Here is a 57,410-nt window from a genome sequence, read left to right on the forward strand (position 1 = left end):
CTGGGCGTTGGTGCCCGTGGCCGGCATGCTGGTCACGGCCGCCACGGCCGTATCGATCGTGCTGGTCGCGCTGAGGGGAACTGCCGCACGAGACCGCGCCACGATCCTCAAGGCCGTTGCCGAGGTGATCCGCGCGGCACGCGGACGCCGTTGATGAGGGGCGGCCATCGACGCTCACCGGGCCTGCGCGCCGGACACGGTGACACCGAGGGACAGCCGTGTGGCCGGGTCGAGGCAGATCTCGCCGTGGCGGCGGACGCGGCTCCGCAACAGCGGGGCCGAACCGGGCCGTCCGGTCGTGCCGGGCCGTCCGGTCGTGCCGGGCCGGCTGGTCCAGGCGGGTTCGGCGAGTACGTCCTGGAGCGTGAGGGTGTTGACGTACACCTGCGACGTCTGGAGGATCCGCAGGCACAAGGCGGCCATCCCCACCTCCTCACGCTGGTTCGAGGCGATCTCCCCGCCCTTGCCGTGGCCGATGACCGCGTTGGCCGCGTTGGCCGCGTTCCAGGACTCCACCACCTTCAGGCCCTCCCCGATCTCTCGCTGGAGGCCGCGGTCACGCAGGTGGCGGGCCACGAAGCGGGTGCGCTGGGCGCGGCCGGTCTCAGCACGGCCCGGGAGATCGTCGAGCACCGCCCAGCGCTCGACCAGCTCACCCGTGTCCGCCGGCAGTCGCCCCACGAACACTCATACTGCCGGACAGCCCGGACCAGTGCCGCCGAAAGGCGTGAATGACCAACGGCGTCCGCGGCTCGTGACACGTTCGTCAACGGCACCCGAAGCAGGGCGGGGCGGTCACTCGAAGACGAGTGGCCGCCCCGCCCGCTTCCACGTCCCCGCTCCTGTCCTGGTCCCGGTCCCTCGTGTCCCGCGTGTCCCGGCGTCTCAGGAGTCGAGCCAGTGCCGGCGGCCGATGCTGATGAGCCGCATCTGGCGGGTCGCGAGCCGGACGACCCGGTCCAGATCGCCGTCCGGGGCCCTGCCGGACTCCTGGGCCTCCCGCGCCTCCAGGAAGAGCGATCCGGTGACGATCATCTGGTCGACGTAGAGGTGCGAGAGCATCAGCAGATCGTCCTCGCTCCACCCCTCGGCCGCGGGGTCCTTGGCCAGTTCCGTCCGCACCTCCTCGGCGAAGCGGCCGAGTTGGTCCCGGATCGCCTCCCGGACCGGCTGGACACCGCCGTGCCGTTCCCGGGCGATGAACCGGACGTGTGCGGGGTACGCGTGAACGTGACGGGCGATCAGGTCGACGGCCCGTGCGATGCGTTCGTCGCTGGAGCCGGCCGCGGTCACCGTGGCCCCGATCGTGGCGTGCAGACCGCCCAGCGCCTCCTCGACCAGGGCCACGCCCAGGTCCGCGATGGAGCGGAAGTGCCGGTAGAAGGCGGTCGGGGCGACTCCGACGGCGCGGGTGACCTCGCGCAGGCCGAGGCTGCTCAGGCTCTGGTCCTCCAGCAGTCCCAGCGCGGCGTCCAGGAGCGCCTGCCGGGTCTTCTGCTTCTGGGCCTGCCGGATGCCGAGGGTGTGACTCATGTCATCCAGTTAACAACTGTTCTCTGTAATTGCCAAGCAAGAGACCCGCTAGGCTGGGTAGTCAGTGAACAACTGTAACTACAGTTGTTCACCGGAACGTCACGAGAGACGGACACGACAACCGTCCCGGAGGGGGATCCATCCCATGCTGTTCCTCGTCGCCGCACTTCTGCTGCTCGGCGTCGTCATGGGCACCGTGGCCCACGCGCCGCTCGGCTTCAGCCTCGCCGCCGCCGCCGTGATCGCCGCCTGGCTCGGCATCTTCGCGCTGCGCGAGCGCCACGGCCGCCGCCGCACCACGACCCGCTGACGGAAGGAACGACCGACATGCAGCTCACCGCACCGGCCACGCGCCGCACGGGCGTCCGGGACACCGACGGCATGGCCGTCGCGTCCTTCATCCTCGGCCTCGTCGGCCTCCTGGTCCTCAACGTCTTCCTCGGCCCGATCGCCATCGTCCTGGCCTCGGTGGCCCTGTGGCGGGGCACGGAGCGCCGGGGCCGCGCCGCCCTGGGCCTCGCCCTGGGCGTGGCCGACCTGCTGGTCCTGGCGTTCTTCATGCAGGCCGACTCGACGGTGTCCTGGAGCTTCTAGGGCTCCGGGCGGTCGCGGTCCGTGTGCCGTGTGCCATGGTCGCCGTCCGGCCGTACACGCAACCACCGCACGCGCCGGCATCGGCGCGTGCGGTGGTTCGGGGGTGGGAGGGCCCGCCTGCGCGGGGTGGCAGGCCGCGCCCTCGGTGCCGGATCGCCTACGGCCAGGTGTACCCGTCCGCGTCCTGCTTCCGGTGCTCGGCCGGCTGGCGGTAGGGATGGGCGTCGAACTGCGCGCTGTGCAGGGCGAAGGACCGGTTCAGCTTGGGCATCCAGTAGGCGTCGTCGTGGTGCCCGTCGCCGTTCTGGGTGTCGTACGCGATTCCCTTCGCGGACAGGGCCTGGGCCATGGCCCTGGCCGCCTGGCCGAAGCGGTACTCGTCCTGGTCGCCGCCGTCGAAGTAGTAGGTGTGCTCCTTCAGTCGGTCGGACGTCAGGGAGTTGACCAGCTTGATCGGCTGCTGGCCGGCACTGGCCGCGCGCTCCTCGGGCGTGCCGATCAGGGGCGGGAAGCTGAGCGCGCCCATGTGGCTGGCGATCGAGCTGAACAGGTCGGGCCGTGTCAGGCCCAGGGTGAACGCGCCGTGACCGCCCATCGACACCCCGCTGAGGCCGCGGTGGTCGCGGTCGGCGATCGTGCGGTAGGTCCGGTCGACCAGGGGCGTCAGCTCCTGCGCGACCATGGTGCGGTACTTGCCCTCGGAGGAGTCGGTCCACCATCCGCTGGCCCCGTCGGGGAAGACGACCACCGACTCGCGCATGCCCTTCTCGGCGAACAGCCGGTCGAGGACCTCGCCCATGTCCCGTGCCTCCCACTCGATGTTGCTGCCGTTGAAGCCGTGCAGCATGAACACCGTCGGGAAGCGGCGGGCCGTGGTCTGCGTGTAGGAGGGCGGGAGGTAGACGCTGAAGCCCACCTGCCGGCCCATGGCCGCGGAGTGGTAGCTGTTCCGGAAGAACCTGGCGTGGTCGCCCAGTTCTTGGGGGTGACGCGGGTCGATGTGGAGGAACTCCCGGGTGGGCGGGGACAGCACGGTTCCGTCGGCCGCCACCCAGCTGCGGATCGTGTCGACGACCAGGCGGCCCTGGCCGTCGACGACGACCTCGGCCTGCTGGTCCCGCAGCGTCACCGGACCGGCGTCGCGCAGCATCGTGCGCACCTTGGCGACACGCTGTTGCCGGGTGTCGCCCTGGTGGAAGAAGCCGTCGTCCAGGGTCGCGGCGTAGCGGGCCAGTTGCCCACGCGCCACCGCCCGGTGCTGCGCGTCCAGCACGGCGCAGGCGTGCGCGATCTGCCTGGCGTTCGCCGGGGTCGCGCTGATCCCGGCCAGCTCACGCAGCCGCGACTTGGAGTACAGGCCGACCGGCCCCTGGTAGAAGCCGCCGCCGCCGGTGCCGTCGTAGACCCGCACGGCGATCACGTTCGTGCCGCCCCAGTTCAGCAGGCCGTCCGCCGGGTAGTACGTGCGGGGCACCTCCCAGGCGGAGTCGAAGGCGGGCGGGAAGGCGCCGGTGCTGCCTATCTCCTCGCCGTTCAGGAAGGTCTGGTCGGCGTCGTCGACGCGCCCGAGCGAGGCCACCACCGAGGCGTCGGTCACGCCCTCGGGCCGCTCGGGAAGGGTGAAGGTCTTGCGGTACCAGGCGAATCCGTCGTACGACGCCAGGTCCGTCTGCCCCCAGTTGTCGGGAACCGACCAGCCGTCCCAGGAACCGTCGGGGAGGGCGGGATCCGACCACGAGGGATCGTCCCCCGTGCGGAAGCGCCAGCCGCCGCCGGTCAGGTCGAACCCGAAGTCGGGGGAGGCCGGGGCGGCACACGACGTGCCGGCCGGACCGGTCCGGGCCGTGGCGGGAGAACCCGTGACGGCCGGGGCGCCGACCAGGGCCGTCACCAGGGTCAACACACCAAGACCACGGAAACCGCGCGAGCCGCGCGCCATGGGGTTTCGAGGCAACGTGGTGCTCCGTTCTGCGGAGTTGCCGATCCTGAGCTCACCGTTCCGTGACTCCCGGAGACCTCCGACAGAATCAACCGACTTCAAACAGAAAGCATCAAGATTTAATGAGCATGCAACATCGCAGCCTGTGTCGATCATGTCAATGGTTTCGACGGGGCCAGGGGTGACGGACCTCGCGAACCAGACCCTCGCGGGCCAGACCCTCGCGGGCCAGACCCTCGCGGGCCAGACCCTCGCGGGCCAGACCCTCGCGGGCCAGACCCTCGCGGGCCAGACCCTCGCGTGTCAGGCCCGCCGCGCCGCACACGGGCCCGCGGCCCACCGGGTCGGCGCACCCGACGGCCGCCGGGCCCCGAGCTCCCGCGGCGAGCAGTCGTGACCAGCCGCGACCCCGCGCACCGGGCCCCGCGACCCCGCGCACCGGGCCCCGCGACCCCGCGCACCGGGCCCCGCGGACCCGCGCACCGGGCCCCGCGACCCCGCGCACCGGGCCCCGCGACCCCGCGCACCGGGCCCCGTGACCCCGCGCACCGGGCCCCGTGACCCCGCGCACCGGGCCCCGCGGACCCGCGCACCGGGCCCCGTAGAATCGGGCTCACCATGGCATACCTCGACCACGCGGCGACCACGCCCATGCTCCCGGAGGCGGCGGAGGCACTCGTCGCCCACCTGGGCGTCACCGGCAACGCCTCCTCCCTGCACGCGGCCGGCCGCCGGGCCCGCCGTACGGTCGAGGAAGCCCGCGAGACCCTCGCCGAAGCCCTCGGCGCCCGCCCCAGCGAGGTCGTCCTCACCTCCGGCGGCACCGAGGCCGACAACCTCGCGGTCAAGGGCCTGTACTGGTCCCGCCGCGACGCCGCCCCGGCCCGCACCCGCGTCCTCGCCAGCCCCGTCGAACACCACGCCGTCCTGGACGCCGTGCACTGGCTGGGCGAGCACGAGGGGGCGACGGTCGAGTACCTCCCCGTGGACGCCCACGGCAGGGTCCACCCCGACGCACTGCGCGAGGCCCTCGCCCGCAACCCCGACGACGTGGCCCTGGCCACGGTCATGTGGGCGAACAACGAGATCGGCACGGTGATGCCGGTCCGCGAACTCGCGGAAGTCGCCGCCGAGTTCGGCGTCCCCCTGCACGCCGACGCCGTCCAGGCCTTCGGTCAGGTCCCCGTCGACTTCGCCGCCTCCGGCCTCGCCGCGATGACCGTCTCCGGCCACAAGATCGGCGGCCCCTACGGCATCGGCGCCCTCCTCCTGGGCCGCGAGCACACCCCCGTGCCCGTACTGCACGGCGGCGGCCAGGAGCGGCAGGTCCGCTCCGGCACCCTCGACGTCCCCGCGATCGCCTCCTTCGCGGTCGCCGGCCGCCTCGCGGCCGAGCAGCGCGAGTGGTTCGCCCGGGAGATCGGAGCCCTGCGCGACGCCCTGGTCACCGCCGTCCGTACGGCCGTCCCCGACGCGATCCTCGGTGGGGACCCGGCGCCGGAGGGCCGCCTCCCGGCCAACGCCCACTTCACCTTCCCGGGCTGCGAGGGCGACTCCCTGCTGCTGCTCCTGGACGCCCAGGGCATCGAGTGCTCCACCGGCTCCGCCTGCACCGCCGGCGTCGCCCAGCCCAGCCACGTGCTGCTGGCCACCGGCACCGACCCGGACCTGGCCCGCGGCACCCTGCGCTTCTCCCTCGGCCACACCTCCACCGAGGCCGACGTCGAGGCGGTCGCCAAGGCCATCGGACCGGTCGTGGAACGGGCCCGCGCCGCGGGACTCACCTGAGCGACAGCCCCCTCCGGACCGGAACCACCCTCGACCGGGAGCCGGTCCCGACCGGGCCCCCCGGCCGGGCAGCCGCACCGCCGGTGAGCCGCCTCCGTCCGTGAGCCGCACCGCCGGTGAGTCGCTTCCGCCCGTGAGCCGCACCGCCGGTGAGTCGCTTCCGCCCGTGAGCCGCACCGCCGGTGAGTCGCTTCCGCCCGTGAGCCGCACCCCGCCCGTGAGCCGCACCGCCCGTGCGTCACGTCCGGCCGGCGGTCACGCCGCGGCCGCGTGGGCCTCCCGCACCAGTCGCAGGTACCGGTCCCAGTCCCAGTGCTCACCGGGGTCGGTGTGGTCCGTCCCCGGCACCTCCACGTGCCCGATGATGTGCTCGCGGTCGACGGGTATGCCGTACCGCCGGCAGATTCCGGCCGCCAGCCGCGCGGAGGCGGCGTACATCGCGTCGGTGAAGTCCTCCGGGCGGTCCACGAAGCCCTCGTGCTCTATGCCGACACTGCGCTCGTTGTACGCGCGGTTGCCCGCGTGGAACGCCACGTCCAGCTCGCGGATCATCTGCGTGACCCGGCCGTCCTTCCCGACGATGTAGTGGGCCGCCGCCCGGTGGGCCGGGTCCTGGAAGACCTTCACCGCGCTCGCCAGGTTGCCCTGGGTGACATGGACGACCACCATGTCCACCTCGTAGTCGTCAGGGCGGTCCGCCCAACGGAAGTTGCCCGTCGAGGCCGCCAGCCACCGCGCGCCGCGGAAGTCGACCGCGCCCCGCACCCGCGCCTTCTCCACCCCCGGCATGCGCCACCACAGCTTCCCCAGCTCGTCCCGCGCCAGCACGCCCGTGCCCACCGCGGCGGCCAACCCGCCGACCAGCAGCGCACGCCGCCCGATCCGCCGGTCCCCGTCCTTCCTCCGCGCCCGCGACCTCACCTCGGCACCTGCCTCCGCACCCGTCCCCGAACCCGACGAACCCGTCCCCGAACCCGACTCCGCACCCATCTCCGCCCCGCCTTCCTCGCCCCTCGAGATCCACAACGGATACGCGCGGGCCCCGGTTCCCGGCGCCCCGTACCCTGGAAGGGTTATGACTGAGACCTCGCCGCGCCCCCTCCGCGTCCTCGCCGCCATGTCCGGCGGAGTGGACTCCGCCGTCGCCGCCGCCCGCGCCGCGGAAGCCGGCCACGACGTCACCGGTGTCCACCTCGCGCTCTCCGCGAACCCGCAGTCCTTCCGCACCGGCGCGCGGGGCTGTTGCACGATCGAGGACTCCCGCGACGCCCGCCGCGCCGCCGACGTCATCGGCATCCCGTTCTACGTCTGGGACCTCGCCGACCGCTTCCGCGAGGACGTCGTCGAGGACTTCGTCGCCGAGTACGAGGCCGGCCGCACCCCCAACCCCTGCCTGCGCTGCAACGAGAAGATCAAGTTCGCGGCGCTCCTCGACAAGGCCCTGGCCCTCGGCTTCGACGCCGTGTGCACCGGCCACTACGCCCAGGTGATCGTCCGCGAGGACGGCAGCCGCGAACTGCACCGCGCCTCCGACATGGCCAAGGACCAGTCGTACGTCCTCGGCGTCCTGGACGAGAAGCAGCTCGCCCACGCCCTGTTCCCCCTCGGCGACACGGTCACGACGAAGGACGAGATCCGCGCGGAGGCCGAGCGCCGCGGGCTCGCGGTCGCCAAGAAGCCCGACTCGCACGACATCTGCTTCATCGCCGACGGCGACACCCAGGGCTTCCTCGCCAAGCGCCTGGGCAAGGCCGAGGGCGACATCGTCGACGAGACCGGCGCCAGGATCGGCACCCACGAGGGCGCCTACGGCTTCACCATCGGCCAGCGCAAGGGCCTGCGCATCGGCACCCCGGCCCCCGACGGCAAGCCGCGCTACGTCCTCGACATCTCGCCCGTGAACAACACGGTCACGGTCGGCCCCGCGGCCGCCCTCGACGTCACCGCCCTCACCGCGATCAAGCCCCGCTGGTGCGGCACCGCCCCCACCGGCCCCGGCACCTACACGGCCCAGCTCCGCGCGCACGGCGGCGAGACCGAGGTGAGGGCCGAACTCGTCGACGGCACCCTGGAGGTCACCTTCACCGAGCCGGTCCGCGGCGTCGCCCCCGGCCAGGCGATCGTCCTGTACGACGGCACGCGCGTGGTGGGCTCGGCGACGATCGCCTCCACGGTGCGGGCGACGGCGGGCGTGGCCTGAGCAGCCCACGGCCGCACGTCCGGGCCGCGTGACAGCGCGCCGGATCCCCTGCTGGGGTCGGCCCACCGGCAGCGCGACCTACTGAGCGAAGCCGGAACCCGGGCCGCAGGCCGCTGCGCCGAGGCACGGCTCAGCCTCCGAGTCCCGCCTTCACACCCCGCACCAGCGCTCCCAGCACAGCCCGGTCCGTGTTCAGCACGCGGGCCGGGCTCTCGCTCTCCCGGAGAGCTATGTTCTCGGGGCCCGGCGCGGCTATCTCGACGCAGGCGTTGCCCGAGGCCTCCGAGTACGAGGACTTGATCCACTTCAACCTGGTCAATGGGGCACCTCTTACCGCTCTCTGGCAATCTCAAGGATGCGGTTCCTCGACTCATCCGGATTCAACGCCACCTGTTCGACCAAGTCCAGCCGCCGACGGAAGTTGGACAGTTGAGTCGGCGAGTCGAAGAAGACCGCACCGATGGGTGAGTCCACCTCGACCGTGTCGAGACGGGAGTTTGCGGCAGCGGCGTACATCACAGTGTCCCCGGCCATGGGAAAACCTTCGGCCGCGAGTGGAATCACCAGCAGCCGGACGTTGGGGCGTTCGCTCTCCTCCAGGAGACGGCTCAACTGGGCCTTGGCCACTTTGTCGCCACCGATCCGGAGGTGGAGGGCAGCCTCGTAGATCAAGCCCACGTACGGTACGGCGAGGTCGCCTGCCACCACGTCATGCCGTGCCAGGCGATGGGCCACACGCAGCTCGACCTCCAGTCGCGGCAATGCGGGGACGAAGAGGTCGAACAACGCGCGGGCGTGCTCCTCGGTCTGGAAGAGGCCGGGGATGTGCGCAGTCTGAAGAGTGCGCAGGCTTGTGGCGTGGTGCTCAAGCTCGGACACGTCCAGAAAGTCCGGCGGGATCTTGCCGCGGTACTCGTCCCACCAGCCCCTCGTGCGTCCTCCCGTCATGTCGGCAAGGGCGTCGATCAACGCGCTGTCGTCGCACTCGTAGATGCTTGCCAGTCGGCGTAGACGTTGCACGCTGATGCCGAAGCGGCCCGACTCGATGTTGGAGATCATCGTGCGGTCCACTCCCAGCCGCTCGGCGGCGACGGGGGCGGACATGCCGACAGAGTCACGAAGCCGGCGAAGCTCAGCGCCGAAGCGTCGCTGACGAATCGTGGGTGCGTGCCGTGGGGCCATAGCTCAACTCCTTGTTTGCGCGCACAGTTTGGCGATCCCGACGAGCCGCCGTCCACGGAAACCCTAGAGGTCATCCGTTTTAGTGAATGGGGTAGCACCCGTTTTAGTGCCGTGGTTAGCCTGTGACTCAGGCCACTCCCTCCTGCCCGCCCAGCGGAAGTGCACCGGACCTCACCGCCCATCCGGAAGGCGGCAGGCGTCCCGGCAGAGACACCGCGCAGGGCACGGAACGGGAGCGCGCTGCCACGCCGTGCGCGACTCACATCCGCGCACTCACCACACGACCTCGCACCAGCGGAGGTGCTGCATGACACGTCCCCCCACAGTCCTCACCCCTCACGCCGATGATCCCGAACCCTTTCCCCATCCAACGCCCCTCCCCTTCACCGCCCCCTGGAGCTACGAGCTCCACTTCCCCTGCGACCCCCGCGCCCCCGGCGTCGCCCGTCTCACCCTCCGGGCCGTCCTCACCGCCCACGGCCTCGCCGAACTCGTCGAGCGGGCGGAGCTGCTGACGTCGGAACTCGCGACGAACTCGGTGCGGCACACCAAGGGGCCCGCGTTCGTCCGCCTGCACTGGCTGGACCCCGTACTCCGTGTCAGCGTCTGGGACATGGCCCCCGACCTGCCGCCGATGGTCTCGTCCCCGGTCGTACCGACGTGCGCCGACGGAGGGCGCGGCCTGCTGATCCTCGACCTGCTCGCGGACCGCTGGGGCGGCTGCGGCACGGGCGAGGGGCCGTACGGACCGGCAGGCAAGACGATCTGGTTCGAACTCGCCCTTCCGCCAGGCCCACCATCCGGGAGTGGTTCCGTGCCTGGGCTCGCCGCTTGACCGGCGGAACGGTCCGGAGCGGTGTTCTTGTGCTCAGGGAGGGGAACGCGCCGCGGTCCGGTCGCGTGGGCCCATCGGATTCGGATCATTTGCGCTCGACCCCTGGCATATAGAGTCGGAACAGTCGGAGCCAAAGGAGCATCCAATGATCTCGGCAGCAGACAGCCAGGCCCTGCCGCCCCAGGGCCCTGAGCCGATCCAGGCTCATGTCACGGTCTCGGGCGCGATGGCAGGCGTCCTTCGCGACCTCGCCGCCCTCGACGGACGCACCCCCGAGGCGCTCGCCATCGAATGGGCCGCGGGGAAGCTCGTCATCCCCGAGGGAACCGTCGGTGACGCGGTTGAGGAGTGGGGGATCTTCGACGGGCCGCCCGACCTGGCAAGTCGGGTGCACGAATACCTGCGGGGCGGAAGCTCTACGTGACCGAGCCCGTCAACCTCGCCGTTGCCGACACCAGCGTGTTGCTCGCGGCCTTCAACCGTCGCGACGATCGGCACCAGGACGGAATCGATGCCTTCGGGGCGGCCAAGATTCTCGTCCTGTCCCCTCTCGTGCTCGCCGAACTCGACTATCTCCTTCATCAACAGGCCTCTGAGAAGGAAGCCGTAGAGGCCGTATCCCGCTTGCGGGCCCTCGTCGGGACGGGTTATGCGCGCATCCCCGTCGTCGACGGGAAGCTCCTCGGTGAGGCGGAGAAAATCCAGCGTGACTACATGGGGCAGGCGATCGGCCTGACCGATGCAGTCAACGCATGTCTGGCCTGGCGGCTCCAGTTGCCCATGATTCTGTCCTTCGACAACCACTACCGGATCATCGCTCCACGGCGATCGGGCGAGCGGCCACTGGACGTACGGCCCTGATGGAAGTTGCCGGGCGACAGAGACCTGGTGCCGTAGCCGTTCGGCCAGGAGTTGTGGCGCGGAGTAGCGTGAGGCGCTTTCCTGCCGATGACGGCAACCGATTCCGATTCCGGAGGAGCCGCTACGCGCGGGTGACGTGACGGGGAGGACCGCGCCGCCGCCACCCGCGCGTGGGCTGCCGTCGTATGACCGTTCGCCCTACGGCGCGAAGAACTCCGCCAGCACAGGTGCCAGCACGTTCGGGTCCACCATGTGGGTCTGGTCCGGCAGGGTGCGGTAGGTGCCCTCGGGCGCCGCGTCCGCGACCGTCTCGGCAGCCCGGCGCATCCAGTCCGGGCTGGCCGAGCCGGCCAGGGACAGGACCGGGACGGTGATCGAGGCCAGCCGCTCCCGGGGGACCAGGCCGTCGCCCATGACGGCGTCGTCGTAGGCCAGGGTGGGGGCGATGGCCTCCATGGCGGGCCACATCGGGGACTGGCGGGCGCCGCGGATCATCTCCTCCGCGAGGCCCGTCAGGCGCAGGAACAGTTCCACCGCGTCACCGCGGCGGTCCTGTTCCAGTGCCTCCGTCAGATTCCGGGTGTACGCGGCACGTTCCTCGGCGCCGCCCTCCGAGAAATCCGCGAACGGCACCTCGTACACCGCCACCCGGCTCACCGGCAGCCCGGCGGCCGCCGCCTCCAGGGCCAGCGCGCCGCCCGAGGAGACGCCGTACAGGGCTGCCTCCCCGCCCGCCGCCTCGATCAGCGCCGCCAGGTCCTCGACCTCGCGCTCCACCGCGTACGGCGCCGTGTCGCCGCTCTCGCCGCGGCCCCGGCGGTCGTACCAGTAGGCGGTGCGGTGCCGGGCGAGGAGCCCGGCCAGGGGCGCCACCGTGCCGCCCGTCGACATCGCCCCGCTCACCAGGATGACCGCGGGGCCCTGCCCGGCGCGGGCGTACGCGAGGGAGGTGCCGTCACGGGAAAGGGTCTTCTTGTCCATGTCTGTGCAGACTGCCCCAGGACGCGGGAGTTATCTGCCTACGACACTTCCGGTTCGTAGAAGCACAGGTGGTCCCTGATCTGTTCGACGTCCGGTTTCGGGTCGGGATACGCCCACACGAGGTCGGGCGCGTCCGGCAGCGACCAGTAGGACGCCGTGCCCTTGAACGGGCAGTAGGTGTGGGTGTCGGAGGGGGTGAGGAGGTCCAGGCGTACGTCCTCGGCGGGGAGGTAGTAGCGCACCGGGCAGCCGGTCTCCCTGAGGACCAGGGGCCGGTCCGTCTCGGCCAGCACCTGGTCCCCGTGGACGACCCGCACGTGCCGGGTGCCCTGCTCGATCGTGATCGTGTGTCCGTCGGCCATGACAGTGACAGCACGCGCGGGCCGCCGGTTCTTCCCGCGTACCGTGACCGCATGCGCATCTGTGTCTTCCTCTCCGCCGCCGACCTCGACGACCGCTACACCCGTCCCGCCCGCGAGTTCGCCGAACTGCTCGGCAAGGGCGGGCACACCCTCGTGTGGGGCGGCTCCGACGTGGGGCTGATGAAGGTGGTCGCCGACGGCGTGCAGGAGGCGGGCGGCCGGCTCTGCGGAGTCTCCGTGGGTTTCCTCGCGGCCAAGGCCCGGCCCGGCGCCGACGAGATGGTGATCGCGGACGACCTCGCCGAGCGCAAGCGGCTGCTCCTGGAGAAGGCCGACGCGGTGGTGATCATGGTGGGCGGGACGGGGACGCTGGACGAGGCCACCGAGATCCTGGAACTGAAGAAGCACGGCCACACCGACATGCCCGTCGTCCTGCTGAACACCGCCGGCTTCTACGACGGCCTGAAGGAGCAGTTCCGGCGCATGGAGGCCGAGGGGTTCCTGCCCCGGCCCCTGACGGACCTGGTGTTCTTCGCGGAGGAGCCGGTCGGGGCGCTCGCTTACCTGGAGGAGAGCCGGGGCGTCTCCTGAACCGCCGGGGCGTCTCCTGAACCGGTGGACCGGCGGTGATGCGAGCATGGCGACCATGGCTACTCATGTGATCACCGGGGCGGGCTCCGGCATCGGCGCGGCCGTCGCCCGCCGGCTCCACGCGCGCGGGGACGACCTCGTGCTGCACGCGCGGGACGCGGGGCGGGCGAAGGAACTGGCGGCGGACTTCCCGGGGGCGCGGACCCTGGTCGGTGACCTCGCGGACCCCGACAAGCTCAGCTGGGCCTTCTCCCACCAGACGTTGCCGGAGCGGGTGGACTCGCTGCTGCACGTCGCCGGCGTCGTCGACCTCGGGCCGGTCGGTGAGCTGACCCCCAGGTCGTGGCGCCACCAGCTCAACGTCAACCTCGTCGCCCCCGCCGAGCTGACCCGGCACTTCCTGCCGCAACTGCGGGCGGCCCGCGGGCACGTGGTGTTCGTCAACTCCGGTGCGGGGCTGCGGGCGAGCGCCGACTGGTCGGCCTACGCCGCCTCCAAGCACGGACTGAAGGCGCTGGCGGACTCCCTGCGCGCGGAGGAGCACGGGAACGGGGTGCGGGTCACCTCCGTCTACCCGGGCCGTACGGCCAGTCCCATGCAGGCCAAGGTCCACCAGCAGGAGGGGAAGGCGTACGACCCCGGGGAGTGGATCGATCCCGAGTCGGTCGCGACGACGATCCTCATGGCGGTCGACCTGCCGCGGGACGCGGAGGTCAACGACCTGACGGTGCGGCCGGGCCGGTAGCGGGGTCTCCTCACCACGGGGGTGCGTGGGAATCAAGGTGGTGCGTGGTAATCAAGAGGGTGCGCGGGACCACGGGGGTGCGTGGGGACCACGGGGATGCGTGGGGCCGCCTCCGGAGTACGTAGGCTTCCGCCCGTGAACGCACACTTCAGGTTCGGGCCCGCGACGGGGATCGGTTCGATGCCCGGCGGTGACGCCAGGGAGGCCGCCAGGACGGTCGCCGGGTCCTTCGAGGACTTCCCCTTCCTCGCCGAACTGCCCGGCAGGGGCCCCGGCGCCGACATGATCGGCCGCACCGCCGGCATGCTCGTCGAGCTGTACGCGCGCGTGGAGCCCAGCGGCTGGCGGCTCGGTGACCGTCCCGGCAGGGACACCCGGCGGGCCGTGTCCTGGCTGCGGGAGGACCTCGACGCCCTGGAGGAGGCCACCCAGGGCTTCGAGGGGCAGCTGAAGGTGCAGGCCGTCGGCCCGTGGAGCCTCGCCGCCGCCCTTGAGCTGCGGGGCGGCGAGGCCGTCCTCTCCGACACCGGTGCCTGCCGCGACCTCGCCGCCTCCCTCGCGGAGGGCCTGCGCCTGCACCTCGCCGAGGTGAGGCGCCGGGTGCCGGGCGCCCAGGTCGTCCTCCAGCTCGACGAACCCTCCCTCACCGCAGTGCTGCTCGGCCGCGTCAGGTCCGCCAGCGGCTACCGCACGTACCGCGCCGTGGACCGCCAGGTCGTCGAGGCCACGCTGCGCGAGGCCGTGGGAGTGCACGACGGCGGCCCCGTCGTGGTGCACTCGTGCGCGCCCGACGTCCCGTTCGCCCTGCTGCGCCGGGCCGGTGCGACGGCCGTCTCGTTCGACTTCTCGCTCCTGACCGAGCGTGACGACGAGGCGATCGGCGAGGCGGTGGAGGCGGGCACCCGGCTGTTCGCCGGTGTCGTGCCGGGCACGGACGCCGCGTTGTCGGACCCTGCCGGTAGCGTCATGGGTGTCAGGACGCTGTGGCGCAGGCTGGGGCTGCGACCGGACCTCCTCGCGGAGGCCGTGACGGTCACCCCGGCGTGCGGCCTCGCCGGGGCTTCCCCCGCGTACGCGCGGCAGGCCCTCGCCCACTGCGTCCGGGCGGCGAGATCCCTCGCGGACAACCCAGAGTAACGGGAGGACGACACGGTGGCGGGCGACAGGCAAGCGGAGACGGCGGTGCCCACGGAGGCACGGGAGCAGCACGCGCAGCTCGCCGAGCAGATCGAGGAGCACCGCTTCCGGTACTACGTGAAGGACGCCCCCGTCATCAGCGACGCGGAGTTCGACCGCCTGCTGCGCTCCCTGGAGGCGGTGGAGGAGCGGTACCCCGAGCTGCGCACCCCCGACTCGCCCACCCAGAAGGTCTCGGGCGCGTACGAGACGGACTTCACCGCCGTCCAGCACCGCGAGCGCATGCTCTCGCTGGACAACGCCTTCGACGACCTGGAGCTGGCCGCCTGGGCCGAGCGCGTCCACAAGGACGTCGGCGCCTCCGCGTACCACTTCCTGTGCGAGCTGAAGGTCGACGGCCTGGCCGTCAACCTGACGTACGAGAACGGGCGGCTCACCCGTGCGGCCACCCGCGGCGACGGCCGCACGGGCGAGGACATCACGCCCAACGTGCGCACCATCGCGGACATCCCCGACCGGCTGACCGGCAACGGCGTCCCGTCCCTCGTCGAGATCCGCGGCGAGGTCTACTTCCCGATGGAGAAGTTCGAGGAGCTGAACGCCCGTCTGGTCGAGGCCGGCGACAAGCCCTTCGCCAACCCGCGCAACGCGGCGGCCGGTTCCCTGCGCCAGAAGGACCCGCGCGTCACCGCCACCCGCCCCCTGCACATGGTGGTCCACGGCATCGGCGCCCTGGAGGGGTACGAGGGCCTCGCCCGCCTCTCCGAGGCGTACGATCTCCTCGAGTCCTGGGGCCTGCCCACCTCCCGGCACAACAAGGTGGTCGACGGCCTCGACGGCGTACGGGAGTTCATCGCGTACTACGGCGAGAACCGGCACTCCGTGGAGCACGAGATCGACGGTGTCGTCGTCAAGCTCGACGAGATCCGGCTGCAGGGGCGGCTCGGCTCCACGGCCCGTGCGCCGCGCTGGGCGATCGCCTACAAGTACGCGCCGGAGGAGGTCAACACCAAGCTCCTCAACATCCGCGTGGGTGTGGGCCGCACCGGCCGCGTCACGCCGTACGCGCAGGTCGAGCCGGTGACCGTGGCCGGTTCCGAGGTCGAGTTCGCGACCCTGCACAACCAGGACGTCGTCAGGGCCAAGGGCGTCCTCATCGGCGACACCGTGGTGCTGCGCAAGGCCGGCGACGTCATCCCGGAGATCCTCGGACCGGTCGCCGACCTGCGGGACGGCAGCGAGCGCGCGTTCGTGATGCCGTCCGAGTGCCCCGAGTGCGGCACACCGCTGCGGCCGATGAAGGAGGCCGACGTCGACCTGCGGTGCCCCAACGCCCGCGCGTGTCCGGCCCAGTTGCGCGAACGGCTCTTCTACCTCGCGGGCCGCAAGGCCCTGGACATCGACCACTTCGGGTACGTCGCCGCCGCGGCCCTCACCAAGCCGTTGGAGCCCGCGGAGCCGCCGCTCGCCGACGAGGGCGACCTGTTCGACCTCACCATCGAGCAGTTGCTGCCGATCAAGGCGTACGTCCTCGACCAGGACAGCGGTCTGCCCAAGCGGGACCCGAAGACCGGCGAGGAGAAGATCGCCACCGTCTTCGCCAACCAGCAGGGCGAGCCGAAGAAGAACGCGCTCGCCATGCTGGACACCATCGCGGCCGCCAAGGACCGCCCGCTGGCCCGCGTCCTCACCGGTCTGTCCATCCGGCACGTGGGTCCGGTCGCGGCCGAGGCGCTGGCCCGCGAGTTCCGCTCCATCGACCGCATCGAGCAGGCGACCGAGGAGGAGCTGGCCGGCACCGACGGCGTCGGCCCGATCATCGCGGCCTCCCTCAAGGAGTGGTTCGCCGAGGACTGGCACCGCGAGATCCTCCGCAAGTGGAAGGCCGCCGGCGTCCGCATGGAGGAGGAGGGCTCCGGCGAGGACGAGGGTCCGCGTCCGCTGGAGGGCCTCACCGTCGTGGTCACCGGCACCCTGGAGCACTTCACCCGGGACGGCGCCAAGGACGCCCTGCAGAGCCGCGGGGCGAAGGTGACCGGATCGGTGTCGAAGAAGACCTCGTTCGTCGTCGTGGGTGACAGCCCCGGATCGAAGTACGACAAGGCGGTGCAGCTCAAGGTTCCGGTGCTGGACGAGGACGGCTTCACGGTCCTGCTCGAACAGGGGCCGGAGGCGGCCGCCGAAGTCGCCCTGCCGGCCGACGGGTCATGAGGACCGGCGGTCGAAGACCACCCGATCGGCGCATACCGGACGCTTACGGGTGCCGGGGGCGCATTCGGGCAACCGTCGACGACCGCTGCCCGTGGAAGCCTTCCGCGGCCTACTGTTGAGAAGTGCGCCCGCCGTGCCCCCGCCGCGGCCGGGGCATCCCCCCGCTCCTGACGGGCGGGGGCAAGGGTCTTCCAACGCGGCGCCCGCGCAAGGCCGTCGGGCGGCGGACCGCGTGGCGTGGGCACCGCCGGCTGTGAGAGGGACGGGAATGGAACCGACCGAGAGCGCCGCCCCGGACACTGGGCTGCCCCGGCGCCGGGTCACCGACGCCTGGTGGGGCAGCCGGTGGGTGGCGTGGTCAGAGCGGCCCCCGGGCGAACCGGCCCGCGCCGGCGACCCGCTCACCCGGACGGACCCGCTCACCCGGACGGACCCGCTCACCCGGACGGACTCGCTCACCCGGACGGACCAGCGTGCTCCCGCCCCGTTCCCGCCCGGCACCGGCGCCGTCGGGCCGTACGGCGCCGACGCGGAACGGCACCCGTCCTGGCCCGCGCTCCCGGCGGCCGTCGTCGCGGCCGCCGGGTTCGCCCTCGGCGCCGCCTTCTACCGGGCCTTCACCACCAGCCACGCGCTGTTCCCGTCCGGCACCGTCGGCTGGTCGCTGGCCGTCCTGACCGGCATCGTCGTCGGCCACCTCGTCCTGCTCGGCCGGGCCCGCTGGTGGGGCGGCACCGGCTCCGGAGCCGCCCTCACCCTCGCCGTCCTGCTGCTCTACGGCTGGCTGCCCGCCGGTCTGGTCAGCCTCACCGTCGTCGTCCTGGTCGGCATAGCCCGCCGCCACCGCTGGCGGCAGGGCATACTCCACGGCGCGGTGGACATCCTCGGCATCGGCGCGGGCGCGCTGCTGCTGGCCGCGTGCGGGCCGGTGCCGTCCGTCGAGCGGCCCTGGACCCCCGACACCTGGACGCTCTACACCGCGCCCCAGGTGGTGCTGGTCGCCGTCGCCTACCTCGCCGTCACCCGCGTCCTGCTCTGGTATTTGCACACGCCCCGCACCGGCAGGCTGCCCACCGTCGCCCGTACGGCCCTGCTCAGACAGGGCCTGGTCGCCGCCGCCCTGCTGGGCATAGCCCCGCTGGTGTGCGTCGTCGCCGTGGCCGAGCCGGTCCTGCTGCCGCTGTTCGCCATCCCGCTCGTCGCCCTCGACTCCACACTGTGGATGGCCCGCGCCCGCGCCGAGGAGCAGTTGCGCGACCCGCTCACCGGACTGCCGAACCGGCAGTGGCTCGGGGAGCGGATCTGGACCGCCCTCGACGACGCCGAACGCATCGGCGCCCGCGCGGCGCTCATGCTGATCGACCTCGACCGGTTCCGGTCGGTCAACGACACGCTCGGCCATCTCGCCGGGGACCGGCTGCTGCTCCAGATCGCCGACCGGCTCCGGCTGGCCCTCCCGCGCGGGGCCGAGGTCGCCCGGCTCGGCGGCGACGAGTTCGCCGTCTTACTGCCCGTGGCCGACTCCACGACCTCCGCGACCCGCGTCGCCCGCGGACTCGTCGCCGACCTCGGCTCACCGCTCGACCTCGACGGGCTCACCCTCGTCCTGGAGGCCAGCGCCGGAGTCGCCGTCTTCCCCGACCACGCACTCGACGCGGAGGGGCTGCTGCGGCGGGCGGACGTGGCGATGTACCAGGCCAAACGGGACCGTACGGGCGTCGAGGTCTACGAGTCCAAGCGCGACTCCAACACACCCGACCGGCTCGGTCTGCTGGGCGACCTGCGCCGTGCGCTCGACGCGCACGAGGTCCAGCTCCACTACCAGCCCAAGGTCCGCTTCGACGGACAGGTCGCCGGGCTCGAGGCGCTGGTGCGGTGGGTCCACCCCGAGCGGGGGAGGGTGCCGCCGGACGAGTTCATAGCGATCGCCGAGTCCTCCGGGCTGATGCCCCACCTCACCGAGTACGTGCTGGACACGGCCCTCGCCCAGGTCGCCCGGTGGCGCGCCGAGGGCCTGCACGTGCCCGTCGCGGTCAACGTCTCCCCGCGTGACGTGCACACCCCCGGATTCGCCGGCTCCGTCGCGGCGCGGCTCGCGCGGCACGGGGTGCCCGCGGCGGCGCTCCAGCTCGAGATCACGGAACACGTCCTCCTCGAGGACCCACAGCGCGCCGCCGACACCCTCAACGCGCTCACCGGACACGGCGTGAAGATGTCCCTCGACGACTTCGGCACCGGCTACTCCTCGCTGGTCCACCTACGGCGCCTGCCGGTGAGCGAGCTGAAGATCGACCGGTCCTTCGTGGCCCGGCTGGCGGTGGACACCGAGGACGCGGAGATCGTGCGCTGCACGGTCGACCTCGCGCACTCCCTCGGGCTGCTCGTGGTCGCGGAGGGCGTCGAGGACGACGAGACGTGGGAGCGGCTGCGCGACCTCGGCTGCGATGCCGTGCAGGGATGGCTGGTCGCGGCGGCGATGCCGCCGGAGGAGACCACGGCGTGGCTGCGGGCCCGCGGGTCGCGGGGCTGGCAGCGGCCCGCGGCGGCGGCGTTGCCGGTGGCGTCCGAGGAGTGATCCCCCCGCCCGTCCGGCCGGGCGAGGGTGTCCCTTCCCGGCAGCGGTGCCTCACCGTCGGTGTCCCCGCGCGGCGGTTCGGGTGCGCCGGGTCCGGGAGCCCCGCCCGCCTGTCCGTTCCGCCGGCCGGGGGACGCCCCTCCCCGGCAGTGGCGTTCCGCCGTCGGCACCCCGGCCCGGCTGTCGGCCCGCCCGTGGCGCGCACCCGCCCGTGGCGCGTCCGCCGAGGACCGCACCGAAGGCCCTGCCGAGGACCGCGCCGGGGCCGCCCGGCGAACCGTTTAACGGGGACGCGCCGCCTCCCCATAGGATTGGGGCCCAAAGCACACTCACTCACCCCAGAGGAACGCTGCATGCCTGGCATCACGCGCGAGGAGGTCGCCCACCTCGCCCGGCTGGCGCGTCTGGAGCTGAAGCCCGAAGAGCTCGACCACTTCGCGGGACAGCTGGACGACATCATCGGCGCGGTCGCCCGCGTCAGCGAGGTCGCCGACCAAGACGTACCGCCGACCTCGCACCCGCTCCCGCTGACCAACGTCATGCGCGCGGACGAGGTCCGTCCGTCGCTCACCCCCGAGCAGGCGCTCTCCGGCGCCCCGGCCCAGGAGCAGCAGCGTTTCAAGGTGCCGCAGATCCTGGGGGAGGACTAACCGCAATGACGGACATCATCAAGCTCACCGCGGCCGAGATCGCCGCGCGGATCGCCTCCGGTGACCTCACGGCCGTCGAGGTCACCGAGGCCCACCTGGCCCGCATCGAGGCCGTCGACGAGAAGGTGCACGCCTTCCTGCACGTCGACCGCGAGGGCGCGCTGGCCCAGGCCCGCGCCGTCGACGAGAAGCGGGCCCGCGGCGAGAAGCTCGGCCCGCTCGCCGGCGTCCCCCTGGCGCTCAAGGACATCTTCACCACCGAGGGCATCCCGACGACCGTCGGCTCGAAGATCCTCGAGGGCTGGATCCCGCCGTACGACGCGACGCTCACCAAGCGGCTGAAGGCCGCCGACGTCGTCATCCTCGGCAAGACCAACATGGACGAGTTCGCCATGGGGTCCTCGACGGAGAACAGCGCGTTCGGCCCCACCGGCAACCCCTGGGACCTCACCCGCATCCCCGGCGGCTCCGGCGGCGGTTCCTCCGCCGCCCTCGCCTCCTACGAGGCCCCCCTCGCCATCGGCACCGACACCGGCGGCTCCATCCGCCAGCCGGCCGCCGTCACCGGCACGGTCGGTGTGAAGCCGACGTACGGCGCGGTGTCCCGCTACGGCATGGTCGCCTTCTCGTCCTCCCTCGACCAGGGCGGGCCCTGCGCGCGCACCGTCCTCGACGCCGCCCTGCTGCACGAGGTCATCGCCGGGCACGACCCGCTCGACTCCACCTCCATCGACGCCCCGGTCCCGCCGGTCGTCGAGGCCGCCCTGAGCGGCAGCGTGGCGGGCATGCGCGTCGGCGTCGTCAAGCAGTTCCGCGGCGAGGGCTACCAGGCCGGCGTCATCCAGCGGTTCGACGAGTCCGTCGCGCTGCTGAGGGAACTGGGCGCCGAGATCGTCGAGCTGGACTGCCCGTCCTTCGACCTGGCGCTGTCGGCGTACTACCTGATCGCGCCCTCCGAGTGCTCCTCCAACCTCGCCCGCTTCGACGGCCTGCGCTACGGCGTCCGCACCGGCGACGACGGCACGCGCTCCGCCGAGGACGTGACCTCCCTCACCCGTGAGGCGGGCTTCGGCCCCGAGGTCAAGCGCCGCATCATGCTCGGCACGTACGCCCTGTCGAGCGGCTACTACGACGCCTACTACGGCTCCGCCCAGAAGGTCCGCACGCTCATCACGCGCGACTTCGAGAAGGCCTTCGAGCAGGTCGACGTGATCGTCTCGCCGACCACGCCCACCACCGCCTTCCCGATCGGCGAACGCGCCGACGACCCGATGGCGATGTACCTGGCCGACCTGTGCACCATCCCCACCAACCTGGCGGGCAACGCGGCCATGTCGCTGCCCTGCGGTCTCGCCCCCGAGGACAACCTCCCCGTCGGCCTCCAGATCATCGCCCCGGCGCTGAAGGACGACAGGCTCTACAAGGTCGGCGCCGCCGTCGAGGCCGCCTTCGTGGAAAGGTGGGGGCACCCGCTGCTCGAGGAGGCTCCGTCGCTGTGAGCAAGACACTGTCCAAGGCCAAGGGCTTCAAGAAGTCCAAGTCCGGTCTCTACGTCGCGATGGCCACGTCGGCCTTCGGCGCGATCGGCGTCGTCAAGCAGATCAGGAAGGCCCGGACCGACAGCGACACGCTGCGGTTGCTGGACGCCGTCGTGACCGGCGCGGCGGTCGTCACCAACCTGGCCATTCTCTACCGCGAGCTGAAGCGGCTGGGCGACGACGACGTCCTGCTGGGCTGAGAGGGAAGTTTCACCGTGACCACCACGACCGACCTGGTGTCGTACGAGGACGCGCTGGCGTCGTACGACCCCGTCATGGGCCTCGAGGTCCATGTCGAACTCGGCACCAAGACCAAGATGTTCTGCGGCTGCTCGACCGAGTTGGGTGCCGAGCCCAACTCGCAGACCTGCCCGGTCTGCCTCGGCATGCCCGGCGCGCTCCCCGTCGTCAACGCGACCGGCGTCGAGTCCGCGATCAGGATCGGTCTCGCACTGAACTGCGAGATCGCCGAGTGGTGCCGTTTCGCCCGGAAGAACTACTTCTATCCGGACATGCCGAAGAACTTCCAGACCTCCCAGTACGACGAGCCGATCGCCTTCAACGGCTACCTCGACGTGCAGCTGGAGGACGGCGAGACCTTCCGGGTGGAGATCGAGCGCGCCCACATGGAGGAGGACACCGGCAAGTCGACCCACGTGGGCGGCGCGACCGGCCGCATCCACGGCGCGTCCCACTCCCTGCTGGACTACAACCGCGCCGGCATCCCGCTCATCGAGATCGTCACCAAGCCGATCGAGGGCGCCGGGGAGCGCGCCCCCGAGGTGGCCAAGGCCTACGTCCGTGAACTGCGCGAGGTCATCAAGGCGCTCGGCGTCTCTGAGGCCCGCATGGAGATGGGCCAGATGCGCTGCGACGTGAACCTGTCGCTGCGCCCGCACGGCACCGAGAAGTTCGGCACCCGCTCGGAGACGAAGAACGTCAACTCGCTGCGGTCCGTGGAACGCGCGGCCCGCTTCGAGATCCAGCGGCACGCCGCCGTACTGAACGGCGGCGGGACGATCGTGCAGGAGACCCGGCACTTCCACGAGGACACCGGGTCGACGACCTCGGGCCGCGTGAAGGAGGAGGCCGAGGACTACCGGTACTTCCCGGAGCCGGACCTGGTGCCGGTGGTTCCCTCGCGCGAGTGGGTCGAGGAGATCCGCGCCGGTCTGCCCGAACTGCCGCTGGCCCGCCGCAACCGCCTGGTGGCGGAGTGGGGCATCTCGGCCACGGACATGCAGGCCATCCTCAACGCCGGTGCGCTGGAACTGATCGTCGCCACCATCGACGCCGGTGCCGACGCCGCCTCCGCCCGCAAGTGGTGGATGGGCGAACTGGCGCGCAGCGCCAACGAGTCCGGCACGGCGCTGGACGAACTGGCCATCACGCCCGAGCAGGTCGCCCGCGTCGCCGAACTGGTGAGCAAGGGCGACCTGAACGACAAGCTGGCCCGCCAGGTCATCGAGGGCGTCCTCGCGGGCGAGGGCACCCCGGACGAGGTCGTCGACAAGCGCGGGCTGAAGGTCGTCTCCGACGACTCGGCGCTCGGCACGGCGGTCGACGAGGCCATCGCCGGCAACCCGGGCGTCGCCGACAAGATCCGCGGCGGCAAGGTGGCCGCGGCCGGTGCCCTGGTCGGCGCGGTCATGAAGGCCACGCGCGGCCAGGCCGACGCGGCCCGCGTCAAGGAGCTGATCCTGGAGAAGCTGGGCGTCAGCGAGGGCTGAGCCCGGACCCCGGTCCCTCGGGGGGATGCGCCGACCTGGGCGCATCCCCCTTCTCCGTCTCCGGGACCGAGGCGCTACGCTCGCCCGCCATGAGTGGACGTACCGACTCCGACACCCAGGACGGCATACGGACCGACGCGACCGAGGCGCACGACACGGACGGCATGCCCCGTCCCGACCCGCGCGCCGGAGGCACCGGCGCGGACGGCATGCCCGGTCCCGACCCGCGCGCCGGAGGCACCGGCGCGGACGACCCCGACGCCCGGGAGCACGACGCCGGGGAGCACGACGCCCGGGAGGACGACGACGAGTACGCCGGTGAGGACGCCCGGCGGGCCCGCTGGACGGCGGCCGGCACCGGCGCCCTGCTCACCCTCGCCGGGTTCGCCGCGGCCGTCCTGCGCCTCACCGGCTCCGCCCCGGCCCTGGTGCCCGCCGCCTACGCCCTGGGCGCCGCCGTGTGCGCGCTCGCCGCGCTGCTGGGCTCCCGCGGCCGCACCCGGCGCGCGCTGTGGCTGCTGATCGTCGGGGTGATGGTGATGGCCGTCGGCGACCAGTCGGACTGACGGGGCGCGGGACCGACCCGGCCTGCCGGACCTCGCCGGACGGCGGGCATCCACCGGAGTGTGCCGTTGTCCCTCCGTGACCTTTCTCGCTCTGCTGTGAATAAGCCCACGAACCGCTCAAACGATCATCTTCGCCTGCAAGAGTGACCTTGATTTGCTCATGCGTTCTTTGCGGGCTGTTCCTTCCGTGTGCGGATGTTCCCGGTCAAAGATCCTCATAGTTCCCGGGAGCACGTTTCGTGGCAGCCCTTGCACAATGGTGTGTCCGGCATCGCCTCCTCGCGGTCCTGCTCTGGCTCCTCGCCCTCGGCGGCACGGCCGGCGCCGCCGTGGTCGCGGGATCGTCGTACTCCAACGACTACGACGTCCCCGGCACCGAGTCCGGCCGGGCCGCCCGGCTGCTCGCGGAGGGTTTCCCCGGCCTCGGCGGTGACAGCGACACCGTCGTCTGGCACACCGGCTCGGGCACCGTCCGCGCCGCCGCCGTCGAACAGACCATGACCCGCACCCTCGCGAGGATCGCGGACCTCCCCGGCGTCGCCTCCGTCGCCGGCCCCTACGACGACCAGGGCGCCGACCGGATCAGCGGCGACGGCCGCACGGCGTACGCCACCGTCACCTTCGAGGACAGCGCCGAGAACATCGACCGGGGCGAGGCGCGGGCCGTCGTCGACACCGCCGCGTCCGCGCGGACGGAGGGGCTCCGGGTGGAGCTGGGCGGCAGCGCCGTCGCGCTCACCGAGTCCTCCGGCGGGCACCTCGCCGAGGTCGTCGGCGTGGCCGTCGCCGCCGTCGTGCTGTTCCTCGCCTTCGGCTCGCTCGCCGCATCGCTGCTGCCCATCGCCACCGCCCTGGTCGGCGTCGGCACCGCCTACGCGGGGATCGTGCTGCTGGGGCACGCCATGACCGTCGCCGACTTCGCGCCCATGCTGGGCGTGCTCGTCGGCCTCGGGGTCGGCATCGACTACGCGCTGTTCATCGTCACCCGGCACCGGCGCGGCCTCAAACGCGGGCTGCCGGTCGCCGAGGCCGCCGTGAACGCCGTCGCCACCACCGGACGGGCCGTCGTCTTCGCGGGCGCGACCGTGTGCATCGCGCTGCTCGGCATGCTGATCCTGCGCCTGGACTTCCTCAACGGCGTGGCGATCGCGGCCTCCCTGACCGTCGTCCTGACGGTCGCCGCCTCCGTCACCCTGCTGCCCGCCCTGCTGTCCCTCATCGGCCCGCGCGCCCTCGGCCGCCGCGAACGGCGCCGCCTCGCCGAACACGGGCCCGAACCCGAACTGCCGGCCGGCTTCGCCGCCCGCTGGTCGGCGTTCGTGGAGCGCCGGCCGAAGCTGCTCGGCGCGCTGGCCCTCACCGTGATCGCCGGGCTCGCCCTGCCCACGCTCTCCCTCCGCCTCGGCACCTCCGACCAGGGGAACCGCCCCGAGTCCACCACCACCCGCCAGGCCTACGACCTCCTCTCCGAAGGCTTCGGCCCCGGCGTCAACGGCCCGCTCACCCTGGTCACCCGCGTCGCCGGCGCCGAGGACCGGCTCGCCCTGGACAACCTCGACGCCACCCTGCGCGGCACCGAGGGCGTGGCCGCCGTGACCCCGGCGACCTACGGCGCGGGCGGGGACACCGCGTACCTCACCGTCGTACCGGAGTCCGCGCCGCAGTCGGGGCGCACCAGCGACCTCGTCGACCTGCTGCGCGACGAGGTGCTGCCGCGGGCCGAGGCGGGTACCTCCCTCGACGTGCAGGTGGGCGGGGTGACCGCCGGCTACGACGACTTCGCGGAGGTCATCGTCGGCAAGCTGCCGCTGTTCGTCGGCGTCGTCGTCGGCCTCGGCTGCCTGCTGCTCCTGCTCGCCTTCCGCTCCCTCGGCATACCGGTCAAGGCCGCCGTGATGAACGTGGCCGCCGTCGCCGCCGCCTTCGGGGTCGTCGTCATGGTCTTCCAGTGGGGCTGGGGGAGCGAGGCGCTGGGCCTGGGCCGGGCCGGACCGATCGAGCCCTTCCTTCCCGTGATCATGGTCTCGGTCCTCTTCGGACTCTCCATGGACTACCAGGTCTTCCTGGTCAGCCGGATGTACGAGGAGTGGCTGGAGACCGGCGACAACCGGCGGGCCGTGCGCGTCGGGCTCGCCGAGACCAGCCGGGTGATCAACTCCGCCGCGGTCATCATGATCTCCGTCTTCCTCGCCTTCGTCCTCAGCGGCGACCGGGTGATCGCCATGTTCGGCATCGCGCTGGCCGCCGCCGTCGCCCTCGACGCGTTCGTCCTGCGCACCCTCCTCGTGCCCGCGCTGATGCACCTGCTCGGCGGCGCCAACTGGTGGCTGCCCCGCTGGCTCGACCGGCGGCTGCCGCGGATCAGCATCGAGCCTCCCGAGTGCCGGGCCGCCCATGAGAGGCTCACCGGGGTCGTGGCGGAACTGGAGAGGGAGCGACAGCCGGATGTACGCGATACCGCTGGGTGACGGCGCCGAACTGCGGCCCCTGGAGCCCTGGCACGACGAGGAGTTCCTGAGGCACCTGGAGCGCGGGCGGGAGTTCATCAACCAGTACATCCCGTTCGCCGCCAGGGCCACCGACGTGCCCGGGGCCCGCGAGGTGCTCCAGCGGTACGCCGACATGCGCGCCGCCGACACCGGTTCGCTGCACGGCATCTGGCTGGCGGGCGAGCTGGTCGGCGGCGTGCTCTTCCTGAACTTCGACGCCGGGCAGGCGAACTGCGAGGTCGGCTGCTGGCTCGAGCCCGCCGGAACCGGGCGCGGCCTCGTCACGCGCGCGATGCGGGTGCTCATCGACCACGCCGTCGGACAGCGCGGCATCCACCGCGTCGAGTGGGTCGCCTCCGCGGGCAACGTGCCCAGCCTCAACGTCGCCCGGCGGCTCGGATTCACCCGCGACGGCGTGCGCCGCGAGGCCCACCCCCACCGCGGGGTGCGCCACGACCTGGAAGTGTGGTCCGTGCTGGCCCACGAGTGGCGGGCGGCACGTGCGCGTGCCGCTCACAGCGATCATTAAGAGACGTCTCAGAAAGCGTCCGTACGGTGCGGGACATGGGAACCAGGACAGTTGACGAGACCGGTGCCGGCACGGGTGCCGAGGCCGCCGAGGCGAAGCGCGACGAGGAGGCGGTGGACGTCACCGAGGTCGACGCGGTGGACGTCACCGAGGCCGACGTGAAGGACGGGGCGATGCCGACGCCGGCCGCCGAGCCCACCGAAAGTGTGCGGGACAGCGACGACGGCGACAGTGACGACGGCGACAGTGACGACGGCGAGGACGGCGGGGCCCGCGAGGAGATCGGGGACGGCGCCGGCGTCGAGGAGAGCCGCCCGGCCGTCGGCCTGGGCGCCGGCGCCGTCGTCTCCGCCGCGCTCGGCCTGGTGTCGCTCAGCGGCGGTTGGATCGGGACCGTCGCCTCCGCGCGCCAGACCCTGGTCGGCCAGCTGGAGACGTCGTCGACCGCGAGCGTCGCCCAGCAGGTCCAGGCCGTCTACGGCGACGCCTGGCAGACCACCGCCCTGTGGGCCGGCCTGTTCGCGCTGGCGGCGCTCGTCACCGGCGTCGTGGTGCTGGCCCGGCCCGCCTTCGGCGACCCCGGCAGGGTGCAGGCCCCCTGGATCAGGTCCGTCGCCTGGGCGGGCGTCACGCTGGGAGTGATCGGCCTGCTCCTGGCCGTCCTCAAGTACACCGACGCCCTGCTCGGACTGCCGTCCGCCGGCTGAGCCGGCGCGGTTCACGAGGGGTCCCAGGACGGCCGGTAAGCACCTTACGGCCGTGCCGGGGGCCCCTCCCGCGCGTCTAAGGCCCCGCCCGGGCCCGAAGATGCGGAACTCTCCCGATGTGGCGGACCCCCCTGGGAGACGAAGGTCGAGGCATCGAGAGCGTCGCGGCGAGCGGCGCCGGATCCACCGACCTCCAGGGGAGAACCACCGTGTACGAGTACGAGATCCAGCAGGCCCGTTCCGCCGAACTGCTCCGCCGTGCCGCGGAGGAGCGGCTGGCCCGCGAGGCCGTCCGCGGCCGCCGCGCCGCACGCCGGGAGGCCGCGGAGCGGGCCGCCCGCACCGCGGCCCCCGAGAGCGAACCGCATACCCACCGCCCCCGCCGGCCGCGGTCCGCCCGGACCGCGTGAACACCGGGGCACGGCAGGACGGCCGCACGGGGACCGGCCGCCCTGCCACGCCCGCGACCTCGCCGGTGACGACTGTCGCCGTGCCGACGACGACCACCTCGCCGGCGCGGACGACCGCGCCGGCGATCAAGACGTGGTCGCCGACCACGACCGCGCCGCCGACCACGACCGCGCCGCCGACCACGACCGCGCCGCCGACCACGACCGCGCCGCCGACCACGACCGCGCCCCCGATAACGACTGGGCCCCCGTCGCACCGCCGTGCGATGCTCGCCCCCGTGGAGAACAGGTCCGTCAGCCCCGTCTTCGTCGGCCGTACCGACGAGTTGGACACCCTGGACGACGCGCTCGACCGCGCCGCCGCGGGAGAGCCGCAGGCCCTGCTGATCGGTGGCGAGGCCGGGGTCGGCAAGACCCGGCTCGTCGAGGAGTTCGCCACCGCCGCCGACCGCCGGGGAGCCGTCGTCGCGCTGGGCGGCTGTGTCGAGATCGGCGCCGACGGGCTGCCCTTCGCTCCTTTCTCCACCGCGCTGCGCGCCCTGCGCCGGGCCCTGCCGGACGACCTGGCCGCCGCCGCGGCCGGCCAGGAGGGGGAACTCGCCCGGCTGCTGCCCGAGGTGGGGGAGACGGGCGGAGGCCGGCACGACGAGGAGAGCATGGCCCGCCTCTTCGAACTCACCGCCCGTCTCCTGGAGCGCGTCGCCGCCGACCGCACCGTCGTGGTGGCCCTGGAGGACCTGCACTGGGCCGACGCCTCCACCCGCCACCTCCTCTCCTACCTGCTGCGCACCCTGCGCACCGGCCGCCTCGTCGTCCTCGCCACCTACCGCTCCGACGACATCCACCGCCGTCACCCGCTACGCCCCCTGCTCGCCGAACTCGACCGGCTGCGCACCGTCCGCCGCCTTGAACTCGCCCGCCTCACCCGCGAGGAGGTCGGCCGCCAGATCGCCGGCATCCTCGCCGCCGAACCCGACCCCGCCCAGGTCGACGCCATCTTCGAACGCTCCGACGGCAACGCCTTCTTCGTCGAGGAACTCGCCGTCGCCGCCCACGAGGGCTGCCGCACCGGCCTCACCGACACCCTGCGCGACCTGCTCCTGGTCCGCGTCGAGGCGCTGCCGGACAGCGCCCAGAAAGTCGCCCGGATCGTCGCCGAGGGCGGCTCCACCGTCGAGTACCGGCTGCTCGCCGCCGTCGCCCGGCTCACCGAGGACGACCTCATCGAGGCCCTGCGCGCCGCCGTCGGCGCCAACCTCCTGCTCGCCGCCCCCGGCGGCGACGGCTACCGCTTCCGCCATTCCCTGGTCCGCGAGGCCGTCGGCGACGACCTGCTGCCCGGCGAACGCTCCCGCCTCAACCGGCGCTACGCCGAAGCCCTGGAGACCGACCCGACGCTGGTGCCCGCCGACGAACGCGTCACCCGCCTGGCCAGCTACTGGTACCACGCCCACGACCCGGCCAAGGCCCTCCCCGCCGTCCTCGACGCCTCCGTCACCGCCCGCTCCCGCCACGCCTACAGCGAGCAACTGCGGCTCCTGGAACGCGCGATGGAACTGTGGGACGCCGCCCCCGAGGACGTACGGCACCGGCTGCGCCCCCTCGACTACGCCGAGGCCTACCCCGCCTGCGGCTGCGATCCGGACACCACCCCGCTGCGCTACCTCGACCTCATGGCCGAGGCCGCCGTCGCCGGCCGCCTGTGCGGCGAACGCGAACGCGCCCTGAAGATCACCAAACGGGCGCTGCGCCTCCTGGAGGACGACGACGACCCGCTGCGCACGGCCTGGTTCTGGGTGCAGCGCTCCCGGCTGACGCGCTCGCTGGGCCGGGGCAGCGGCCGGGAGGAGCTGACCACCGCACAGGACCTGGTGCGCGGCCTGCCGCCCAGCGAGGTGCACGCCGAGGTGCTCACCCACGTCGCCAACTGGACCATGCTGCACGCCCCCGGACCCGACGCCTACGCCGCCGCCGAGCACGCCGTGGAGTACGCCCGCATGGTCGGCGTCCGCGAGATCGAACTCGACGCCCGCCAGATCCTCGGCGTCCTCATGGTCGACGCCGGCCACGTCGAGACCGGCCTCACGGAGCTGTACGACGTCAAGGGCCGGGCGCTCGCGGAGAACATCCCGTCCGTCGCGCTGAACGCCTACGTCAACCTCCCCTCCGAACTCGAAGCGGTCGGTCGCTCCGGCGAGGCCCTGCCGATCCTGGAGGAGGGCGTCGCCTACGCGCGACGGCACGGACTGTCCGAGACGGAGGCCTGGGTCTGGGGAAACCTCGCCGAGTCCCTGCTGTCGCTGGGCCGCTGGGACGAGGCGGACCGCGCCTGCGCCACCGTCGGCCGCATCGGCCAGGGCGTGGGCATCCGGGGCGGCCATGCCTGCCTGCGGGCCGAACTCGCCCTGCACCGCGGCGACCACGCCGAGGCCGGACGTCAACTGGCCCTGGCCCAGGAGTACTTCGGTTCCCACGGTCGCGCGCCCCAGCACGACCTCCCCCTCACCCGCCTCGCCATCGCCCTCGCCGCCGCCGAGGGCCGCCTCCCCGACGCCCGCGCCCACCTCACCCGCGCCCTCGACCGGGGCTTCCCGCCCGGCGCCCAGCGGTACGCCTGGCCCCTCCTCCTCACCGCGACCGCCGCCGAGGGCGACGCCCGCGGCCTGCCTGCCACCGAACGGGGCCGCGCCGAACTCCTCGAACGCGTCCGGGGGGCCGCGAAGAAGACCGTCGCCGTCGTCCCCGTCTGGCGGGCCCACGAGCTCTGGCTGCGCGCCGAGCTGCTGCGCGCCGAGGGCCGCGGCGGCCCGCAGGACTGGGCGGCGGCGGTCGCCGCCTTCGAGCCGTTGGAGCGCCCCTACGACCTCGCCCGCACCCGGTACCGCCTGGCCGAGGCCCTGCTGACCGAGGGCGGTGACGACGAGCGCGACCGCGCCGCCGAACTGCTCCGCCTCGCCCACGCCGTCGCCGCCCACCTCGGCGCCCGCCCGCTCGGCGACGCCGTCGGCCGGCTCGGCCGGCGCGCCCGGCTGCCCCTCACGCACGGTCCCCGCCGGGCCCCGGCCGCCACCGACCCCGTCGAGGCCCTCGGCCTCACCGGCCGGGAACGCGACGTCCTGCGCCTGGTCTCGGCCGGCCGCACCAACCGCCAGATCGCCGGGGAACTCTTCATCTCCCCGAAGACGGCGAGCGTGCACGTCTCCAACATCCTGGCCAAGCTCGGCGTCTCCGGGCGGGGCGAGGCGGCGGCGGTGGCCCACCGGCTGGGACTCTTCCCGGCCGACGCCCTCCAGGCGCCGCCCGCGCGGTGAGGCGTACGCTGGCGGGAACCGGCAGGGGAGGCGCCGTGTTCAACCTGTTCGAGGAACTGTTCGCACCCGGCCGGGGGCACACCCGCGACGAGCAGAACCGCCTGGAGCTGACCAGGGAGGACGTCGGCGACGCCGACCCCGGACACGGGCCGATAGACCTCGGGTCCGGAAAGGTCGTCGTGCGACCGCCCGATCCCGCGGACGAGACGGACGCGGCCCCGACGGACGCAACACCGACGGACGCGGCCCCGACGGACGATGCCCCGACGCGGGAGCCCCGCGGCTGAGAGCGAGGTCCCCGGGCGCCCGTACGCCTCAGCTCACCTCCAGCTCCAGGATCCGGTCGTCGCCCTTCTTCGGCGTGCCCCGGCCGTCGGTGTTGCTGGTCGTCACCCACAGCTTGTCGCCGCCCGCCGCCACCACGGTCCGCAGCCTGCCGTACTCACCCTCCAGGAACGCCTGCGGGTCGGCCGACGCCGCCGTGCCCTTCAGCGGGACGCGCCACAGGCGCTGCCCCCGCAGACCCGCCAGCCACATCGAGCCCTCGGCGTACGCGACACCGCTGGGCGAGGCCTCGTCGGTGCTCCACTGGGCCACCGGATCGCGGTACTTCGCGGCGCCGGACCTTCCCTCGGCCTCCGGCCAGCCGTAGTTGCCGCCCGGCACGATCGCGTTCAGCTCGTCCCAGGTGTTCTGGCCGAACTCGGCGGCGAACAGGCGCTGCTTCGCGTCCCAGGCGAGGCCCTGCACATTGCGGTGGCCGTACGAGTACACCGGGGAGTCGGGGAAGGGGTTGCCCGTGGCCGGTTCGCCCTCCGGGGTCAGCCGCAGGATCTTGCCGCCCAGGGAGTCCTTGTCCTGGGACAGACCCTGCTGTCCGCTCTCGCCGGTGCCCACGTACAGCATCCGGTCCGGGCCGAAGGCGATGCGCCCGCCGTTGTGGATCATGCCCTTGGGGATGCCCCGGAAGACCGTGTCCGGCGCGCCCAGCTGCTCGCCGGCGGGCCGGTCGGCGTCGTACAGCATGCGTACGACGCGGTTGTCGGACGCCGAGGTGAAGTAGGCGTAGACCATGTGGTCCGAGGCGTAGTCCGGGGACAGGGCGATGCCGAGCAGGCCGCCCTCACCGGCCGCCGAGACGCCCGGTACCTCGCCCAGCTCGGTCTTCCCGCCGCCGTCCGTGTCGACCAGGGTGATCGTCCCCCGGTCGCGGGAGGCCACGAGCAGGCCGCCCTCGGGGAGCGGCGCGAGGCCCCAGGGGGTGTCCAGCCCCTCGGCGACGGTACGCACCACCTCGACCGTGCCCTTCGCGGGCGGGGTCTCCTCGGCCGCCGGCGAGGAGCCCGCGGCCGTGGGGCTGGCCGACGGGCTCGGGGCGGCCCCCGGGGCCCCTCCGCCGTCGGAGGAGCAGCCCGCCGTCAGCAGGAGCACACTCGCGGCCAGTACGGCCGTCACTGCGCGACGTTGCACGATCTTGGTCCCTTCGACGCGGCGGTCCAGCGGCAGGTTCTCCTTGTCATACACCGCTCGCGCCCCACGAGTTCCCGATCTCCGGAACCCGATGCGGCACCGGTCCCGATGCGGCACCGGTCCCGATGCGGCACCGGTCCCGACCCGGCACCGGTCCCGACCCGACCCGGCACCGGCACCGGTCCAGATTCGGCACCGGCCCCCCGCCGTGCCGACGGCCTCGACGCGGCGCCCGCCCCGCCTTCCGCGTGGCACCGGTCCCGCCTTCCGTGCGGCACCGGTCCCGCCTTCCGTGCGGCACCGGCTCCCCGACGTGCCGACGGCCTTGACGCGGCACCGGCCCCGCCTTCCGTGCGGCGCCGGCTACCCCCGGACTCCGCCTTCGCCGCGGCCGCGGTGCCACCGTCCTCAGTCCCACGACCCCTGAGCCGCGGGCAGCGCCGCCACTTCGGCCAGGTCCCGCCCGGTCAGCCGCAGCCGGGCCGAGTCCGCGTTCTGCGCCACCCACCGCTCCTGCTTGGCCCCCGGCACCGGCACCACGTGCCGGCCCTGCGCCAGCACCCAGGCCAGCGCCACCTGCGCGGCCGTCACGTCCTCGCCGTGCCGGGCCGCCACCCGGCGCAGACCGACGACGATCGGCTGGTTCGCGGCCATCATCTCGGCGGTGAACCGGGGGTGCCGGGCCCGCATGTCATCGCGTTCGAAGCCCTCGCCGGGGGTCAGCGTGCCGGTGAGGAAACCATTCCCCAGGGGCATGGCCGCGAGGAAGCCGATGCCGCGCGCCTCGCACCACGGCAGCAGCGCGTCCAGTGCCTCCGGCGACCACACCGACAGCTCCGCCTCCACCGCGCTCACCGGGAAGACCTGCTGCACCCGCAGCAGCTGCCGGATCGTCGCGTCGTACAGCCGACCGCCCGCACGGCGCCCGCCGCGCGCGCCCACCGCGCACAGCCCCAACGCCCGTACCTTGCCCGCCCGGACCAGGTCGGCCATCGCGCCCCAGGTCTCCTCGACCGGGACCTCGGGATCGGCGCGGTGCAACTGGTAGAGGTCGATGACGTCCGTCTGGAGCCGCCGCAGGGACGCGTCGCACGCCCGTCTCACGTACCCGGGGCGGCCGTTGGCCACGACGTGCTGGTCGCCGACCAGCAGCCCCACCTTCGTCGACACGAACGCGTCCCCGCGCCGCTCCTTCAACACCCGCCCCAGCAGAAGCTCGTTGGTGAACGGCCCGTACATGTCCGCGGTGTCCAGCAGGGAGACACCCAGGTCCAGCGCCCGGTGCAGCGCCCGCAGCGACTCGTCGCCCCGCTGCCGCGACCCGCTGTACCCCCAACTCATCGGCATGCACCCGAGTCCGACGGCCCCCACCGCGAGCGCCGCCGCGCCGATCGTCCTGCGCTCCACCTGCTCGTGACCCTCCCTCGCCCGGCCCACCAACCTAACCTCTGCACGCGCGCGTGCCTGACATAGCCTCCTGACCATGACTGCTGACGTGTGGCTGCCCATTCCGCCGGACGAGATCGAAGGATTCCCCGAGGGGCTCAACCCCCTCTTCTGGGACGGGGGTCCCGACGGAGAGCAGGAGTTCCCCGGCGACCCCGCCGACTGCGTCCTCTACGTGGTGCCCTACATGAAGCGGCAGCAGGTGAAGGTGCGTCCGCTGGCGGAACTGCGCCGGGTCCGCGTCGTGCAGACGCTCACCGCCGGCGTCGACGACGTCACCGCGCGCCTGGCCGACCTCCCGCCCGGCGTGCGGCTGTGCAACGCGCGCGGGGTGCACGAGGCGAGCACCGCCGAGCTGGCGCTCACCCTCACGCTGGCCTCCCTGCGCGGCATCCCGAAGTTCGTGCGCGCCCAGGAACAGGGCCACTGGCAGGGCGAGTTCCATCCGGCGCTCGCCGACCGGAACGTCCTCATCGTCGGGTACGGCGCGATCGGCTCGGCGATCGAGGACCGGCTCGTGCCGTTCGAGGTCGCGCGGGTGGCGCGCGTCGCGCGCTCCGCGCGCGCTACGGAGCGCGGCCCCGTGCGCCCACTCACCGAACTGCCCGCACTGCTGCCCGAGGCGGACGTCGTCATCCTCTCCACGCCCCTGACCGAGAGCACGCGCGGTCTGGTGGACGCCGGCTTCCTCGCCCGGATGAAGGACGGCGCGCTGCTCGTCAACGTCGCCCGCGGCGCGGTCGTCGACACCGAGGCCCTGCTCACCGAGCTGGAGAGCGGCCGGCTCACCGCCGCCCTGGACGTCACCGACCCCGAACCCCTGCCCCCGGCCCACCCGTTGTGGCGGGCGCCCGGCGTCCTGATCAGCCCGCACGTCGGCGGGCCCACCTCCGCCTTCCTGCCGCGCGCCAAGCGGCTGCTGGTCGACCAGTTGGGCCGGTTCGTGAACCGGGAGCCCCTGCGCAACGTGATCCTTACGACGGGCGCCGCCGACGAGGCATGAGGACCACGGCACGCGCGCGACACGTTCCGGGCACCCTCCGCAGTCCCCCGGACGCTTTCCGTGCGGGCATAGTCGCTGGTCGTCACTGAGCGTAGAGAAGCTATGTCCCTGAGTGACGATCCTGGTGTATCGTCCCGACAGGGGCTGCGCCGCGCACCGTTCGGCGCCGGGGTTGGACATCTCAGACTGTGAGGGGGGCGACGGGCGATGCACGGCCTATGGACGAACGACCCGACGCGGCGGAGCCGCCGCCGACGACCCTGTTGCACGGCCGGCCGCGCGAGCGACGGCCCCACCGGTCACCGAAGCCGGCACGGCGGTCGTCACCGCCGCGGGCACGGCGGCCGCCGCGATCACGCGCACCCGGCGCACCGGGGCGTGCGGGACGCGGGAGCGGCACGGACCGGGAGGCCCCGGTGAGTCCGCCGCCGACCTCCACGCCCCTCCTCGACGGAGCGCTGCGGACGCAGGCCCCGAAGGGAACGCCGCCCGCCAGGCCGTCGTCCCCCGGCAGCCCCTGCTCGAACACCGTCCACCAACTCCTGCTGGCCCTGATCTGCGCGGGCTACGCCGTCGGTTCCGCCCTCGGCTGGGGGTCCGACCGCGTCGCGCTCATCATGGGCGACTTCGGGCTGTCCGCGGCGGCGGCCGCCGCCTCCGTGTCCTGCTTCCTCTACGGGCGCACCCGCCGCGTCCGCCTGCGCCCGGCCTGGCTGCTGTTCTCGTTCTCCTCGGCGATGGCGGCCCTGGGCAATCTGGTCTGGGGGTGGTACGAGGTCGTCCTGAAGCGTCCCGTACCCAGCCCCAGCTACGCCGACGTGTTCTTCCTGTGCTTCGCGCCGCCCGCGATCGTGGGCCTGCTGGTGCTCGCCGCCCGGCCCGTGACCAGGGCCGGCTGGGTCTGCCTCGCGCTCGACGCCTGGCTGATCGCCGGCTCGCTGCTCACCCTCTCCTGGAGCCTCGCACTCGCCCAGGCCGCGGAACTCGACGGACCCGGCGTGGCGCACGCGGCGCTCACCCTGGCGTATCCGCTGCTCGACATCGCCCTGGTCAGCATGGTGCTGGTGCTGCACTTCCGGCGCTCACCCGTGAACCGCACGCCGGTCAACACCGCCGTCAGCGCCCTCGCGCTGACCGTGATGTGCGACGCCCTGTTCACCTCGCCGCTGATGCACAACAACTACCGCTCGGGCCAGCTCCTCGACGCCGGCTGGTTCGCCGGCTCCCTGCTCCTCGCCTACGCGCCCTGGGCCGCCGGCCGGCACCGCCGGGCGAGCGCCGCGGGCCACACGCGCGTGGTGCACGAGCACCTGCCCCGGCAGCGCACCGGCGGCCGGCCGTCCCGGCCGCCCGTGCGGCCCCCCGCGCGGGGAGCCGACCCGAGCCGCTTCCCGGGCGCCCGCCCCATCACCGGCTCGCTCGCCGCCCTCACGCCCTACCTCGCCGCCGCCGTCTGCACCCTGGGGATCCTCTACAACGTCCTCAACGGCCGCAGCGTCGACCGGGTCGTCCTCCTCACCGGCGGCGCCGTGGTGCTGGCCCTCGTGGTGCGCCAGGGCATCATGCTGCTCGACAACATCACCCTCACCCAGGAACTGGCCCAGAAGGAGAACCACTTCCGCTCCCTGGTGCAGGGCTCCAGCGACGTCATCATGATCGCCGCCCCCAGCGGTGTGCTGCGCTACGTCTCCCCGGCCGCCGCCGGTGTCTACGGACGCTCCGCCGAGGACCTGGTGGGCACCGAGCTGGCCGACCTCATCCACCCGGAGGACCTGGGGTGCGTGGTGCACGAGGTGCGCCGCTTCCTGGCCGCCAGCCCCCAGGAGGAACCCACCACCCGCATCGAGTGCCGGTTCCGCTCCGGCGACGGGGGCTGGCTGAACGTCGAGTCCACCGTCAACCGGCACTACGGCGGCCTGATCTTCAACAGCCGGGACGTGACCGAGCGGGTGCGCCTCCAGGCCCAGCTCCAGCACAACGCCGAGCACGATCCGCTCACCGACCTGCCCAACCGCGCCCTGTTCACCCGGCGCGTGCAGCAGGCGCTCTCCGGCCGCCGCAGCTCCGACCGGGGCACCGCCCTGCGCAACACCGCCGTCCTCTTCATCGACCTCGACGGCTTCAAGGCCGTCAACGACACCATCGGCCACCAGGCCGGCGACGAACTCCTCGTCCAGGCCGCCCGCAGACTCCAGGACGCCGTCCGGCAGGGGGACACCGCCTCCCGGCTCGGCGGTGACGAGTTCGCCGCCCTGATCGTCGGCGACGGCACCCGCGACCGCGGCGCCCGCGAGGGCCACATACTGGAACTCGCCGACCGCCTGCGGATCACGCTCTCCCAGCCCTACCTGATCGACGGCAACGAGGTGCGGGTCGCCGCCTCCATCGGGGTGGCCTTCGCCGAGGCCGGGCTCGGCGCCGGCGAACTGCTGCGCAACGCCGACCTCGCGATGTACCGGGCCAAGGCCGCGGGCAAGGACCGGGTCGAGCTGTACAAGCCGCAGATGCAGCAGGACGTCGTGCGGAAGGCGGCGCTGGCGACGCGGTTGCGGGCCGCGCTGCACGACGGCGAGTTCGCGCTGCTGCACCAGCCCGTGGTGCGGCTGGAGGACGGCCGGATCTCGTCGGTCGCGGCGCAGCCCCGGTGGCGGTCCTCCCAGGGAGTGCTGTTCACCCCCGCCGAGTTCCTCCGGGTGGCCGACGAGGGCGACCGGACCGCCGAGCTGGGCCGCTGGGTGCTGGAGCAGGCCGTCGAGCAGGCCGCCGACCGCACCGCGAGCGGGCTGAACGCACCGGTGGTGATCCAGGTGGGCGCCCGGCGTCTGCTGGACCGCTCGCTGCCGCCGGGGTCCGTCGAGGCGCTGCTCACCCGGCACGGGCTGCCGCCCGGCTCGCTGGTGATAGAGCTGTCCGACATCGATGCCGGGGTGGCGCTGGACGAGCTGGAGCGCCGGCTCGCCGCACTCAGGCGCCTCGGCGTCCGGATCGCGCTGGACGGCTTCGGCGGCGGCGTGGCCATAACGGCCCTGCGCCGTCTCCCCGTGGACGCACTGAAACTCGACCGCGCCCTGGTCGAGGGGGTCGTGGAGTCCGCGCGGCTGCACAAGATCACCAGTGGGCTGCTGCGGATCGCCGGCGACCTGGGGCTCCAGTCCGTGGCCGAGGGCGTGGACCTGCCCGAGCAGGTCGTCGCCCTGCGCGCGATGGGCTGCACGCACGGGCAGGGCATGGCGTTCGCCGGGCCGCTCGACGAGTACCGGCTGCGCAGGGCGCTCGGCCGGGGCAGCTGTCCGCTGCCGCACGGACCCGCCGAGCCGGCGTTCGCCGGGGGCGGCGCGGGGGTGTACACCGGGGGTGTGCCGGCGGTCCTGGGCGGTGGAGGCCGAGGTGGGGGCACTGCCCTCCGTTCACATGATGAGACCCCCGTCCCACCCACTTGACAGTCGGTGCGTGCCGGGGGGAGGGTCAATGCCATGCGCACCCGAATTCTCGTACTTGGACAGCGCGTCGGCTGAGCTGGGACCCACCGGAGGACGATCCGGAATCCCCAGCGACCACACCGGCGCGCTCCCCTCGCTTGCCTTTTGGCACGAGGGGTTTTTTGTTGCACCAGCACCTGTCGTCCAGTAGTCCGACACCGCACGAACCTCGCAAAAACCCTCAGCATCGAGAAGAGAATGCCGATGACCGAGCAGGCCACCGGGGCCCATCACCCGCAGCCGCGGCCCCGATCCGGAGGACAGCACTCCGCGCCCGTCGAGCACGTGACGGGTGCGCAGTCCCTCATCCGTTCTCTCGAGGAGGTCGGCGCCGACACGGTATTCGGCATTCCCGGCGGCGCGATCCTTCCCGCCTACGACCCGCTGATGGACTCGACCAGGGTCCGTCACGTCCTGGTCCGCCACGAGCAGGGCGCGGGCCACGCCGCCACCGGCTACGCGCAGGCCACCGGCAAGGTCGGCGTCTGCATGGCGACCTCCGGTCCCGGCGCCACCAACCTGGTCACCCCGATCGCCGACGCGCACATGGACTCGGTGCCGCTGGTCGCGATCACCGGCCAGGTCGCGTCCAAGGCGATCGGCACGGACGCCTTCCAGGAGGCGGACATCGTCGGCATCACCATGCCGATCACCAAGCACAACTTCCTCGTCACCAAGGCCGAGGACATCCCGCGGATCATCGCGCAGGCGTTCCACATCGCCTCCACCGGCCGCCCCGGCCCGGTCCTAGTCGACATCGCCAAGGACGCCCTCCAGGCCCGGACGACCTTCTCCTGGCCGCCCACCATGGACCTGCCCGGCTACCGCCCGGTGACCAAGCCGCACGCCAAGCAGATCCGCGAGGCCGCCAAGCTGATCACCGCCGCCAAGCGGCCGGTCCTCTACGTCGGCGGCGGTGTCCTCAAGGCCGGCGCCACCGCCGAGCTGAAGGTCCTCGCCGAGCTGACCGGCGCGCCCGTGACCACCACCCTGATGGCGCTGGGCGCGTTCCCCGACACCCACCCGCAGCACCTGGGCATGCCCGGCATGCACGGCTCGGTGGCCGCCGTCACCGGACTGCAGAAGGCCGACCTGATCGTCGCCCTCGGGGCCCGCTTCGACGACCGCGTCACCGGCAGGCTCGACAGCTTCGCGCCGTACGCCAAGATCGTGCACGCGGACATCGACCCGGCCGAGATCGGCAAGAACCGCGCCGCCGACGTGCCGATCGTGGGCGACGCCCGCGAGGTCCTCGCCGACCTGATCCAGGCCGTGCAGAAGGAGCACACCGAGACCGGTCCGGGCGACTACAGCGCCTGGTGGAAGGACCTGAGCCGCTGGCGCGAGACCTACCCGCTGGGCTACGACCAGCCCGCGGACGGCTCGCTCTCCCCCCAGCAGGTCATCGAGCGCATCGGGCAGCTCGCGCCCGAGGGCACGGTGTTCGCGGCGGGCGTCGGCCAGCACCAGATGTGGGCCGCGCACTTCATCAAGTACGACAAGCCCGCCACCTGGCTGAACTCCGGCGGCGCCGGGACGATGGGCTACGCGGTCCCGGCCGCGATGGGCGCCAAGGCCGGCGTCCCCTCGAAGACCGTCTGGGCGATCGACGGCGACGGCTGCTTCCAGATGACCAACCAGGAACTGACCACCTGCGCCCTGAACAACATCCCGATCAAGGTCGCCATCATCAACAACGGCGCCCTCGGGATGGTCCGCCAGTGGCAGACCCTCTTCTACAACCAGCGCTACTCCAACACCGTGCTGCACAGCGGCCCGGACGCGGACGGCACCGCGCCCAACACCGGCACCCGCGTCCCCGACTTCGTGAAGCTGTCGGAGGCCATGGGCTGCCACGCGATCCGCTGCGAGTCCCTGGACGACCTGGACAAGGTCATCGAGGAGGCGAACTCGATCAACGACCGCCCGGTCGTCGTGGACTTCATCGTCCACGAGGACGCGATGGTGTGGCCGATGGTCGCCGCCGGCACCTCCAACGACGAGATCATGGCCGCACGGGACGTCCGCCCCGACTTCGGCGACAACGAAGACGACTGAGCGAGGAAGACCCAAGAGACATGTCCAAGCACACGCTCTCCGTCCTGGTGGAGAACACGCCCGGCATCCTCGCCCGGATCGCCGCCCTGTTCTCCCGCCGCGGCTTCAACATCGACTCGCTCGCGGTCGGCGTCACCGAGCACCCCGAGATCTCGCGCATCACCATCGTGGTGAACGTGATCGAGGAACTGCCGCTCGAACAGGTCACCAAGCAGCTCAACAAGCTCGTCAACGTGCTGAAGATCGTCGAGCTGGAACCCGGATCGGCCGTTCAGCGCGAACTCGTCCTGGTGAAGGTGCGCGCCGACAACGAGACGCGCTCGCAGATCGTCGAGATCGTCCAGCTGTTCCGCGCCAAGACCGTGGACGTCTCCCCGGAAGCCGTGACCATCGAGGCCACCGGCGGCAGCGACAAGCTCTCCGCCATGCTCAAGATGCTGGAACCGTACGGCATCAAGGAGCTGGTCCAGTCCGGCACGATCGCGATCGGCCGCGGCTCCCGTTCGATCACCGACCGCTCCCTGCGCGCGCTCGACCGGTCGGCGTAACGACGGAACCCGGGCGGCCGACACCGGCCGCCCGTATACCGAGACCCCGAGACTTCCCTTCCGCCCGCCGTCATACGGTGGGACGCAACACCCGCACACCAAGGAGAGAACCCACAGTGGCCGAGCTGTTCTACGACGCCGACGCCGACCTGTCCATCATCCAGGGCCGCAAGGTCGCGGTCATCGGTTACGGCAGCCAGGGCCACGCCCACGCCCTGTCGCTGCGCGACTCCGGTGTGGACGTGCGGGTCGGTCTGCACGAGGGCTCCAAGTCCAAGGCCAAGGCCGAGGAGCAGGGCCTGCGCGTGGTGAGCCCGGCGGAGGCCGCCGCCGAGGCCGACCTCATCATGATCCTGATCCCGGACCCGATCCAGGCCCAGGTCTACGAGGAGTCCATCGCCCCGAACCTGAAGGACGGCGACGCCCTGTTCTTCGCGCACGGCTTCAACGTGCGCTTCGGCTTCATCAAGGCCCCGGCCGGCGTGGACGTCGCCCTGGTCGCCCCGAAGGGCCCGGGTCACCTGGTCCGCCGCCAGTACGAGGAGGGCCGCGGCGTCCCCGCGATCGCGGCCGTCGAGCAGGACGCCACCGGCAACGCCTTCGCGCTGGCCCTGTCGTACGCCAAGGCGATCGGCGGCACCCGCGCCGGTGTCATCAAGACGACCTTCACCGAGGAGACCGAGACCGACCTGTTCGGTGAGCAGGCCGTGCTGTGCGGTGGCACCTCGGCGCTGGTCAAGGCGGGCTTCGAGACCCTGGTCGAGGCCGGCTACCAGCCGGAGATCGCCTACTTCGAGTGCCTGCACGAGCTGAAGCTGATCGTGGACCTCATGTACGAGGGCGGCCTGGAGAAGATGCGCTGGTCGGTCTCCGAGACCGCCGAGTGGGGCGACTACGTCACCGGTCCGCGCATCATCACCGACGCCACCAAGGCCGAGATGAAGAAGGTCCTCGCCGAGATCCAGGACGGCACCTTCGCGAGGCAGTGGATGGACGAGTACCACGGCGGTCTGAAGAAGTACGACGAGTACAAGACGGCCGACTCCGAGCACCTGCTGGAGACCACCGGCAAGCAGCTCCGCAAGCTGATGAGCTGGGTCGACGAGGAGGCGTGAGCCTCACGCCGGGGGCCGGAGCGGACCGCTCCGGCCCCTTCGGCTGACCCCGGGTAACACCGTGTGCCATGGTGTTGTCCAACCCGTCCAGCCACGGACGGGTGATCCTTCCGCAGAGGCGCAGGACGCTCCTCGCCGCGGCACTACACTGCTGCACTAATACGCGTCAGGCCCACAGCGTCGTGCGTCTTCCACGCGGCTAGCCCCTCCTCCGCCTGCGGCCGTCGGGACGGCCGTCCGCACGCGCCCCCATAGCCTGGAGGGCATGGGAGGTGCCTCCATGACTTGTGAGGACTCACGTGAGCTCGAAACCTGTCGTACTCATCGCTGAAGAGCTGTCGCCCGCGACCGTGGACGCGCTCGGCCCGGACTTCGAGATCCGGCACTGCAACGGAGCGGACCGAGCCGAACTGCTCCCGGCCATCGCCGACGTCGACGCGATCCTGATCCGCTCCGCCACCAAGGTGGACGCCGAGGCGATCGCCGCGGCCGGCAAGCTGAGGGTCGTCGCGCGAGCCGGCGTCGGCCTGGACAACGTGGACGTCTCCGCCGCCACCAAGGCCGGCGTGATGGTCGTCAACGCCCCCACCTCCAACATCGTGACCGCCGCCGAGCTGGCCTGCGGTCTCCTGCTCGCCACCGCCCGCCACATCCCGCAGGCCAACGCCGCGCTGAAGAACGGCGAGTGGAAGCGGAGCAAGTACACCGGCGTGGAGCTGGCCGAGAAGACCCTCGGCGTCGTGGGCCTCGGCCGCATCGGCGCGCTCGTCGCCCAGCGCATGTCCGGCTTCGGCATGAAGGTCGTCGCCTACGACCCCTACGTGCAGCCCGCGCGCGCCGCGCAGATGGGCGTCAAGGTCCTGTCGCTGGACGAGCTGCTCGAGGTCTCCGACTTCATCACCGTCCACCTGCCCAAGACCCCCGAGACGGTCGGCCTGATCGGCGACGAGGCGCTGCGCAAGGTCAAGCCGAGCGTGCGGATCGTCAACGCGGCCCGTGGCGGCATCGTCGACGAGGAGGCGCTGTACTCGGCGCTGAAGGAGGGCCGGGTCGCCGGCGCCGGCCTCGACGTGTACGCGAAGGAGCCCTGCACGGACTCCCCGCTGTTCGAGTTCGACCAGGTCGTCGCCACCCCGCACCTCGGCGCCTCCACCGACGAGGCCCAGGAGAAGGCCGGCATCGCCGTCGCCCGCTCGGTGCGTCTCGCCCTCGCCGGCGAGCTGGTCCCGGACGCGGTGAACGTCCAGGGCGGCGTCATCGCCGAGGACGTCAAGCCGGGCCTGCCCCTCGCGGAGCGCCTCGGCCGCATCTTCACCGCCCTCGCCGGTGAGGTCGCCGTCCGCCTGGACGTCGAGGTCTACGGCGAGATCACCCAGCACGACGTGAAGGTGCTGGAGCTGTCCGCCCTCAAGGGCGTCTTCGAGGACGTCGTCGACGAGACCGTGTCGTACGTCAACGCCCCGCTGTTCGCCCAGGAGCGCGGCGTCGAGGTGCGGCTGACGACCAGCTCGGAGTCGGCCGACCACCGCAACGTCGTCACCGTGCGCGGCACACTCGGCAACGGCGAGGAGGTGTCGGTGTCCGGCACGCTGGCCGGCCCCAAGCACCTGCAGAAGATCGTCGCGGTCGGTGAGTACGACGTGGACCTCGCGCTCGCCGACCACATGGCGGTGCTGCGCTACGAGGACCGTCCGGGTGTCGTCGGCACCGTCGGGCGCATCCTCGGTGAGGCGGGCATCAACATCGCCGGCATGCAGGTCGCCCGCGCGGCCGTCGGCGGCGAGGCGCTGGCCGTGCTCACCGTGGACGACGCCGTGCCCGCCGGGGTGCTCGGCGAGGTCGCCGCGGAGATCGGCGCCACGTCCGCGCGCGCGGTGAACCTGGTCTGATGCCGGTGCGGGGGTCCGGGACCTCCGCACCGGGTCCTCCCCCTCGGACTTCCCCGGACCGGCCGAGCACGCTCGGCCGGTCCGGGGTTTCGCATGATGACGCCGGCCGGCACGGCGGACGTTCCCGCCCCGGAGGGCATCTCCTTCGGATCCCGGACCACGGGTGCCGCGGCGGCCGGGGACGGTGGGGCGTCCGGCGGGCCGGGATCAGCGCGGCGCGGGGTCGATACGGCCGTCGCGCATCCGCACCACCCGGTCCGCGAAGTGCCGTACCACGGCCCGGTCGTGGCAGATGAACAGGTAGCCGAGGCCGAGGTCGTCCCGGAGGTCGGCCAGGAGGTTCAGGACTCCGGCGCGGACCGACGGGTCCAGGGCGGACACCGGCTCGTCCAGGACCAGCAGCCGGGGCTCGGAGGCCAGCGCGCGGGCGATGCCGGCGCGCTGGCACTGCCCGCCGGAGAGCTCGTGGGGGCGGCGCCCGCCGTACGCCGGGTCCAGGCCGACCCGGTCGAGGAGCGCGGCCACGCGGGCGGGGCCGTCGGCGTCGGTCCAGCGGCCCTGGACCTTCAGGGGCTCCGCCACCGCGTCGCGGATGCGGTGGCGGGGGTTGAGGGAGCCGTAGGGATCCTGGAAGACCGGCTGCATGCGGGGGCGCAGGGGACGCAGTTCGCGTGCGGTGAGCGCCGTCAGCTCCCTCCCCTCGAAGCGCACCTCGCCCGCGTCCGGGCGGCGCAGCTGGAGGACGGCCAGCGCCGTGGTCGACTTGCCGCAGCCGGACGGGCCGTCGAGGGCGAGGGTCTCGCCCGCCTCCAGGGTGAAGGAGACGCCGTCCACGGCCGTGACGGCGCCGTAGCGGACCACGAGGCCGCGCACGTCGAGCAGATGGGTCATACCGGTCGTCCCTCCTGGAACAACGCGACGGGGTCGGCGGGGACCTCGTCCGTCCGGTGGCAGGCGACGAGCCGTCCGTCCACGTCGCGCGGCTCGGGTTCCTCGGTGCGGCAGCGGTCCGCCGCCAGCGGGCAACGCGGCGCGAACGCGCAGCCGGGCGGCAGGGCGCCCGGCGCCGGAGGCGTGCCGGGGAGGGCGGGCAGCCGGCGGCGCCGGGGGCCGTCCTGGGGGAGCGAGGCGAGGAGTCCCGCGGTGTAGGGGGCGCGCGGGCGGTCCCACACGGCCTTCGCCGGACCGAGTTCGCTCGTCCGGCCCGCGTACATCACCAGGACCCGGTCCGCGTGCTCGCGCACGACGTCCAGGTCGTGGGTGACCAGGAGCAGCGCTGCGCCGGCCGCCTCCCGCTGTTCGGCGAGCACCCGCAGCACCTGTGCGCGGCGCCCGGCGTCCAGGGCGGTGGTCGGCTCGTCGGCGACCAGGAGGCCGGGTGCGCCCACCGTCGCCATCGCGATCACCGCCCGCTGGCGCATCCCGCCCGAGTACTCGTGCGGATACGCCCGCGCCCGGCGGGCGGCGTCCGGGATGCCCACCCGGTCCAGCGCGGCGACGGCGCGGGCGCGGGCCTCGGAGCGGGAGACGCGGTGCAACGACCTTATGGCGGCGGCTAGTTGGTCCCCCACGGGGTGCACGGGGGAGAGCGCGGACAGGGCGTCCTGCGGTACGAGCGCGATCCGGCGGCCCCGGGCGGCGGCGAGGTCCGTGGAACCGTCCAGCCGGATCTCACCGGCCATCGCCGCGCCGCGCGGGAGCATCCCGAGCAGGGCCCGCGCGGTGAGGGACTTTCCCGCACCCGACTCGCCCACCAGCGCCAGGACCTCGCGGGGGCGGACGTCGAAGGAGAGCCCGCGCACGGCCTCGGCGCCGCCGAAGGAGATCCGCAGGTCGCGGACCGAGAGCAGGGGGGTGGGCGGCCCCGGTCGCCCGGGCCGGCCGGTCGTCGGATCAGGCCTCAAGACTCCTCCTCCTTCCGGAGGTCCGGGTGACGCCCCGGGCGTACGCCGCCCCCGAGACCGCCAGCCCCGCCAGCAGGGCCAGGGCGATCGCCGGGGACAGGGCGGCCCACGGGGCGCGTTCCACATAGGCGCGGGACTCGTCCAGGAGGAGGCCCCACTCGGGGGCCGGGGGCTGGGCGCCGAGGCCGAGGAAGCCCAGGGAGGCCAGGGCCAGGGCGATGCCGGGCAGGCGGAGCAGGGCGTGCCGGGCGACGGGCGCGGCGACGGCGGGCAGGACGTGCCGGGTGAGGATCCACGACGGGGGCGCGCCGATGGCCCGCTGGGCGGTGAGGAACCCCGACGCCCGCACCTCCTGGACCAGCGCCGCCGCGTGCGCGGCCAGCGGCGGCCAGGAGATCAGGGCGACCGCGAGGGCCGCCCCGCCGGCGCCGGGGCCCGAGACGGCCGCGACCAGGATGCCGGCGATCACCGGGGGCAGCGCGTTGGCGATGTCCGCCGCCCCGGCCGCGACGCCGGGCAGGAAGCCCAGCGCGAGGGAGAGGAGCAGGCCGAGCAGGCAGACCGCCACCGCCGTACCGACCGTCGACGCCGCGCCGTGGCCGAGGCGGGCCAGGACGTCACGGCCGAGTCCGTCGGTGCCGAGCGGGTGCGCCCAGGACGGCGGGGCCAGCCGGACCGCCGTGTCCACCGCGTACGGGTCGCGCAGCAGGCCCCACCCGACGACCGCGGTGAGCAACGCCGCCAGGGACAGCGGGACCGCCGGACGGACGCGGACCGGCAGGGGCGGCGGCAGCGCCAGCGAGGCGTCCCGCAGGGCGGGCCCGAGGAGCCGCCGCCGTACCAGCGCCGACAGGGCGCCGGTGACCAGGCCGAGGAGCAGCAGGGCCAGGACCGCGCCCTGGAGCAGCGGCAGGTCCTGCGACTTGGCCGCACCCAGCGCCGTACGGCCGATGCCGGGGACCGCGAACACCGTCTCCACCGCCACCGCGCCACCGGTCAGGCCGACGGCGGCCATCCCGAACTGCGGGACGAGCGGCGGCAGTGCCCGGCGCACGGCGGCGGCCGAGATCCGCGCGCGGCTCACTCCGGCGCCCCGCCACAGCTCGACCCACCGTTCCTCCAGGACGGCCGGCAGCGCGTCCGCGACCAGGCGGCCGAGCAGGCCGCCCGCCGGGACGCCGAGCGCGACGGCGGGCAGCACCATGGACGAGGGACCCTCCCAGCCGGACGTCGGCAGCCACCCCAGCCACACCCCGCACACCAGCAGCCCGACCGTGGCCAGCAGGAACTCGGGGACGGCGGCCAGCATGGCGGCGCCCGCGCCGGCCGAGGACCGGCCGCGCACCAGCACCGGCGCGACGAGCGCGACGCCGAGCAGCACCGCCACCCCGAGCGCCGCGCCCATCAGGGCCAGCGACACCTGGAGCCCGGCCAGCACGGAGGGCCCCACGGCGGCGCCCGACACCCAGGAGGTCCCGAGGTCACCGCGGACCAGGCCGGCGGCCCAGCCGCCCAGCAGGGACAGCGGTCCCCCGTCCAGACCGAGGTCACGGCGTACGGCGTCCAGGGCCTCCCGGGTGGGCTCCTGCTCGGCGGAGCGGGCCCGCAGCACGGACAGGGCGGGGTCGCGGCCGGAGAGCCAGGGCAGCAGGCCGACGGCGGCGAGGACCGCGAGGAGGGACAGGGACCGGGTCAGCCCGGCGGCGGGGGGTCTCACCTGACGTGGGTGGCGGCCGTGACCAGCTCCCGCTCGCGCGGGTCGTGGGCGGCGCCGACGACGTCGGCCGCGTCGCCCTGGATGACCCGCTCGTGCAGCATCGGGACGGCGGCGTCGGTCGCGAGGACGGCGGCCTCGGCGGCGACGACGGCCCGGCGGCGGGCGTCGCCCGTGGGCGTCCCGCCGGCCTTCCGCAGCCGGGCGTCCACCGCGGGGTCGTCGAGCTGGGCGATGTTGAAGGAGCCGTCGGAGGCGAAGTCGCTGTAGAGGTAGGCGGCCGGGTCGCCGGAGTCCAGCACGGTCGCGCGGGACAGGACGAAGGCGTCGAACTCGCCCGCCAGCGCGTCGGATTCGATGTTGGCGTACTCGCGCACGTCCAGCTTCACGGTGAACCCGGCCTTCTGGAGCTGCTGTTGCAGCGCGGCGGCGACCTCGGGGAGTTCGGCGCGGTCGGTGAAGGTGCCGAGGGTGACGGTCCGGCCGGCCGGGTCGCCGGCCTTCGCGCGGGTGACCGGCGTGCGCAGCTTCGCCGCCCAGGGCAGCGCCGGGCCGAGCAGTCCCTCGGCGACGTCGGCGCGGCCCTCGTAGACGCCCTTCACGATCGACCCGGCGTCGATCGCGGCACGGGCGGCGGCCCGCAGCGCGGGGTCCGCGAAGGGGCCCTTGCGGGTGTTGAGGTACAGGGTGTTGGTGCGCGGCATGGGCACCTCGGTGACGAGGTCCTCGTCCAGCAGCGCGGCCTGGGAGACGGGGACCGCCTCGACGATGTCGGCCTCGCCGCTGCGCAGGGCGGCGGCGCGTGCGGTGCCGTCGGGCACGAACCGCACGTCGATGCCGGGCGCCTTGGCCCTGCCGCCCCAGTAGGCGTCGTAGCGGTCGAGGGTGGCGGACGAGGTGCCGTCGACCTTCGTCAGCTCGAACGGGCCGGTGCCGGCGCCGACCGGGTTCACCGTCTTGCCCGTGTACGCCTTCGCGGCGAGGACCGCCAGCTGCGGCGAGCTGAGCCGCTGCGGGACCAGCGGGTCGGCGGCGGCGGTCGTGACGGTGACGGTGTCGGCGTCGGCGGCCCGCGCGGTCAGCTCGACGCCGTCCAGGATGCGGGGCTTGGGGGAGGCGCCGGCGGCCCGGGTGAGCGAGCGCACGACGGCCTCGGCGTCCAGCTCGGTGCCGTCGTGGAAGGTGACGCCGTCGCGTATCTCGAAGCTCCAGGTCCGGCCGTCCTGCCGCCAGGAGGTGGCGAGCGCGGGGCGGGCGTCGCCGGCCGCGTCCAGCTTCACCAGGGTCTCCGCGGTCGACCAGCGCGAGAGCTTGAAGGCGTCGTCGGACAGCGGGGACAGGCCCGAGCGCGGCGGCTGCATCATCGCGAGCCGCACCCGCTTGCCGTCCGCGCCGCCGGTCGCTGTCGCGGTCCCGTCCCCGGCGAAGCAGCCGCTGAGCAGCGCGGAGGCGGCCGCGAGGGCCGGTACGGGCAGCAGGCGGCGGGCGGGCAGGCGCACGGAGCACTCCGGAGAGGTCGTCAAACGTTCAAGGGGTGCGCCGACCGTAACACGATGACAATCGTTTTCAACACTGGCCCCGGTGGCGGTGGCGGTGGCGGTGGCGGTGGCGGTGGCGGTGGCGGTGGCGGCCCCGGCCCCGGTGGCGGCCCCGGCGTCGGTGCGGGACCGCTGCGGGCGGTGGACTCAGAGCCGCCGCGCCTTGAGGGCCATGTGCAGCAGCAGCCGGTCCTCGCCGTCGTCCAGGTCCAGTCCCGTCAGCTGCTCCACCCGCGACAGCCGGTAGTACAGCGTCTGCCGGTGGATCCCCAACTCGGCCGCCGCGCGCCCCGCCTGCCCCGCGCGGTCCAGGTACACCTCGGCGGTACGGGCCAGTTCACGATGGGCCGGGGCCGACAGGGTCCGTACGGCGGGGTCGTGGGCGGAGCCGGGCGGCAGCGAGGTCAGCAGCCGGTAGGGCCCGATCGACGCCCACGCGGCGGTCGGCCCGAGGCGCGGCTCCGCCAGCGCCGCCCGGGCCGCCGCCGACGCCTCCCGCCAGGCCGCCCCCAGCTCCGCGAGGCCCGCCCGCCCCGCCGCGACCCCGGCGGCGGCCGCCCCGCCGGCCCGCTCCAGCAGCCGTCCCGCCACCGAGGTCGCCGGGGTCGGGGTCTCCGCCGAGCGCAGCCGGACCAGCACCGCCAGGCACTGGCCGCTCACCCCCCACGGCACCGTGCACAGGGCCTCCGCGCCGGGCAGGGTGCGCAGGGACGGCGCGTCGTCGGGGTCGGCCGAGGGCCAGGGCGCCACGCACACCAGCGCGTGCGGGCCGTCCGCGCGGGCGCCGAGCGCGGTGCGCAGCTCCGCCACCGCCATGTCCCGCTGCCAGTCCCGGTCGGCGGCCAGGACCGCCCGCAGCTCGCGGGTGAGGCCGGCACCGTGCTGGGCCTCGTCGGCCAGCAGCGCGCCGATCCGTCCCGTCACCTCCATCGCGCCCGCCAGCTGGTCGTCCGAGGGCCCCGGGTCGCCGTCCAGCAGCCAGACGTAGCCGAGTGCGACCCCCCGGTGGCGCACCGGCAGGCAGACGCGGCCCCGGTGGACGCCGGCCTCCGGGGCCGGCGGGATGCGGACCGGGGCCGTGGCGCGGGTGATGCCGAAACCCTCGAACCAGGACCGGACCGCCGGGGTGGAGCGCCGGGTGAGGATCGAACGGGTGCGCACCGGGTCCAGGGCGGCGGCGTCCAGTTCGTCCTCGCTGTCGTAGGTGCCGAAGGCGATCAGCTCGAAGTCGCGGTTCTCCAGGGTCGCCGGGGCGCCGAGCAGCTCCGAGATCTCGTCGACCAGCTCCTGGTACTCACCCTTGAAATCCGCCGTCACCCGGTCATTCTCCCGCATCCCCGCGATCGCCTCATACATCTGTCTGAGATCCGCGGCACGGATGCGTGACAGCTGTCGATGGCCGACGATCGGAGGGATCCTTAGGTTTCACGGTGGTTCTCCGTGCCGTTCCCGAATCGTCGGGAAGCGGCCTCGTATGGGTTGGTATGTGGAGGTGCCCCGTGCTGGGTCCCGTGATTCTCGCCGCGTCGCGCAGCGACCGGATGCGACGCCTGATCTCGGCGGCCCCGGTGACGAAGCAGGTCGTGGACCGCTTCATCCCCGGCGAGACGGTGGACGACATCGTCCCGATCGTCGAGGAGCTGACCGCCAGGGGCCTGGAGCTGACGATGGACGTCGTCGGCGAGGACATCACCACCCCCGGACAGGCCACCGCCGCCCGCGACGCCTACCTCGAACTGGTGGACCGCCTCAAGGACCTCGACCTCGGCGAGAAGGTCGAGATGTCCGTCAAGCTGTCCATGTTCGGCCAAGCGCTGGAGGGGGGTCACGACCTGGCCCTCGCCAACGTCCGCCCGGTCGTCGAGGCCGCCGCCGCCATCGGCACGACCGTCACCCTGGACGCCGAGGACCACACCACCCTCGACTCGATGTTCGCCATCCACGAGGAACTGCGGAAGGACTTCCCGCAGACCGGCTGCGTCATCCAGGCCTACCTCTTCCGCACCGAGGCCGACGCCCGCCGCCTCGCGGAGAGCGGCAGCCGCGTCCGGCTCGTGAAGGGCGCCTACAAGGAGCCCGCCGAGGTCGCCCACCAGAACAAGCACGAGATCGACAAGGCGTACGTCCGCGTCCTGAGGACCCTGATGGACGGCGCGGGCTACCCGATGATCGGCTCGCACGACCCCCGCCTGATCTCCATCGGCCAGGAACTCGCGCGCAAGGCCGGGCGCAAGCCCGACGAGTACGAGTTCCAGATGCTCTACGGCATCCGCGGCGAGGAGCACCTGCGCCTGGCCGCGGAGGGCCACCGCATGCGCGTCTACACCGCCTACGGCACCGACTGGTACGGCTACTTCATGCGCCGGCTCGCGGAGAAGCCCGCGAACCTGCGCTTCTTCCTGCGGAGCATGGTCAGTCATGGCTGAGGTGACGAGGCCGTGCCGCGGCTCCGGCCGGGGGTCCGGGGGTTGTCCCCCGGGTAGACGCGGTATGCGCCGCCTGGCGGAGAGGCCCGCGAACCCGCGGTTCTTCCCGCGCTCGACGATCAGCAAGGGCTGAGGCGGCCCCCCTCCCGCCCGCCTCCCGGCAACACCCGCTCACGTACAAGGAGTTACGGATCCCATGGACGCTGTGACCCAGGTCCCCACCCCCGTCAACGAGCCGGTGCACGGCTACGCCCCCGGCTCGCCCGAGCGAGCCCGGCTGGAGGCCAGGCTCAAGGAGCTGGCCGACAACCCGATCGACCTGCCGATGACCATCGGCGGCGAGAAGCGGATGGGCGGCGGCGAGCGCTTCGACGTCGTGCAGCCGCACAACCACAAGGCACGCCTGGGCACCTACGCCAACGCCACCCACCAGGACGCCCAGGACGCCATCGACGCGGCCCTCGCCGCCGCGCCCGCCTGGCGCGCGATGTCCTTCGACGACCGCGCCGCGATCATCCTGCGCGCCGCCGAACTGCTGGCCGGCCCCTGGCGCGAGACCCTCGCGGCCTCCACCATGCTCGGCCAGTCGAAGACCGCCCAGCAGGCCGAGATCGACACCCCCTGCGAACTGGTCGACTTCTGGCGCTTCAACGTCGCCTACGCCCGCCAGATCCTCGCCGAGCAGCCCCCGGCGAACTCTCCGGGCGTGTGGAACCGGCTGGACCACCGTCCGCTGGAGGGCTTCGTCTACGCGATCACGCCGTTCAACTTCACGGCGATCGCGGGCAACCTGCCCACCGCGCCCGCGCTGATGGGCAACGTGGTGGTCTGGAAGCCGTCCCCGACCCAGACCCACGCCGCGGTGCTGCTGATGCGGCTCCTGGAGGAGGCCGGGCTGCCCAAGGGCGTCATCAACCTCGTCACCGGTGACGGCATCGCGGTGTCCGAGGTCGCCCTGGAGCACCGGGACCTGGCCGGCATCCACTTCACCGGCTCGACGAAGACCTTCCAGTACCTGTGGAAGACGGTCGGAGCCAACATCGAGAAGTACCGCTCCTACCCGCGCCTGGTCGGCGAGACCGGCGGCAAGGACTTCGTCGTCGCCCACCCGAGCGCCGACCCGGCCGTGCTGAAGACCGCCCTCACCCGCGGTGCCTTCGAGTACCAGGGCCAGAAGTGCTCCGCGACCTCGCGCGCCTACATCCCGGCCTCCCTGTGGAACTCGGGCTTCAAGGAGGAGTTCGCCGCCGAGGTCGACTCCCTCACCATGGGTGACGTGACCGACCTGTCGCACTTCATGGGCGCGGTCATCGACGAGCGGGCCTTCGCCAAGAACAAGGCCGCGATCGACCGCGCCGAGGCGGACCCGTCCTGCACGATCGTCGCGGGCGGCAGCTGTGACGACTCGGTCGGCTACTTCGTGCGCCCGACCGTCGTCGAGTGCACCGACCCGGAGAACGAGGTCTTCACGACCGAGTACTTCGGCCCGTTCCTCGCCGTCCACGTCTACGAGGACGACCGCTACGACGAGATGCTGACCCAGATGGAGTCGGTGTCCGACTACGCCCTCACCGGGTCGGTCATCGCGAACGACCGCGCGGCGGCGGCGTACACGATGGAGAAGCTGCGCTACGCGGCCGGCAACTTCTACATCAACGACAAGTCGACCGGCGCCGTCGTCGGCCAGCAGCCCTTCGGCGGCGGCCGCGCCTCCGGCACCGACGACAAGGCCGGCGCCCCGCAGAACCTGATGCGCTGGACCCTGACCCGCGCCATCAAGGAGACGCTGGTCCCGCCGACCGACTACACGTACCCGCACATGGGCTGACGCCCCCCCGCCCCACCCCGACGGGCCAGGTCCTTCCGACCTGGCCCGTCGGCATGTCCGGGTGACCGGTGTTCCCTGACGAACGCGCAGGTCGGGGCGGTGTGACCAGGACGCCGTCTCAGATAGTAGGAAGTCCGAGTAATTGTGGAGACAGGCGCGGGCTCCTCCCTTAGTTTTGTAGGAGCCGAACGTCTCGCTCGACCCAGCGAATGGCGGTCGTGAGCCGGGCCCCGTGCAGGCAACCCCTGCGGCACCGCTCCAACGGCCCGTCCGGGGGCACCTCCCACGCTCTTGAGGCAGTGGGGGAGTCACGTACACCCCGTCGAACTTTCTGGTTCCGCGAATGGAGTCGATTTCCCATGGCCGAGACGACCGTCCGCCGCCGCGTCCGCCACGCACCCCGTACGAGCGAGTCCGACCGCAAGAACGCCGCCGCGGCCCTCCAGCGCGCCCTCGACCGCCGTGACAACGGCGGCGAGACCGGTCACTGACCGGCCCTCACCGACCGGTGGCCGACGAGCGGCCGCTGGCCGACCGGCCGCGGGCCGGACCACCCGGAAGTCCGGGAGCCGCACCCGCACGGGCCGCGGCGCGGGACCCCGAATGGGACTTCGGGCACCGCGCCGCAGCCCGGACCCGTCACCCGCCCGTGTCCGCATCGCGGACGCTCCATGTCATTCCATGGGACGCCGAGTAGGGTGCTCACATGTCTCGCAGCATCAATCTCGCAGTGATCCCCGGTGACGGCATCGGCCAGGAGGTCGTGGCCGAGGGTCTCAAGGTCCTCTCCGCCGTCCTTCCGCAGGATGTGAAGCTGGAGACCAAGGAGTTCGACTTCGGCGCCCGGCGCTACCACGCCACCGGTGAGACCCTCACCGACGCCGACCTCGACGCGCTGAAGAAGCACGACGCGATCCTGCTCGGCGCGATCGGCGACCCGTCGGTGCCGTCCGGCGTCCTGGAACGCGGCTTCCTGCTCAAGCTCCGCTTCGCCTTCGACCACCACGTCAACCTGCGGCCGAGCAAGCTGCTGCCCGGTGTGGAGACCCCCCTCAAGGGTGAGCCCGAGATCGACTTCGTGGTCGTCCGCGAAGGCACCGAGGGCCCCTACACCGGCAACGGCGGCACCATCCGCAAGGGCACCGAGCACGAGGTCGCCACCGAGGTCTCCGTGAACACGGCCTTCGGTGTCGAGCGCGTCGTGCGGGACGCCTTCGCCCGCGCCCAGGCCCGCCCCCGCAAGAAGCTCACGCTGGTCCACAAGAACAACGTGCTGACCTTCGCGGGCCACCTGTGGACGAACATCTTCCACAAGGTCGCCGCGGAGTTCCCCGAGGTCACCACGGACTACATCCACGTGGACGCCGCGACGATCTACCTGGTCACGGACCCCGCCCGCTTCGACGTGATCGTCACCGACAACCTCTTCGGCGACATCATCACCGACCTCGCCGCGGCCGTCTCCGGCGGCATCGGCGTCGCCGCGAGCGGCAACATCAACCCCGCCGGCGACTTCCCGTCCATGTTCGAGCCCGTGCACGGCTCGGCCCCGGACATCGCGGGCCAGGGCAAGGCCGACCCCACCGCCACGGTCCTGTCCGTCGCCCTCCTGCTGCGTCACCTCGGCCACGAGTCCGAGGCCGCCCGCATCGAGGACGCCGTCTCCGCCGACCTGGCGGAACGCGCCGGCAAGCCGGCCCGCAGCACCACCGAGATCGGCGACGCGCTCGCCGTACGAGTAGCCGGCTGACGCCCGCGCCACCTCGAAACCATTCGAAGCCGCCGGGTCGCGTCCGCACCCGGCGGCTTTCGCATGTCCCCCGCCGGGTGCCACCATCGACCCCGGGCCGCGTTTCACCCCGTTTCTTCCACCGCCGACCTCGCGCGATAATCGAACGCGGAGCCGCGGAATGAGGGAATGCTCGGACGTCCTAGCACTGGGCGTACAGGAACGAAAGCGGCCCGTCACTACAACACCGGTGAAGGACAACCACTCATGACGACGCCCACGATCGAGCTCAAGCCCTCCGCCAGCCCGCTCTCCGACGCCGAGCGCGCGGCGATCCTGGCGAACCCCGGGTTCGGCCGCCACTTCACCGACCACATGGTGACGATCAAGTGGACCGAGGGCCGCGGCTGGCACGACGGCCAGCTCGTGCCGTACGCGCCGATCCCGCTCGACCCGGCGACGAACGTCCTGCACTACGCCCAGGAGATCTTCGAGGGCCTCAAGGCCTACCGCCGCCCCGACGGCTCCGTGGCCACCTTCCGCCCGGACCAGAACGCCAAGCGTTTCCAGCGCTCCGCCCGCCGTCTCGCCATGCCCGAGCTGCCGGTCGAGACGTTCGTCGAGGCCTGTGACGCGCTGATCCGCCAGGACGAGGCCTGGGTGCCCGCGCACGGTGGCGAGGAGTCCCTCTACCTGCGTCCCTTCATGATCGCGACCGAGGTCGGCCTCGGCGTGAAGCCCGCGAACGAGTACCTGTTCCTCGTCATCGCCTCGCCGGCCGGCGCCTACTTCGCCGGCGGGGTGAAGCCGGTCTCCATCTGGGTCTCCGAGGACCGCGTCCGTGCCGTGCCCGGTGGCATGGGCGACGCCAAGACCGGCGGCAACTACGCGGCCTCCCTGCTCGCCCAGGCCGAGGCCGCCGCCAAGGGCTGCGACCAGGTCTGCTACCTCGACGCGGTCGAGCACCGCTGGGTCGAGGAGCTCGGCGGCATGAACCTGTACTTCGTGTACGGCGACAAGATCGTCACGCCGACCCTCACCGGCTCCATCCTGGAGGGCGTCACCCGCGACTCCCTCCTCCAGGTCGCCCGCGACCTCGGGCTCGAGTCCGAGGAGCGCCGCGTCTCCCTCGAGCAGTGGCGGGGCGACGCCGCGAACGGCACCCTGACGGAGGTCTTCGCCTGCGGCACGGCCGCGGTCATCACCCCCGTGGGCACCGTCAAGCGCGCCGGTGCCGAGTGGCAGCACTCCGGCGGCGAGCCCGGCCCGGTCACCGTGAAGCTGCGCGAGGCGCTTCTCGACATCCAGCGCGGGAAGACCGAGGACCGGCACGGCTGGATGCACACGATCGGCTGACCCGCCCCCCCCGTCCCCGCGAGGGCCGCCCCGGACACGAGTCCGGGGCGGCCCTTTCGCGTACCCCTGCCGTCAGTTCGAGCAGCGTCAACCACTACCCCTGCAACGGCGGGGTCGTCCTGTGCGGCTTCGACGACCCGCGCGACGAGATCGCGGCCGGCGTCTCCCGCGGCGAGTTCCGCCCCGTCGATCCCGACCGGTTCGCCGCCCGGCTGCGGGCGCTGCTCGACGGCTTCTCCATCCACGTGGCGATCGGGCTGCGCGGCACCGACCGCGAGCAGCTCATCGGGCACGTGACGGAGTTCGTGGCGGACGCCCTGCTCGCATCGTGACGGACACTCTGCTCGCATCCTGAGACAGTCGGTGAGCACGGTGCTGCCCTGTGTCAGACTCCTCCCGTGCTCTCGTTCGCCACGATTATTGGCAGCAGGCGCGCCGGTCCG

At 72.9% G+C, this 57,410-nt stretch carries 51 protein-coding genes and 1 pseudogene (1 of these 52 only partly in view); 37 read left to right on the forward strand and 15 right to left on the reverse strand.

Going from position 1 to position 57,410, the window contains the following annotated elements:
• Positions 1-154 carry the 3' portion of a hypothetical protein gene (locus ACGFQC_RS32555; protein WP_363091832.1) on the forward strand. The gene continues 14 nt to the left of window position 1, outside the view, so only the last 154 of its 168 coding nucleotides appear in the window; its start codon lies beyond the left edge, outside the window; it ends in the stop codon at positions 152-154.
• Between the two features lie 20 nt (positions 155-174).
• On the opposite strand, the gene ACGFQC_RS32560 is transcribed toward ACGFQC_RS32555, so the two are convergent.
• Positions 175-681 (reverse strand): Tn3 family transposase, encoded by a 507-nt coding sequence (locus ACGFQC_RS32560; protein WP_363091833.1) that lies wholly within the window; start codon positions 679-681, stop codon positions 175-177.
• Between the two features lie 204 nt (positions 682-885).
• Positions 886-1,533, reverse strand: coding sequence for a TetR family transcriptional regulator (locus ACGFQC_RS32565; RefSeq protein ID WP_363091834.1), 648 nt, complete (start codon positions 1,531-1,533; stop codon positions 886-888).
• Between the two features lie 145 nt (positions 1,534-1,678).
• Between ACGFQC_RS32565 and ACGFQC_RS32570 the strand changes: the two genes are divergently transcribed.
• A complete protein-coding gene (locus tag ACGFQC_RS32570; protein WP_363091835.1) occupies positions 1,679-1,843 on the forward strand; it encodes a hypothetical protein in 165 nt (54 codons plus the stop codon).
• A 17-nt stretch (positions 1,844-1,860) separates the two neighbouring features.
• Entirely contained in the window at positions 1,861-2,127 is a 267-nt protein-coding gene (locus ACGFQC_RS32575) for a DUF4190 domain-containing protein (protein ID WP_363091836.1), read from the forward strand.
• Positions 2,128-2,284: 157 nt separating this feature from the next.
• Here the strand turns inward: ACGFQC_RS32575 and ACGFQC_RS32580 are convergent, their stop codons facing one another.
• Positions 2,285-4,018 (reverse strand): alpha/beta hydrolase-fold protein, encoded by a 1,734-nt coding sequence (locus ACGFQC_RS32580; protein ID WP_363091888.1) that lies wholly within the window; start codon positions 4,016-4,018, stop codon positions 2,285-2,287.
• 229 nt (positions 4,019-4,247) lie between these two features.
• On the opposite strand from ACGFQC_RS32580, the gene ACGFQC_RS32585 reads away from it, so the two are divergent.
• The gene (locus ACGFQC_RS32585; protein ID WP_363091837.1) at positions 4,248-4,463 is read left to right on the forward strand and encodes a hypothetical protein; all 216 of its coding nucleotides are present in this window, start codon (positions 4,248-4,250) and stop codon (positions 4,461-4,463) included.
• A 221-nt stretch (positions 4,464-4,684) separates the two neighbouring features.
• The gene (locus ACGFQC_RS32590) at positions 4,685-5,854 is read left to right on the forward strand and encodes a cysteine desulfurase family protein (protein WP_363091838.1); all 1,170 of its coding nucleotides are present in this window, start codon (positions 4,685-4,687) and stop codon (positions 5,852-5,854) included.
• A 255-nt stretch (positions 5,855-6,109) separates the two neighbouring features.
• On the opposite strand, the gene ACGFQC_RS32595 is transcribed toward ACGFQC_RS32590, so the two are convergent.
• The gene (locus ACGFQC_RS32595; RefSeq protein WP_363091839.1) at positions 6,110-6,844 is read right to left on the reverse strand and encodes an N-acetylmuramoyl-L-alanine amidase; all 735 of its coding nucleotides are present in this window, start codon (positions 6,842-6,844) and stop codon (positions 6,110-6,112) included.
• An 85-nt stretch (positions 6,845-6,929) separates the two neighbouring features.
• Between ACGFQC_RS32595 and mnmA the strand changes: the two genes are divergently transcribed.
• Positions 6,930-8,054: a tRNA 2-thiouridine(34) synthase MnmA gene (gene mnmA, locus ACGFQC_RS32600; RefSeq protein ID WP_363091840.1), complete on the forward strand. Its 1,125-nt coding sequence runs from the start codon at positions 6,930-6,932 to the stop codon at positions 8,052-8,054.
• 130 nt (positions 8,055-8,184) lie between these two features.
• Here the strand turns inward: mnmA and ACGFQC_RS32605 are convergent, their stop codons facing one another.
• Positions 8,185-8,373, reverse strand: coding sequence for a DUF397 domain-containing protein (locus ACGFQC_RS32605; protein ID WP_363091841.1), 189 nt, complete (start codon positions 8,371-8,373; stop codon positions 8,185-8,187).
• An 11-nt stretch (positions 8,374-8,384) separates the two neighbouring features.
• Entirely contained in the window at positions 8,385-9,236 is an 852-nt protein-coding gene (locus tag ACGFQC_RS32610; RefSeq protein WP_363091842.1) for a helix-turn-helix transcriptional regulator, read from the reverse strand.
• 307 nt (positions 9,237-9,543) lie between these two features.
• On the opposite strand from ACGFQC_RS32610, the gene ACGFQC_RS32615 reads away from it, so the two are divergent.
• From ACGFQC_RS32615 to ACGFQC_RS32625, 3 genes are all read left to right on the forward strand, one after another.
• Positions 9,544-10,071, forward strand: coding sequence for an ATP-binding protein (locus tag ACGFQC_RS32615; RefSeq protein WP_363091843.1), 528 nt, complete (start codon positions 9,544-9,546; stop codon positions 10,069-10,071).
• Positions 10,072-10,216: 145 nt separating this feature from the next.
• Entirely contained in the window at positions 10,217-10,495 is a 279-nt protein-coding gene (locus ACGFQC_RS32620; RefSeq protein WP_363091844.1) for a hypothetical protein, read from the forward strand.
• The gene (locus tag ACGFQC_RS32625) at positions 10,492-10,932 is read left to right on the forward strand and encodes a PIN domain-containing protein (RefSeq protein WP_363091845.1); all 441 of its coding nucleotides are present in this window, start codon (positions 10,492-10,494) and stop codon (positions 10,930-10,932) included. The genes ACGFQC_RS32620 and ACGFQC_RS32625 overlap by 4 nt, the downstream gene beginning before the upstream one ends.
• 198 nt (positions 10,933-11,130) lie before the next feature.
• Here the strand turns inward: ACGFQC_RS32625 and ACGFQC_RS32630 are convergent, their stop codons facing one another.
• Both ACGFQC_RS32630 and ACGFQC_RS32635 read right to left on the reverse strand, forming a co-directional pair.
• Positions 11,131-11,913, reverse strand: a complete 783-nt coding sequence (locus ACGFQC_RS32630) for an alpha/beta hydrolase (RefSeq protein ID WP_363091846.1) — start codon at positions 11,911-11,913, stop codon at positions 11,131-11,133.
• A gap of 38 nt (positions 11,914-11,951) precedes the next feature.
• Positions 11,952-12,275 carry a DUF427 domain-containing protein gene (locus tag ACGFQC_RS32635; RefSeq protein ID WP_363091847.1) on the reverse strand — a complete coding sequence of 108 codons (324 nt, stop codon included), beginning with the start codon at positions 12,273-12,275 and terminating at the stop codon, positions 11,952-11,954.
• A 51-nt stretch (positions 12,276-12,326) separates the two neighbouring features.
• Here ACGFQC_RS32635 and ACGFQC_RS32640 point away from each other — a divergent pair, with 51 nt between their 5' ends.
• The 16 genes from ACGFQC_RS32640 to ACGFQC_RS32715 all read left to right on the forward strand — a co-directional run bounded on the left by ACGFQC_RS32640 (position 12,327) and on the right by ACGFQC_RS32715 (position 31,751).
• Positions 12,327-12,866: a TIGR00730 family Rossman fold protein gene (locus ACGFQC_RS32640; RefSeq protein ID WP_363091848.1), complete on the forward strand. Its 540-nt coding sequence runs from the start codon at positions 12,327-12,329 to the stop codon at positions 12,864-12,866.
• Positions 12,867-12,912: 46 nt separating this feature from the next.
• Positions 12,913-13,611 (forward strand): SDR family oxidoreductase, encoded by a 699-nt coding sequence (locus ACGFQC_RS32645; RefSeq protein ID WP_363091849.1) that lies wholly within the window; start codon positions 12,913-12,915, stop codon positions 13,609-13,611.
• Positions 13,612-13,707: 96 nt separating this feature from the next.
• Complete coding sequence (locus ACGFQC_RS32650) at positions 13,708-14,748, forward strand: methionine synthase (protein ID WP_363091850.1); 1,041 nt, start codon at positions 13,708-13,710, stop codon at positions 14,746-14,748.
• 15 nt (positions 14,749-14,763) lie between these two features.
• Positions 14,764-16,959 (forward strand): NAD-dependent DNA ligase LigA, encoded by a 2,196-nt coding sequence (ligA, locus tag ACGFQC_RS32655; protein WP_363091851.1) that lies wholly within the window; start codon positions 14,764-14,766, stop codon positions 16,957-16,959.
• Positions 16,960-17,227: 268 nt separating this feature from the next.
• Positions 17,228-19,534: a bifunctional diguanylate cyclase/phosphodiesterase gene (locus ACGFQC_RS32660; protein WP_363091852.1), complete on the forward strand. Its 2,307-nt coding sequence runs from the start codon at positions 17,228-17,230 to the stop codon at positions 19,532-19,534.
• 353 nt (positions 19,535-19,887) lie between these two features.
• Positions 19,888-20,184, forward strand: a complete 297-nt coding sequence (gatC, locus tag ACGFQC_RS32665) for an Asp-tRNA(Asn)/Glu-tRNA(Gln) amidotransferase subunit GatC (protein WP_018531282.1) — start codon at positions 19,888-19,890, stop codon at positions 20,182-20,184.
• Positions 20,185-20,189: 5 nt separating this feature from the next.
• A complete protein-coding gene (gene gatA, locus ACGFQC_RS32670; protein WP_363091853.1) occupies positions 20,190-21,683 on the forward strand; it encodes an Asp-tRNA(Asn)/Glu-tRNA(Gln) amidotransferase subunit GatA in 1,494 nt (497 codons plus the stop codon).
• A complete protein-coding gene (locus ACGFQC_RS32675) occupies positions 21,680-21,922 on the forward strand; it encodes a hypothetical protein (RefSeq protein WP_363091854.1) in 243 nt (80 codons plus the stop codon). The genes gatA and ACGFQC_RS32675 overlap by 4 nt, the downstream gene beginning before the upstream one ends.
• A 15-nt stretch (positions 21,923-21,937) precedes the next feature.
• A complete protein-coding gene (gene gatB, locus ACGFQC_RS32680) occupies positions 21,938-23,452 on the forward strand; it encodes an Asp-tRNA(Asn)/Glu-tRNA(Gln) amidotransferase subunit GatB (protein WP_363091855.1) in 1,515 nt (504 codons plus the stop codon).
• Positions 23,453-23,661: 209 nt separating this feature from the next.
• Positions 23,662-24,018 carry a hypothetical protein gene (locus tag ACGFQC_RS32685; protein ID WP_363091889.1) on the forward strand — a complete coding sequence of 119 codons (357 nt, stop codon included), beginning with the start codon at positions 23,662-23,664 and terminating at the stop codon, positions 24,016-24,018.
• 239 nt (positions 24,019-24,257) lie between these two features.
• On the forward strand, positions 24,258-26,486 hold the full coding sequence (locus tag ACGFQC_RS32690; RefSeq protein WP_363091856.1) for an MMPL family transporter: 2,229 nt from the start codon (positions 24,258-24,260) through the stop codon (positions 26,484-26,486).
• Entirely contained in the window at positions 26,464-27,036 is a 573-nt protein-coding gene (locus ACGFQC_RS32695; protein WP_363091857.1) for a GNAT family protein, read from the forward strand. Before ACGFQC_RS32690 ends, ACGFQC_RS32695 begins: the two co-directional genes overlap by 23 nt.
• Before the next feature lie 35 nt (positions 27,037-27,071).
• Positions 27,072-27,743 (forward strand): hypothetical protein, encoded by a 672-nt coding sequence (locus tag ACGFQC_RS32700; protein WP_363091858.1) that lies wholly within the window; start codon positions 27,072-27,074, stop codon positions 27,741-27,743.
• A 116-nt stretch (positions 27,744-27,859) separates the two neighbouring features.
• Positions 27,860-28,153, forward strand: a complete 294-nt coding sequence (locus ACGFQC_RS32705) for a hypothetical protein (RefSeq protein WP_363091859.1) — start codon at positions 27,860-27,862, stop codon at positions 28,151-28,153.
• Positions 28,154-28,419: 266 nt separating this feature from the next.
• Positions 28,420-31,464 (forward strand): AAA family ATPase, encoded by a 3,045-nt coding sequence (locus ACGFQC_RS32710; RefSeq protein ID WP_363091860.1) that lies wholly within the window; start codon positions 28,420-28,422, stop codon positions 31,462-31,464.
• Positions 31,465-31,499: 35 nt separating this feature from the next.
• Complete coding sequence (locus ACGFQC_RS32715; protein ID WP_363091861.1) at positions 31,500-31,751, forward strand: DUF6191 domain-containing protein; 252 nt, start codon at positions 31,500-31,502, stop codon at positions 31,749-31,751.
• 28 nt (positions 31,752-31,779) lie between these two features.
• On the opposite strand, the gene ACGFQC_RS32720 is transcribed toward ACGFQC_RS32715, so the two are convergent.
• Positions 31,780-32,919: a PQQ-dependent sugar dehydrogenase gene (locus ACGFQC_RS32720; protein ID WP_363091890.1), complete on the reverse strand. Its 1,140-nt coding sequence runs from the start codon at positions 32,917-32,919 to the stop codon at positions 31,780-31,782.
• Between the two features lie 423 nt (positions 32,920-33,342).
• A complete protein-coding gene (locus ACGFQC_RS32725; protein ID WP_363091862.1) occupies positions 33,343-34,341 on the reverse strand; it encodes an aldo/keto reductase in 999 nt (332 codons plus the stop codon).
• Between the two features lie 76 nt (positions 34,342-34,417).
• Between ACGFQC_RS32725 and ACGFQC_RS32730 the strand changes: the two genes are divergently transcribed.
• The 6 genes from ACGFQC_RS32730 (at position 34,418) to serA (ending at position 44,472) form a co-directional block, all read left to right on the forward strand.
• A complete protein-coding gene (locus tag ACGFQC_RS32730; RefSeq protein WP_363091863.1) occupies positions 34,418-35,383 on the forward strand; it encodes a 2-hydroxyacid dehydrogenase in 966 nt (321 codons plus the stop codon).
• A 416-nt stretch (positions 35,384-35,799) separates the two neighbouring features.
• Positions 35,800-38,823, forward strand: coding sequence for an EAL domain-containing protein (locus tag ACGFQC_RS32735; protein WP_363091864.1), 3,024 nt, complete (start codon positions 35,800-35,802; stop codon positions 38,821-38,823).
• A gap of 243 nt (positions 38,824-39,066) precedes the next feature.
• Positions 39,067-40,920 carry an acetolactate synthase large subunit gene (locus ACGFQC_RS32740; RefSeq protein WP_363091865.1) on the forward strand — a complete coding sequence of 618 codons (1,854 nt, stop codon included), beginning with the start codon at positions 39,067-39,069 and terminating at the stop codon, positions 40,918-40,920.
• A gap of 20 nt (positions 40,921-40,940) precedes the next feature.
• Entirely contained in the window at positions 40,941-41,468 is a 528-nt protein-coding gene (gene ilvN, locus ACGFQC_RS32745; protein ID WP_356562102.1) for an acetolactate synthase small subunit, read from the forward strand.
• 116 nt (positions 41,469-41,584) lie between these two features.
• Positions 41,585-42,583: a ketol-acid reductoisomerase gene (gene ilvC / locus ACGFQC_RS32750; protein ID WP_363091866.1), complete on the forward strand. Its 999-nt coding sequence runs from the start codon at positions 41,585-41,587 to the stop codon at positions 42,581-42,583.
• Between the two features lie 299 nt (positions 42,584-42,882).
• Entirely contained in the window at positions 42,883-44,472 is a 1,590-nt protein-coding gene (gene serA, locus ACGFQC_RS32755; protein WP_363091867.1) for a phosphoglycerate dehydrogenase, read from the forward strand.
• A 207-nt stretch (positions 44,473-44,679) separates the two neighbouring features.
• Here serA and ACGFQC_RS32760 read toward each other — a convergent pair whose 3' ends face one another.
• The 5 genes from ACGFQC_RS32760 to ACGFQC_RS32780 form a co-directional block, all read right to left on the reverse strand.
• Positions 44,680-45,363 (reverse strand): dipeptide/oligopeptide/nickel ABC transporter ATP-binding protein, encoded by a 684-nt coding sequence (locus tag ACGFQC_RS32760; RefSeq protein ID WP_363091868.1) that lies wholly within the window; start codon positions 45,361-45,363, stop codon positions 44,680-44,682.
• Positions 45,360-46,376 (reverse strand): ABC transporter ATP-binding protein, encoded by a 1,017-nt coding sequence (locus ACGFQC_RS32765; RefSeq protein ID WP_363091869.1) that lies wholly within the window; start codon positions 46,374-46,376, stop codon positions 45,360-45,362. The genes ACGFQC_RS32760 and ACGFQC_RS32765 overlap by 4 nt, the downstream gene beginning before the upstream one ends.
• Positions 46,366-48,093 carry an ABC transporter permease subunit gene (locus ACGFQC_RS32770; RefSeq protein WP_363091870.1) on the reverse strand — a complete coding sequence of 576 codons (1,728 nt, stop codon included), beginning with the start codon at positions 48,091-48,093 and terminating at the stop codon, positions 46,366-46,368. The genes ACGFQC_RS32765 and ACGFQC_RS32770 overlap by 11 nt, the downstream gene beginning before the upstream one ends.
• Positions 48,090-49,589: an ABC transporter substrate-binding protein gene (locus ACGFQC_RS32775; RefSeq protein WP_363091871.1), complete on the reverse strand. Its 1,500-nt coding sequence runs from the start codon at positions 49,587-49,589 to the stop codon at positions 48,090-48,092. Before ACGFQC_RS32775 ends, ACGFQC_RS32770 begins: the two co-directional genes overlap by 4 nt.
• 186 nt (positions 49,590-49,775) lie before the next feature.
• Positions 49,776-50,963 carry a helix-turn-helix domain-containing protein gene (locus ACGFQC_RS32780; RefSeq protein ID WP_363091891.1) on the reverse strand — a complete coding sequence of 396 codons (1,188 nt, stop codon included), beginning with the start codon at positions 50,961-50,963 and terminating at the stop codon, positions 49,776-49,778.
• Positions 50,964-51,127: 164 nt separating this feature from the next.
• Between ACGFQC_RS32780 and ACGFQC_RS32785 the strand changes: the two genes are divergently transcribed.
• From ACGFQC_RS32785 to ACGFQC_RS32810, 6 genes and pseudogenes are all read left to right on the forward strand, one after another.
• On the forward strand, positions 51,128-52,054 hold the full coding sequence (locus ACGFQC_RS32785) for a proline dehydrogenase family protein (protein WP_363091872.1): 927 nt from the start codon (positions 51,128-51,130) through the stop codon (positions 52,052-52,054).
• Between the two features lie 196 nt (positions 52,055-52,250).
• Entirely contained in the window at positions 52,251-53,882 is a 1,632-nt protein-coding gene (gene pruA, locus ACGFQC_RS32790) for an L-glutamate gamma-semialdehyde dehydrogenase (RefSeq protein ID WP_363091873.1), read from the forward strand.
• A 359-nt stretch (positions 53,883-54,241) separates the two neighbouring features.
• Entirely contained in the window at positions 54,242-54,373 is a 132-nt protein-coding gene (locus ACGFQC_RS32795) for a hypothetical protein (RefSeq protein ID WP_363091874.1), read from the forward strand.
• A 215-nt stretch (positions 54,374-54,588) separates the two neighbouring features.
• Complete coding sequence (locus tag ACGFQC_RS32800) at positions 54,589-55,632, forward strand: 3-isopropylmalate dehydrogenase (RefSeq protein WP_363091875.1); 1,044 nt, start codon at positions 54,589-54,591, stop codon at positions 55,630-55,632.
• Positions 55,633-55,878: 246 nt separating this feature from the next.
• A complete protein-coding gene (locus tag ACGFQC_RS32805; protein ID WP_363091876.1) occupies positions 55,879-56,967 on the forward strand; it encodes a branched-chain amino acid aminotransferase in 1,089 nt (362 codons plus the stop codon).
• Positions 56,968-57,116: 149 nt separating this feature from the next.
• A pseudogene (locus ACGFQC_RS32810) lies at positions 57,117-57,299 on the forward strand (TetR family transcriptional regulator C-terminal domain-containing protein); the annotation flags it as partial.
• Between the last annotated feature and the right edge of the window lie 111 nt (positions 57,300-57,410).

The sequence above is a fragment of the Streptomyces sp. NPDC048734 genome, assembly GCF_043198675.1.
In the GTDB taxonomy this organism is placed as follows: Bacteria; Actinomycetota; Actinomycetes; order Streptomycetales; family Streptomycetaceae; genus Streptomyces.

What these genes read in the sequence shown, in the direction of transcription:
- ACGFQC_RS32565 (WP_363091834.1), bottom strand. Translation starts at nt 1,533, where the DNA reads ATGAGTCACACCCTCGGCATCCGGCAGGCCCAGAAGCAGAAGACCCGG.
- ACGFQC_RS32570 (WP_363091835.1), top strand. Translation starts at nt 1,679, where the DNA reads ATGCTGTTCCTCGTCGCCGCACTTCTGCTGCTCGGCGTCGTCATGGGC.
- ACGFQC_RS32575 (WP_363091836.1), top strand. Translation starts at nt 1,861, where the DNA reads ATGCAGCTCACCGCACCGGCCACGCGCCGCACGGGCGTCCGGGACACC.
- ACGFQC_RS32590 (WP_363091838.1), top strand. Translation starts at nt 4,685, where the DNA reads ATGGCATACCTCGACCACGCGGCGACCACGCCCATGCTCCCGGAGGCG.
- ACGFQC_RS32595 (WP_363091839.1), bottom strand. Translation starts at nt 6,844, where the DNA reads ATGGGTGCGGAGTCGGGTTCGGGGACGGGTTCGTCGGGTTCGGGGACG.
- mnmA (WP_363091840.1), top strand. Translation starts at nt 6,930, where the DNA reads ATGACTGAGACCTCGCCGCGCCCCCTCCGCGTCCTCGCCGCCATGTCC.
- ACGFQC_RS32610 (WP_363091842.1), bottom strand. Translation starts at nt 9,236, where the DNA reads ATGGCCCCACGGCACGCACCCACGATTCGTCAGCGACGCTTCGGCGCT.
- ACGFQC_RS32615 (WP_363091843.1), top strand. Translation starts at nt 9,544, where the DNA reads ATGACACGTCCCCCCACAGTCCTCACCCCTCACGCCGATGATCCCGAA.
- ACGFQC_RS32620 (WP_363091844.1), top strand. Translation starts at nt 10,217, where the DNA reads ATGATCTCGGCAGCAGACAGCCAGGCCCTGCCGCCCCAGGGCCCTGAG.
- ACGFQC_RS32630 (WP_363091846.1), bottom strand. Translation starts at nt 11,913, where the DNA reads ATGGACAAGAAGACCCTTTCCCGTGACGGCACCTCCCTCGCGTACGCC.
- ACGFQC_RS32635 (WP_363091847.1), bottom strand. Translation starts at nt 12,275, where the DNA reads ATGGCCGACGGACACACGATCACGATCGAGCAGGGCACCCGGCACGTG.
- ACGFQC_RS32640 (WP_363091848.1), top strand. Translation starts at nt 12,327, where the DNA reads ATGCGCATCTGTGTCTTCCTCTCCGCCGCCGACCTCGACGACCGCTAC.
- ACGFQC_RS32645 (WP_363091849.1), top strand. Translation starts at nt 12,913, where the DNA reads ATGGCGACCATGGCTACTCATGTGATCACCGGGGCGGGCTCCGGCATC.
- ACGFQC_RS32650 (WP_363091850.1), top strand. Translation starts at nt 13,708, where the DNA reads ATGCGTGGGGCCGCCTCCGGAGTACGTAGGCTTCCGCCCGTGAACGCA.
- ACGFQC_RS32660 (WP_363091852.1), top strand. Translation starts at nt 17,228, where the DNA reads ATGGAACCGACCGAGAGCGCCGCCCCGGACACTGGGCTGCCCCGGCGC.
- gatC (WP_018531282.1), top strand. Translation starts at nt 19,888, where the DNA reads ATGCCTGGCATCACGCGCGAGGAGGTCGCCCACCTCGCCCGGCTGGCG.
- gatA (WP_363091853.1), top strand. Translation starts at nt 20,190, where the DNA reads ATGACGGACATCATCAAGCTCACCGCGGCCGAGATCGCCGCGCGGATC.
- ACGFQC_RS32685 (WP_363091889.1), top strand. Translation starts at nt 23,662, where the DNA reads ATGCCCGGTCCCGACCCGCGCGCCGGAGGCACCGGCGCGGACGACCCC.
- ACGFQC_RS32695 (WP_363091857.1), top strand. Translation starts at nt 26,464, where the DNA reads ATGTACGCGATACCGCTGGGTGACGGCGCCGAACTGCGGCCCCTGGAG.
- ACGFQC_RS32700 (WP_363091858.1), top strand. Translation starts at nt 27,072, where the DNA reads ATGGGAACCAGGACAGTTGACGAGACCGGTGCCGGCACGGGTGCCGAG.
- ACGFQC_RS32705 (WP_363091859.1), top strand. Translation starts at nt 27,860, where the DNA reads ATGTGGCGGACCCCCCTGGGAGACGAAGGTCGAGGCATCGAGAGCGTC.
- ACGFQC_RS32710 (WP_363091860.1), top strand. Translation starts at nt 28,420, where the DNA reads ATGCTCGCCCCCGTGGAGAACAGGTCCGTCAGCCCCGTCTTCGTCGGC.
- ACGFQC_RS32730 (WP_363091863.1), top strand. Translation starts at nt 34,418, where the DNA reads ATGACTGCTGACGTGTGGCTGCCCATTCCGCCGGACGAGATCGAAGGA.
- ACGFQC_RS32740 (WP_363091865.1), top strand. Translation starts at nt 39,067, where the DNA reads ATGACCGAGCAGGCCACCGGGGCCCATCACCCGCAGCCGCGGCCCCGA.
- ilvN (WP_356562102.1), top strand. Translation starts at nt 40,941, where the DNA reads ATGTCCAAGCACACGCTCTCCGTCCTGGTGGAGAACACGCCCGGCATC.
- ACGFQC_RS32760 (WP_363091868.1), bottom strand. Translation starts at nt 45,363, where the DNA reads ATGACCCATCTGCTCGACGTGCGCGGCCTCGTGGTCCGCTACGGCGCC.
- ACGFQC_RS32780 (WP_363091891.1), bottom strand. Translation starts at nt 50,963, where the DNA reads ATGCGGGAGAATGACCGGGTGACGGCGGATTTCAAGGGTGAGTACCAG.
- pruA (WP_363091873.1), top strand. Translation starts at nt 52,251, where the DNA reads ATGGACGCTGTGACCCAGGTCCCCACCCCCGTCAACGAGCCGGTGCAC.
- ACGFQC_RS32795 (WP_363091874.1), top strand. Translation starts at nt 54,242, where the DNA reads ATGGCCGAGACGACCGTCCGCCGCCGCGTCCGCCACGCACCCCGTACG.
- ACGFQC_RS32800 (WP_363091875.1), top strand. Translation starts at nt 54,589, where the DNA reads ATGTCTCGCAGCATCAATCTCGCAGTGATCCCCGGTGACGGCATCGGC.
- ACGFQC_RS32805 (WP_363091876.1), top strand. Translation starts at nt 55,879, where the DNA reads ATGACGACGCCCACGATCGAGCTCAAGCCCTCCGCCAGCCCGCTCTCC.